At 41.9% G+C, this 56,721-nt stretch carries 63 protein-coding genes (2 of these 63 running past the window's edge); 35 read left to right on the top strand and 28 right to left on the bottom strand.

The annotated features are described in order from the left end of the window. The 3 genes in view from JU57_RS05520 to ruvX are tightly spaced (at most 41 nt apart) and all read right to left on the bottom strand, a layout consistent with a single transcriptional unit that may run on beyond the window. Positions 1-986: the 5' portion of an aspartate aminotransferase family protein gene (locus JU57_RS05520; RefSeq protein WP_294876106.1), read on the bottom strand. It extends 202 nt beyond the left edge of the window; 986 of the gene's 1,188 nt are visible here — the first part of the coding sequence; it begins with the start codon at positions 984-986; its stop codon lies off the left edge, out of view. A 41-nt stretch (positions 987-1,027) separates the two neighbouring features. Continuing rightward, complete coding sequence (locus tag JU57_RS05515; protein WP_037958005.1) at positions 1,028-1,636, bottom strand: trimeric intracellular cation channel family protein; 609 nt, start codon at positions 1,634-1,636, stop codon at positions 1,028-1,030. Further along, a complete protein-coding gene (ruvX, locus tag JU57_RS05510; RefSeq protein WP_037958122.1) occupies positions 1,629-2,027 on the bottom strand; it encodes a Holliday junction resolvase RuvX in 399 nt (132 codons plus the stop codon). The genes JU57_RS05515 and ruvX overlap by 8 nt, the downstream gene beginning before the upstream one ends. 136 nt (positions 2,028-2,163) lie before the next feature. On the opposite strand from ruvX, the gene JU57_RS05505 reads away from it, so the two are divergent. Next, positions 2,164-3,354, top strand: coding sequence for an L-serine ammonia-lyase (locus tag JU57_RS05505; RefSeq protein WP_037958002.1), 1,191 nt, complete (start codon positions 2,164-2,166; stop codon positions 3,352-3,354). A gap of 17 nt (positions 3,355-3,371) precedes the next feature. Here JU57_RS05505 and JU57_RS05500 read toward each other — a convergent pair whose 3' ends face one another. The 8 genes from JU57_RS05500 to ilvC are packed head-to-tail and all read right to left on the bottom strand — an operon-like array spanning position 3,372 to position 9,235. After that, positions 3,372-3,905, bottom strand: a complete 534-nt coding sequence (locus JU57_RS05500) for a hypothetical protein (protein ID WP_051906633.1) — start codon at positions 3,903-3,905, stop codon at positions 3,372-3,374. A gap of 29 nt (positions 3,906-3,934) precedes the next feature. After that, positions 3,935-4,408, bottom strand: coding sequence for a YbaK/EbsC family protein (locus tag JU57_RS05495; protein ID WP_037958000.1), 474 nt, complete (start codon positions 4,406-4,408; stop codon positions 3,935-3,937). 22 nt (positions 4,409-4,430) lie between these two features. Next, complete coding sequence (locus tag JU57_RS05490) at positions 4,431-5,234, bottom strand: sulfite exporter TauE/SafE family protein (RefSeq protein WP_037957997.1); 804 nt, start codon at positions 5,232-5,234, stop codon at positions 4,431-4,433. Between the two features lie 9 nt (positions 5,235-5,243). Further along, on the bottom strand, positions 5,244-6,014 hold the full coding sequence (locus tag JU57_RS05485) for a DNA-processing protein DprA (protein ID WP_037957994.1): 771 nt from the start codon (positions 6,012-6,014) through the stop codon (positions 5,244-5,246). Next, positions 6,014-7,159, bottom strand: coding sequence for a divergent polysaccharide deacetylase family protein (locus tag JU57_RS05480; RefSeq protein ID WP_037957991.1), 1,146 nt, complete (start codon positions 7,157-7,159; stop codon positions 6,014-6,016). The genes JU57_RS05485 and JU57_RS05480 overlap by 1 nt, the downstream gene beginning before the upstream one ends. A gap of 8 nt (positions 7,160-7,167) precedes the next feature. Beyond that, a complete protein-coding gene (minE, locus tag JU57_RS05475) occupies positions 7,168-7,407 on the bottom strand; it encodes a cell division topological specificity factor MinE (RefSeq protein WP_025344260.1) in 240 nt (79 codons plus the stop codon). Then, positions 7,404-8,213 (bottom strand): septum site-determining protein MinD, encoded by an 810-nt coding sequence (gene minD, locus JU57_RS05470; protein WP_037957987.1) that lies wholly within the window; start codon positions 8,211-8,213, stop codon positions 7,404-7,406. The genes minE and minD overlap by 4 nt, the downstream gene beginning before the upstream one ends. Next, positions 8,213-9,235, bottom strand: coding sequence for a ketol-acid reductoisomerase (gene ilvC / locus JU57_RS05465; protein WP_037957984.1), 1,023 nt, complete (start codon positions 9,233-9,235; stop codon positions 8,213-8,215). Before ilvC ends, minD begins: the two co-directional genes overlap by 1 nt. 147 nt (positions 9,236-9,382) lie before the next feature. Here ilvC and JU57_RS05460 point away from each other — a divergent pair, with 147 nt between their 5' ends. From JU57_RS05460 to rpsR, 6 genes are all read left to right on the top strand, one after another. Next, positions 9,383-10,195 carry an HDOD domain-containing protein gene (locus JU57_RS05460; protein ID WP_037957983.1) on the top strand — a complete coding sequence of 271 codons (813 nt, stop codon included), beginning with the start codon at positions 9,383-9,385 and terminating at the stop codon, positions 10,193-10,195. Further along, complete coding sequence (locus JU57_RS05455; protein WP_037957980.1) at positions 10,192-12,138, top strand: ribonuclease R family protein; 1,947 nt, start codon at positions 10,192-10,194, stop codon at positions 12,136-12,138. Before JU57_RS05460 ends, JU57_RS05455 begins: the two co-directional genes overlap by 4 nt. Next, positions 12,131-13,117, top strand: coding sequence for a DNA polymerase III subunit delta (gene holA / locus JU57_RS05450; RefSeq protein ID WP_037957977.1), 987 nt, complete (start codon positions 12,131-12,133; stop codon positions 13,115-13,117). The genes JU57_RS05455 and holA overlap by 8 nt, the downstream gene beginning before the upstream one ends. Before the next feature lie 72 nt (positions 13,118-13,189). Continuing rightward, entirely contained in the window at positions 13,190-13,597 is a 408-nt protein-coding gene (rpsF, locus tag JU57_RS05445; protein WP_037957974.1) for a 30S ribosomal protein S6, read from the top strand. A gap of 13 nt (positions 13,598-13,610) precedes the next feature. Next, positions 13,611-14,117 (top strand): single-stranded DNA-binding protein, encoded by a 507-nt coding sequence (locus JU57_RS05440; protein ID WP_037957971.1) that lies wholly within the window; start codon positions 13,611-13,613, stop codon positions 14,115-14,117. Between the two features lie 124 nt (positions 14,118-14,241). Beyond that, positions 14,242-14,508 carry a 30S ribosomal protein S18 gene (gene rpsR, locus JU57_RS05435; RefSeq protein WP_012856656.1) on the top strand — a complete coding sequence of 89 codons (267 nt, stop codon included), beginning with the start codon at positions 14,242-14,244 and terminating at the stop codon, positions 14,506-14,508. A gap of 43 nt (positions 14,509-14,551) precedes the next feature. Here the strand turns inward: rpsR and lon are convergent, their stop codons facing one another. Next, complete coding sequence (lon, locus tag JU57_RS05430) at positions 14,552-16,975, bottom strand: endopeptidase La (protein ID WP_037957967.1); 2,424 nt, start codon at positions 16,973-16,975, stop codon at positions 14,552-14,554. Positions 16,976-17,089: 114 nt separating this feature from the next. Then, entirely contained in the window at positions 17,090-17,737 is a 648-nt protein-coding gene (bamD, locus tag JU57_RS05425; protein WP_037957965.1) for an outer membrane protein assembly factor BamD, read from the bottom strand. A gap of 167 nt (positions 17,738-17,904) precedes the next feature. Between bamD and fliW the strand changes: the two genes are divergently transcribed. The 8 genes from fliW (at position 17,905) to raiA (ending at position 25,898) form a co-directional block, all read left to right on the top strand. After that, positions 17,905-18,300, top strand: a complete 396-nt coding sequence (gene fliW, locus JU57_RS05420) for a flagellar assembly protein FliW (RefSeq protein ID WP_037957962.1) — start codon at positions 17,905-17,907, stop codon at positions 18,298-18,300. Between the two features lie 31 nt (positions 18,301-18,331). After that, a complete protein-coding gene (locus JU57_RS05415; protein ID WP_037957960.1) occupies positions 18,332-18,646 on the top strand; it encodes a nucleotidyltransferase domain-containing protein in 315 nt (104 codons plus the stop codon). After that, positions 18,639-18,986 (top strand): HepT-like ribonuclease domain-containing protein, encoded by a 348-nt coding sequence (locus JU57_RS05410; RefSeq protein WP_037957956.1) that lies wholly within the window; start codon positions 18,639-18,641, stop codon positions 18,984-18,986. The genes JU57_RS05415 and JU57_RS05410 overlap by 8 nt, the downstream gene beginning before the upstream one ends. A gap of 126 nt (positions 18,987-19,112) precedes the next feature. After that, positions 19,113-23,252, top strand: coding sequence for a Calx-beta domain-containing protein (locus JU57_RS05405; RefSeq protein ID WP_294876078.1), 4,140 nt, complete (start codon positions 19,113-19,115; stop codon positions 23,250-23,252). Positions 23,253-23,254: 2 nt separating this feature from the next. Continuing rightward, positions 23,255-23,932 carry a type II secretion system protein gene (locus JU57_RS05400; protein WP_037957952.1) on the top strand — a complete coding sequence of 226 codons (678 nt, stop codon included), beginning with the start codon at positions 23,255-23,257 and terminating at the stop codon, positions 23,930-23,932. Further along, a complete protein-coding gene (locus tag JU57_RS05395; protein ID WP_037957950.1) occupies positions 23,929-24,843 on the top strand; it encodes a type II secretion system protein in 915 nt (304 codons plus the stop codon). Before JU57_RS05400 ends, JU57_RS05395 begins: the two co-directional genes overlap by 4 nt. After that, positions 24,843-25,295: a hypothetical protein gene (locus tag JU57_RS05390; protein WP_037957947.1), complete on the top strand. Its 453-nt coding sequence runs from the start codon at positions 24,843-24,845 to the stop codon at positions 25,293-25,295. Before JU57_RS05395 ends, JU57_RS05390 begins: the two co-directional genes overlap by 1 nt. A 90-nt stretch (positions 25,296-25,385) precedes the next feature. Beyond that, positions 25,386-25,898 (top strand): ribosome-associated translation inhibitor RaiA, encoded by a 513-nt coding sequence (raiA, locus tag JU57_RS05385; protein ID WP_037957944.1) that lies wholly within the window; start codon positions 25,386-25,388, stop codon positions 25,896-25,898. 3 nt (positions 25,899-25,901) lie between these two features. Here the strand turns inward: raiA and recG are convergent, their stop codons facing one another. From recG to JU57_RS05350, 7 genes are read right to left on the bottom strand one after another with little or no spacing between them, the layout of a single operon-like run. Next, complete coding sequence (gene recG / locus JU57_RS05380; protein WP_037957943.1) at positions 25,902-27,749, bottom strand: ATP-dependent DNA helicase RecG; 1,848 nt, start codon at positions 27,747-27,749, stop codon at positions 25,902-25,904. Then, positions 27,736-28,986: a pitrilysin family protein gene (locus JU57_RS05375; protein WP_037957940.1), complete on the bottom strand. Its 1,251-nt coding sequence runs from the start codon at positions 28,984-28,986 to the stop codon at positions 27,736-27,738. Before JU57_RS05375 ends, recG begins: the two co-directional genes overlap by 14 nt. Positions 28,987-29,033: 47 nt before the next feature. Continuing rightward, a complete protein-coding gene (locus tag JU57_RS05370) occupies positions 29,034-30,083 on the bottom strand; it encodes a dehypoxanthine futalosine cyclase (RefSeq protein WP_037957938.1) in 1,050 nt (349 codons plus the stop codon). Next, positions 30,080-30,571: a hypothetical protein gene (locus JU57_RS05365; protein ID WP_294876069.1), complete on the bottom strand. Its 492-nt coding sequence runs from the start codon at positions 30,569-30,571 to the stop codon at positions 30,080-30,082. The genes JU57_RS05370 and JU57_RS05365 overlap by 4 nt, the downstream gene beginning before the upstream one ends. Next, positions 30,555-30,851: an AtpZ/AtpI family protein gene (locus JU57_RS05360; protein ID WP_037957936.1), complete on the bottom strand. Its 297-nt coding sequence runs from the start codon at positions 30,849-30,851 to the stop codon at positions 30,555-30,557. The genes JU57_RS05365 and JU57_RS05360 overlap by 17 nt, the downstream gene beginning before the upstream one ends. Continuing rightward, positions 30,848-32,134 (bottom strand): glutamate-1-semialdehyde 2,1-aminomutase, encoded by a 1,287-nt coding sequence (gene hemL, locus JU57_RS05355; RefSeq protein ID WP_037957935.1) that lies wholly within the window; start codon positions 32,132-32,134, stop codon positions 30,848-30,850. The genes JU57_RS05360 and hemL overlap by 4 nt, the downstream gene beginning before the upstream one ends. A gap of 54 nt (positions 32,135-32,188) precedes the next feature. After that, on the bottom strand, positions 32,189-32,455 hold the full coding sequence (locus JU57_RS05350) for a cytochrome c (protein WP_294876144.1): 267 nt from the start codon (positions 32,453-32,455) through the stop codon (positions 32,189-32,191). Positions 32,456-32,603: 148 nt separating this feature from the next. Between JU57_RS05350 and folD the strand changes: the two genes are divergently transcribed. The 11 genes from folD to JU57_RS05295 all read left to right on the top strand — a co-directional run bounded on the left by folD (position 32,604) and on the right by JU57_RS05295 (position 41,223). Then, complete coding sequence (gene folD, locus JU57_RS05345; RefSeq protein ID WP_037957929.1) at positions 32,604-33,446, top strand: bifunctional methylenetetrahydrofolate dehydrogenase/methenyltetrahydrofolate cyclohydrolase FolD; 843 nt, start codon at positions 32,604-32,606, stop codon at positions 33,444-33,446. Positions 33,447-33,459: 13 nt separating this feature from the next. Beyond that, entirely contained in the window at positions 33,460-34,287 is an 828-nt protein-coding gene (gene lepB / locus JU57_RS05340) for a signal peptidase I (protein ID WP_037957925.1), read from the top strand. Then, entirely contained in the window at positions 34,287-34,940 is a 654-nt protein-coding gene (locus JU57_RS05335) for a site-2 protease family protein (RefSeq protein ID WP_037957924.1), read from the top strand. The genes lepB and JU57_RS05335 overlap by 1 nt, the downstream gene beginning before the upstream one ends. A gap of 87 nt (positions 34,941-35,027) precedes the next feature. Further along, positions 35,028-35,456, top strand: coding sequence for a ribose 5-phosphate isomerase B (rpiB, locus tag JU57_RS05330; protein WP_037957923.1), 429 nt, complete (start codon positions 35,028-35,030; stop codon positions 35,454-35,456). Between the two features lie 2 nt (positions 35,457-35,458). Next, positions 35,459-35,791: a membrane protein gene (locus tag JU57_RS05325; protein ID WP_037957922.1), complete on the top strand. Its 333-nt coding sequence runs from the start codon at positions 35,459-35,461 to the stop codon at positions 35,789-35,791. 120 nt (positions 35,792-35,911) lie between these two features. Further along, a complete protein-coding gene (locus JU57_RS05320) occupies positions 35,912-36,469 on the top strand; it encodes an adenine phosphoribosyltransferase (protein ID WP_037957919.1) in 558 nt (185 codons plus the stop codon). Continuing rightward, entirely contained in the window at positions 36,469-37,674 is a 1,206-nt protein-coding gene (gene trpB / locus JU57_RS05315) for a tryptophan synthase subunit beta (protein WP_037957915.1), read from the top strand. The genes JU57_RS05320 and trpB overlap by 1 nt, the downstream gene beginning before the upstream one ends. Before the next feature lie 4 nt (positions 37,675-37,678). Next, positions 37,679-38,377 carry a DedA family protein gene (locus JU57_RS05310; RefSeq protein ID WP_037957913.1) on the top strand — a complete coding sequence of 233 codons (699 nt, stop codon included), beginning with the start codon at positions 37,679-37,681 and terminating at the stop codon, positions 38,375-38,377. After that, on the top strand, positions 38,358-39,818 hold the full coding sequence (locus JU57_RS05305; protein WP_037957910.1) for a leucyl aminopeptidase: 1,461 nt from the start codon (positions 38,358-38,360) through the stop codon (positions 39,816-39,818). The genes JU57_RS05310 and JU57_RS05305 overlap by 20 nt, the downstream gene beginning before the upstream one ends. Beyond that, entirely contained in the window at positions 39,815-40,381 is a 567-nt protein-coding gene (locus JU57_RS05300) for a CheB methylesterase domain-containing protein (RefSeq protein ID WP_037957908.1), read from the top strand. Before JU57_RS05305 ends, JU57_RS05300 begins: the two co-directional genes overlap by 4 nt. Further along, positions 40,381-41,223 carry a protein-glutamate O-methyltransferase CheR gene (locus tag JU57_RS05295; protein WP_037957905.1) on the top strand — a complete coding sequence of 281 codons (843 nt, stop codon included), beginning with the start codon at positions 40,381-40,383 and terminating at the stop codon, positions 41,221-41,223. The genes JU57_RS05300 and JU57_RS05295 overlap by 1 nt, the downstream gene beginning before the upstream one ends. Positions 41,224-41,243: 20 nt before the next feature. On the opposite strand, the gene JU57_RS05290 is transcribed toward JU57_RS05295, so the two are convergent. After that, on the bottom strand, positions 41,244-41,792 hold the full coding sequence (locus tag JU57_RS05290; protein WP_037957902.1) for an isochorismatase family protein: 549 nt from the start codon (positions 41,790-41,792) through the stop codon (positions 41,244-41,246). A 98-nt stretch (positions 41,793-41,890) separates the two neighbouring features. Here JU57_RS05290 and JU57_RS05285 point away from each other — a divergent pair, with 98 nt between their 5' ends. After that, on the top strand, positions 41,891-42,427 hold the full coding sequence (locus JU57_RS05285) for an alpha/beta hydrolase (RefSeq protein ID WP_037957897.1): 537 nt from the start codon (positions 41,891-41,893) through the stop codon (positions 42,425-42,427). Positions 42,428-42,450: 23 nt separating this feature from the next. Here JU57_RS05285 and JU57_RS05280 read toward each other — a convergent pair whose 3' ends face one another. After that, positions 42,451-42,828, bottom strand: coding sequence for a cupin domain-containing protein (locus JU57_RS05280; protein WP_294876052.1), 378 nt, complete (start codon positions 42,826-42,828; stop codon positions 42,451-42,453). 30 nt (positions 42,829-42,858) lie between these two features. Then, on the bottom strand, positions 42,859-43,710 hold the full coding sequence (gene htpX, locus JU57_RS05275) for a zinc metalloprotease HtpX (RefSeq protein ID WP_037957892.1): 852 nt from the start codon (positions 43,708-43,710) through the stop codon (positions 42,859-42,861). A gap of 184 nt (positions 43,711-43,894) precedes the next feature. Here htpX and JU57_RS05270 point away from each other — a divergent pair, with 184 nt between their 5' ends. The 5 genes from JU57_RS05270 to JU57_RS05255 all read left to right on the top strand — a co-directional run bounded on the left by JU57_RS05270 (position 43,895) and on the right by JU57_RS05255 (position 49,910). Further along, complete coding sequence (locus JU57_RS05270) at positions 43,895-45,196, top strand: ATP-binding protein (protein ID WP_037957889.1); 1,302 nt, start codon at positions 43,895-43,897, stop codon at positions 45,194-45,196. Continuing rightward, the gene (locus JU57_RS05265) at positions 45,196-45,870 is read left to right on the top strand and encodes an RloB family protein (RefSeq protein WP_037957887.1); all 675 of its coding nucleotides are present in this window, start codon (positions 45,196-45,198) and stop codon (positions 45,868-45,870) included. Before JU57_RS05270 ends, JU57_RS05265 begins: the two co-directional genes overlap by 1 nt. A gap of 66 nt (positions 45,871-45,936) precedes the next feature. Continuing rightward, positions 45,937-46,293, top strand: coding sequence for a hypothetical protein (locus tag JU57_RS14045; protein WP_294876047.1), 357 nt, complete (start codon positions 45,937-45,939; stop codon positions 46,291-46,293). A 97-nt stretch (positions 46,294-46,390) separates the two neighbouring features. Beyond that, a complete protein-coding gene (gene metE, locus JU57_RS05260) occupies positions 46,391-48,586 on the top strand; it encodes a 5-methyltetrahydropteroyltriglutamate--homocysteine S-methyltransferase (protein WP_037957884.1) in 2,196 nt (731 codons plus the stop codon). 121 nt (positions 48,587-48,707) lie between these two features. Further along, positions 48,708-49,910, top strand: a complete 1,203-nt coding sequence (locus JU57_RS05255) for an ATP-binding protein (RefSeq protein WP_037957882.1) — start codon at positions 48,708-48,710, stop codon at positions 49,908-49,910. A gap of 41 nt (positions 49,911-49,951) precedes the next feature. Here JU57_RS05255 and JU57_RS05250 read toward each other — a convergent pair whose 3' ends face one another. From JU57_RS05250 to JU57_RS05235, 4 genes are all read right to left on the bottom strand, one after another. Continuing rightward, positions 49,952-50,293 carry a type II toxin-antitoxin system PemK/MazF family toxin gene (locus JU57_RS05250; protein ID WP_037957874.1) on the bottom strand — a complete coding sequence of 114 codons (342 nt, stop codon included), beginning with the start codon at positions 50,291-50,293 and terminating at the stop codon, positions 49,952-49,954. Further along, complete coding sequence (locus tag JU57_RS05245) at positions 50,280-50,507, bottom strand: ribbon-helix-helix protein, CopG family (RefSeq protein WP_037957872.1); 228 nt, start codon at positions 50,505-50,507, stop codon at positions 50,280-50,282. The genes JU57_RS05250 and JU57_RS05245 overlap by 14 nt, the downstream gene beginning before the upstream one ends. A gap of 508 nt (positions 50,508-51,015) precedes the next feature. Then, the gene (locus tag JU57_RS05240) at positions 51,016-51,627 is read right to left on the bottom strand and encodes a 3'-5' exonuclease (protein WP_037957870.1); all 612 of its coding nucleotides are present in this window, start codon (positions 51,625-51,627) and stop codon (positions 51,016-51,018) included. A gap of 1 nt (position 51,628) precedes the next feature. Next, entirely contained in the window at positions 51,629-53,446 is a 1,818-nt protein-coding gene (locus tag JU57_RS05235; RefSeq protein ID WP_037957868.1) for a DUF294 nucleotidyltransferase-like domain-containing protein, read from the bottom strand. Between the two features lie 298 nt (positions 53,447-53,744). On the opposite strand from JU57_RS05235, the gene JU57_RS05230 reads away from it, so the two are divergent. Then, entirely contained in the window at positions 53,745-53,996 is a 252-nt protein-coding gene (locus JU57_RS05230) for a hypothetical protein (protein ID WP_037957866.1), read from the top strand. Here JU57_RS05230 and JU57_RS05225 read toward each other — a convergent pair. Continuing rightward, the gene (locus JU57_RS05225; protein WP_051906629.1) at positions 53,979-54,641 is read right to left on the bottom strand and encodes an arylesterase; all 663 of its coding nucleotides are present in this window, start codon (positions 54,639-54,641) and stop codon (positions 53,979-53,981) included. The two genes, JU57_RS05230 and JU57_RS05225, sit on opposite strands and share 18 nt — an antisense overlap. A gap of 65 nt (positions 54,642-54,706) precedes the next feature. On the opposite strand from JU57_RS05225, the gene JU57_RS05220 reads away from it, so the two are divergent. Both JU57_RS05220 and JU57_RS13705 read left to right on the top strand, forming a co-directional pair. Then, the gene (locus tag JU57_RS05220; protein WP_037957864.1) at positions 54,707-55,612 is read left to right on the top strand and encodes a DMT family transporter; all 906 of its coding nucleotides are present in this window, start codon (positions 54,707-54,709) and stop codon (positions 55,610-55,612) included. A gap of 391 nt (positions 55,613-56,003) precedes the next feature. Continuing rightward, positions 56,004-56,721: the 5' portion of a nucleotide-binding protein gene (locus tag JU57_RS13705; protein ID WP_051906627.1), read on the top strand. It continues 113 nt past the right edge of the window; the window shows 718 of its 831 coding nt (coding positions 1-718); it begins with the start codon at positions 56,004-56,006; its stop codon lies off the right edge, out of view.

Here is a 56,721-nt window from a genome sequence, read left to right as displayed (position 1 = left end):
TCAACACTCTCAAAAAGTGTCGGAAAGGCTTTACATGTCACTTTGAGTTTAGCATCAAAATAGATCAACGCTTCATCCAGCATACCGCTTTGTTTGTACTCTTCTAAAATGGTAAGTGCTTCGAGTCCTGCGCGTGTGGAGAGAAAATTGCCGCCAAACGTACTGCCGTGATCGCCTGCTTCAAAAATATCTTTGTGCTTGCTAATCACCGCACCAATAGGCACGCCACCAGCCAACCCTTTGGCAAGCGTAATGATGTCTGGCTCGATCTCATACAAACTTGTCGCTAAAAATTCACCACTTCTAAACACACCGCTTTGGACTTCATCGATGATAAGCAAAATCTCTTTCTCTTTCAAAAATTTTGCCAAATCTTGAATCTCTTTTTTAGGAAACGCCTTAACGCCACCCTCACCTTGCACGAGTTCAATCATAACAGCAACCGTCTCATCATCAATCGCATTGTAAAGATCTGCGATCTCTTTGGTGTACGAAAATCCCTCAGGATACGGAGCAAAAGCGGTTTTATGAAAGCTCTCTTGACCTGTGGCTTTCACGGTTGTAATCGTACGTCCGTGGAACGAGTGCTCTAGGGTTAGGACTTTGTATTTTTTATTGGCAAATTTTTTCTCACCATACTTTCGTGCGAGTTTAATCGCACCCTCGTTCGCCTCAGCACCTGAGTTTCCAAAAAAGACTCCTACATCAAAACCAGTGAGTTCATTGATTTTTTTGGCTAATTTTGCTTGGGGCTCGATCATGTAAAGGTTTGATGTATGAATGATATGGCGTGCTTGATCAGCGACCGCATCGGCGAGTCTTTGGTTGCCATGCCCCACGCTTACCACACCTATACCGCTTGTAAAATCAATATAGTCTCTTCCTTTATCATCAAAAAGGGTTGCGTTGATGCCGTGTTTAAAATTGACATAGTTTCTTGCATACGTCTGCAACACATACTCTTTATCCATTGTTTCAAAATCCATGATTACTCCTCTAAAAAAACGCCATTATACCGAAAAAAACCTTACCCAATTTTTGGCAAATGCCACTGTTTGTAATACGCCAACAACCGTAACGCCACGCCAAAGGCAAAAACAGCCATCACAGGCAGATAGCCGCTGATGTCAAACTGCGCAAAACCAAACAAAATTGCCCCAACTAACAGCGAGACGGTACCGTAAAATTCACTGATCAAAAGCAGTGGTACACGGTTGAGCAAGATGTCTCTTACTACACCTCCCCCCACGGCCGTTACAAGCGCCATTAGCACAACTCCAAAAAAGTTAAACTCTACTTGCAGCGCAATGAGTGCTCCTGAAATCGAAAACGAAACCAGCCCCAATGTATCGCTGATAATAAAATAAAACGTTTTCTCTATCTCACCTTTTAGGTGAAGTTTGAAAAACGTGCTCAAAAGAATCACGGCAATCACCAAAATAGAAGGCATGAGATGCGTAAAGGTGTACGGAGCACGATCACACAGCATATCACGCACCAATCCACCGCCCAATGCCGTTAAAAATGAAGCGATAAAAATGCCCAAAAGATCAAGTTTTTCCTTGATAGCCACATAAAAACCACTCAGGGCAAACGCAATGGTACCGATAATTTCGGCGACTTCAAGCTCAACCATGACTCGCCTTTAACGTGTCCAAGTAGCGCTCCAAAATCACTTTAGCCGCCATGGAGTCGATACGTCCATCGCGCTTTTGACGAATAAGACCTTGCATCATCTCTTTGGCTTCATTGCTTGAGCCATACTCATCTTGGTACACCACTTCGCCACTAAAAGTGAGCAAACTCACAAAGTGTTTGATGCGTCGTTCCATCTCGTCACTGCTACTGCCGCCTTTGGGAAGCCCCACAACCAAAAGCTCTATGCTCCACTCCTTCAAAAAAGCATCCACATCGCGTGCCGCTTGGTCTCGATTTTTACGCAGTATCGCCTCTTGTGGAGATACGATGCCCATACTCAAACAGAGTGCTACACCAATACGCTTTAACCCAATATCAATACTTGCCATTTTTTTCACATAAAACTCATTTGTTGGAATTCATTTATTCTATCCAAGATTGATTTAAAGCGCTCTTTTTCGCTTTACATGTAAGCCCGATTCTGTGCTATAATCCACCACAATTTTTCGTGCCAAAAGGTATGTCATGCAATCACTTAGAACATTTTACTGTATTGGGCATGGACCCTCTTCAAGCCACACAATGGGACCTTTTAATGCGGGCACGATTTTTAAAAAACGCTTTCCAGATGCTTCGCTCTACCGTGTCACCCTTTTTGGCTCACTCGCTGCAACAGGCAAAGGTCACCTAACCGACGATGCCTTGCATCAAGCCTTAGCCTCAGCAGGCGTTGAGATACTCTTTCGTCCCGACATCACCAAACCCTTTCACTCCAATGGTATGGTGTTTGAAGCTTTTAATGAAACCAAAGAGCTGCTTGGCTCGTGGGAAGTCTACAGCGTTGGGGGTAGTGCGCTTAAAGAAGTAGGTGACAATCCCTTAACGGAGCCTTCGATCTATCCGCTGACAACGTTTAACGCCATTATGCAGTGGTGTGAAAAAGAGCACAAAGAGCTATGGCAATACGTCGAAACCTACGAAGGTGAAGCGATTTGGGAGTATCTTGCAGAAGTCTGGCAAAGCATGCAAACCACGATCGATCGAGGCTTGAAACAAACCGGCGTCCTGCCAGGCATCTTGCAATATCCCAGAAAAGCTCCCATGTTTTTTGCCAAAGCGCGCAAAGAAGAGAAACGCGCACACGGCATCATCTTCGCGTATGCTCTAGCAACCAGTGAAGAGAATGCTTCAGGCAATATCGTCGTGACCGCACCGACGTGTGGAGCCTGTGGCGTCGTACCTGCCGTACTTCGCTACCTCAAAGAGCTTTACAACTTAGATCAAATCGATTGCTTACGTGCCCTTGCCGTTGCAGGACTTTTGGGAAATATCGTGAAGTTCAATGGCTCCATTTCAGGCGCAGAAGTGGGCTGTCAGGGGGAAGTGGGTGTTGCCTGTTCGATGGCAGCTGGCATGGCATCGTACCTCTTTGGCGGCAATTTACAACAGATTGATTACGCCGCGGAGATGGGACTCGAGCACCACCTTGGCATGACGTGCGATCCTATTGCGGGCTACGTGCAAGTACCCTGCATCGAGCGCAACGCTGTGGCAGCGATCCGCGCCATTGACGCAGCAGAATACACTTCCTACACCGATGGAGCGCATAAAGTAAGCTTCGATGAGATCATCCAAACGATGGTCGAAACGGGCAAAGATATGAACACGAAGTACAAAGAGACCTCACTCGGAGGTCTAGCGAAACGTTATCTGTAGAGTTTTACATATAAAGCCTACGGACAGCGTAAATACTCGATCCGCGTCTCATCCCACAGTGCTTTGGCATCGTAATTTAAGATTAGTCCATCACCGCGTGTGACGCCGTTTTGAACCATATATTTTGGGTAATAAGAAGGGGCACCTAGCTTTTCTAAGAAGCGACAACTGGATTTCATATCGTCCAATCTTGCGCGCAAAGCTTCGGCAAATTGGTTGCGTTTCGTTGCGTCAAGAGGACTAAAGTTCTCTGTTTTAAGCGATTCCAATGTTTGCCTGGTACTTTTATCGATCACGCGAGCGCTGTCAAAATAGCCATATGCCGTGGCGACCAAATACAGATCGACCGCTTGGGCGTATTTTTTCTCTTCGACACAGAGTGCACTGGATTTAAACAGATCAACAGGCGTGTGAGCATTAGTGATCTCAGCACGTTCCATACAGGTACTCACCATGATAACGGGTGTTTGACTCTCTTCAAAAAGATCGCGTGTCGTAGCACATAAAAGCAATGATGGCACGATAAGAGCCCATAAACAACCTTTTTGCATTCTATTTCCTTTGTTACATGTAAGCAAGGCTAATTCTGCCAGTTTTTACAGACATCCACCCAACTCAAAGCTTTGGAATGTACTTCTAAAGCCTCTAAATCTAAAGCAATCGCACTGTTAGCGCTTCCTGCGGCGGGATAGACCACATCAAAGCGCTTGAGCGAAATATCAAGATAAACATGTACCTTTTCATTGACCCCAAAAGGACACACGCCTCCGATGCCATGCCCAATGAGGGATTCAACATCTTCTGCTTTAAGCATCTTGGCTTTGAGGTTAAACTGCTCTTTAAATTTTTGATTATCCACCTTAGCATCCCCTGCTACTACAATGAGGAGAACACCTTCATCCGCATAAAAGGAGAGACTTTTAGCAATACGCTCAGGCGCGCAACACAGTGCCATAGCGGCAAGCTCGACCGTTGCACTGGACTCTTGAAACTCCATGACGCGCTCTTCCATCCCCTGAGTTCTAAAATAAGCTTTGACTTTTTCCAATGCCATCTTAATCCTTTTACATGTAAAACTAGATAACCGATGTTAGCATCTTAATACTAAGGATCATCAAAAGCAGTGCAAAAATCTTTTTGAGTTTGCCAACAGGAAGCGTATGTGCCATCTTAGCACCCAAAGGAGCGGTAAAATAACTCACAACAGAGATCAGCACCACCGCAGGGAGATAGACAAAGCCTAGCATCATATCCGCACCTGCTTCCGCGTGCATCATGCCATTAACGATGTAACCCACTGTTCCTGCGATGGAGAGGGGAAATCCAATCGCCGCAGAAGTCGCAATCGCACGTTTGAGATCCACATTTTGCCAGACAAGATAGGGCACGGTCAACGAGCCTCCACCGATGGAGACCAGCGCAGAGACAATCCCGATCAACGAACCCACGCCAAAAAGCGATGGAGGGGTGGAGAGTTCGCGACTCGGTTTGGGTTTTTTATCGATTGCCATTTGGATGGAAACATACGCCATAAAAACGGCAAAGAAGATCGCCAATTGCACGGATTTCATGTAGGTCGCTAAGAACGTTGCGGCAAAGGTTCCGATGACAACACCTCCTGCCATGTATTTGACCACATTCCACATCACCGCACCTTTTTTGTGGTGGGCGCGCATGCTCGCAAAGGAGGTGAAGATGATGGAAGCCATCGAGGTTCCCAATGCCATATGCACGACTTGATCCACAGGAACGCCTTGTGCGAGGAAAATCGACGTCAGAACAGGCACCATAATGCCGCCTCCGCCAATGCCCAAAAGCCCTGCCATAAACCCAACCACTAAGCCCAACACCAAAAATGCGATAATCCATTCAAAACCCATTTTCTTCCTTTAGCTACGCTTGATGCGCCCATTTTCAACGCTTATTTTACCTAAACATTCGTATTCAAATACTTTTTCTGCAAACTTTGCCACCGCTTCATGATACAACGGGTGTGTGTCACAATACGTTAAAAAATCATCGTTACATGTAAGATCTATCTGCCCAAACTGTGCGACAAATGCGTCAATGTCTTGCAGTGGCGTCGCTAAGTTTTGCCTCAAAAGCCAGTTGGTTCCTTCGCTCTCACCCAAACGGTGCGGAAGGACATAAATAGGCTTTTGCATTTTCAGCGCAAATTCGATGCTGTGCATTGTACCACTTTTCAAATCGGCTTGGGTGACAATAAGAACATCACCAAGCGCCACAACCAGTTCGTTGCGCAGCGGAAAATTCCACTTCATCGAGGGTTGCCCTGCTTCAAATTGACTCAGCACCAACCCCTCTTTTTCAATGCCTTCAATCAGCTTTACATGTAAAGCAGGATAGCGTATATCCAGACCCGTTCCTGCGACCATAATCGTATTAGAAATGCCTGCTGCTTGGTGTGCGATGCCATCAACCCCTTGCGCACCTCCGCTTACGATGCAGACACCTACAGTGGAGAGTTTGTGAGCCAATTCTTGGGTGTACAGTTTTGTGTACGTAATGGGATGACGCGTGCCAACGATGGAGATTTTAGGGCGTTTAAGAAGTTCAAGATTGCCAAGAGCAAAAAGAGGAGTGGGATAGACTTTCATCATTTCCAATTCAGGGACGTGAAAGTCTATCGTTTGAATCATTATAAATCTTTCAAATAAACCATTTCCACACCGTTTAAAAGATCTTGGGAATCCCTAAGAACCTCTAAGGTATTTTTGTGTGGATGCCCGATAGCAATGGCATAACCCAGTTTTTTAGCCTTCGTCACAGCCTCTTTAAGCTGAATGCGAATCAAATTTTTATCGAGTGAATTGTCTAAAAAGACATCACGCGAGTAGAGAAACATCCCGTACTTTTTCGTAATTTCAGGCGCTTTTGAATTGCCAACAGTACGACTATCGACAAAAATGAGCCCATTTTCTTTAAGCACTTTGACCAACCGATCCATCGCATGATAATCCGCGGTGAACGATCCGCCCGTATGGTTGTTGTAATAGACGATGTGAGGAAACCACTCTTTGATGCGTTTAATGCGCTTTTCGATCACCTCGCTCGAATCGACAATATTGAGCGTTTCAGGTTCAGGGGATGAATAATTTTTAGACTCCATCGGAAGATGGATCATCGCAAATGGAAACTCTTGCGACATGCGTATCGTTTCAGGATGCCCTTTGGTGGGTGGAAAAAACGAAGGCGTCACTTTGTAAGGAATCTCTTTTATCGAACGTGTTTGCCAAGGAAACGAGACATCATCGATGATAATGGCAAGCCTAGGCGTTGTACCTTCGGGATATTTTTTACGCACAATGTCATGAGAACGAGCAGGTTTTCCACTCTCTTTGAGACTGCGCTCATAGTCATGGACTTCGGAGCGTTCCTGCGCTTTGCTCTCCTCTTCAGGGGTCTGTTGAACCACAGCAACAGCTTGCGTTTCATTGTTTTCAAGAGGTTTTTCACTGCTTTGATTGTTTTCAACAACGGTTGAGACATTGGTTTCAGCCACAGGAGAAGGGGGAAGTGGCAGTGTCGCTTGACGCGCTTTTTCCTCTTCAAGCATCTGCTTCATCTTTTGCATAAGTGCATCGCTAGACGCTTTTTGATCTTTTTGAACTATTTTGTAATGCTGATACGAGGTTGTCATATACAAATAGGTTCCAAAAGCAATCATGCTGAGGGTTAAAATGAGCATTAAGATCAGGCTGTACTTTTTAAGCTTAGCTGATTTGATCTCATTCAACGAAGGCGTCTCTTTTTTGGGGCGTTTTTCTTTAATCTTTTTTACCATCAATACACTTACTTTCCAAGAATGACTTCGACTTCTAATAACTCAATATTTTGATTCGTTTGAGAAGTGATTTTTACATCTTCAACTTTGGTATACTTGCGAATGACGGCAATAAGATCATTGCGCAAATCATCCATATAAGGCAATTTGCAACTGGCTCTCTCATGGGCAAGCATGATTTTCAGACGATTTTTTGCCACATCTGCGGTAGGTTTAGAACGACCAAAAAGAGTGTCAAAGAAACTCATTTGAACATTCCTTTCAAGGTTGCCATCAGTCCTTTCTTCGCACGAATATCTAAAAATTCGACCTCTTCGCCTAAAATACGACGCGCAATATTGCGGTATGCTTCGGCTGAAAGTGATTTGTCTTTGTTGACAATCGGTGAGCCTGTGTTAGTGGAAGTGATAATATCTTCATCATCAGGAACAATACCAATGAGTGGAAGGGCAAGAATGCTTAAAACATCATCGACACTGAGCATATTGCCAGCTTCGACCATCTCGGGTTTGATTCGGTTGATGATGATGTGTTTTTCGACTTCCAAACCATTTTTGGCACGTTCACTTTTAGCATCAATAATGCCAATAACACGATCTGCATCGCGAACAGAGCTCACATCGGGAGTCGAAACGATCAACGCACGATCGGCTAGGAAAATGGAGTGCTCAAACCCACTCTCAATACCCGCAGGAGAGTCGATCATCACGAAATCAAAACTCTCTTTGAGGTTTTCGATCAACGCTTTGACTTTATCTTTATTCAAAATATCTTTATCTTTGGTTTGACTCGCAGGTAAGAAGTAAAGTGATTTGGATTTTTTATCGTTGATCAGCGCTTGTGCAAGGTTACAACGACCTTCCATAACATCGACCACATCATACACGATGCGATTTTCAAGTCCCAAAATCATGTCGAGATTTCTAAGCCCTATGTCAAAGTCAATCGCAACCACTTTTTTGCCTAAATTTGCAAGTCCTACGGCGAGATTAGCAGTGGTGGTGGATTTACCCACCCCACCTTTACCGGACGTTACGGTAATAACTATACCCATTAGTTTTTGTCTTTATTGATGATTTTTTTAGAAGTGATCCAAGGCATCATTGAACGAAGTTTCTCACCAGTTTGATTCAAAAGGCTTCTCTCAGTTTTAGCACGTTCTGCGTTCATACGAGTGTAGCCTGCTTTGCGCTCTAAAATAAAATCTTTGGCAAAACGACCATCTTGGATTTCAGCCAAAATCTCTTTCATCGCCGCTTTTGACTCCGCATTGATGACACGTTTTCCGCTCACATAATCACCATACTCTGCAGTGTTAGAGATAGAGTAACGCATATCAGCAATACCACCTTGGTACATCAAATCAACGATAAGTTTAAGCTCATGCAAACACTCAAAGTATGCCATCTCAGGCTCATAACCCGCTTCGACCAATGTTTGAAAACCAGCTTCCACAAGTGCAGTAGCACCACCACAAAGAACCGCTTGCTCACCAAAAAGATCAGTCTCAGTCTCGTCTTTGAACGTTGTCTCAATAATACCTGTACGTCCACCACCAATAGCGGAAGCATAACTTAGCGCTAACGCTTTTGCGTTGCCTGTTGCATCTTGATCAACAGCGATAAGATCGGGAATTCCTCCACCGTTTACAAACTCGCTTCTTACGGTGTGACCGGGTGCTTTTGGAGCGATCATGATGCAGTCAATGCCTTTGGGCGTAACGATTTGACCGTAATGAATGTTGAAACCATGTCCAAATGCAATCGCTTTACCTGCACTTAGGTTTGGTTTAATTTCGGCAGCAAAGACATCGCCTTGCATCTCATCTGGCAATAAGATCATCACAACATCCGCATATTTGGTCGCTTCGCCAACGCTTAAAACTTTAAACCCTTTTGCTTCTGCTTTTGCCCATGAACTACCCTCTTTTCTAAGACCTACAACGACTTCCACACCGCTATCACGAAGGTTTTCTGCATGTGCGTGTCCTTGAGAACCAAAACCAATCATCGCTACCTTTTTTGAGCGAATAATGCTTAAATCACAATCTTTGTCGTAAAAGACGGTTATAGCCATTTGTCAATCCTTACATGTAAATATTAAATGTCGGTATTTTACAGCAACGTTACTTAAAAACGTTACATGTAAATGGGCAAAGGAAACTATAAACCAACAAGAGATAGAATTTGGCTATTAACAAATCACTCGGAATAGGAACCCTTTATGGACGAAAATATTTTAAAAAAAATCAAAGCACTTCCGCCTCTTGATGATACGGTTTTGAAGATTCAGCGTATTTGCGTCGATAAAAATAGCTCCCTAGCCGATCTTGTCAAAGTCGTTGAGAGCGATCCGATGCTCACAGCCAATATCTTAAAATCTTCCAATTCACCCCTGTACGGCTTTAGCAGAGAGATCAAAAATATCGCTCATGCGGTATCGCTTTTTGGCATGGCAACCGTGCGTGGTTTTGCGCTTTCAAGTGCTATTAAACAAAATATCAAAATCGATCTCTCCCCTTATCATCTCTCTAACACAACGTTTTTAGAGATCAGCACGCTTCAAAGCACCTTTATGTTCAAATGGTATTCCAAAGTCAACAAAGCAATGCTTGATGTGCTTCAACCTGCTGCTTTTATGATGGAAGTCGGCAAAATCATCATCGCGCACGAACTCCTTGAGCAACACAAAGAGAGTGCCTTTAAAACGGCGCTTAATTCGATGAAAACACCCCAAGAGCTCTCTCTTCTCGAAAAAGAGTACGTGGGTTTTTCCAACGAAGAGATCACTGCAAAGATTTTTGAGCAGTGGAATTTAGAGAGTGAACTGGTCGAATCAATCAAATTTTGCAATGACCCACTTGAGGCTCAAGAGCACATCCGCGCTTTTTCTGAAGCCCTCAATGTTGTTAGAAACAGCATCAATATCTTCGGACAACTCACGGAACCTTCCATCCAACACGCACTCACACTTGTAGAATCATACGGACTCGAAATGGAACCATTTTTACAAACCGTAGAGCATTTTAAACAGTGAAAAACTTTCTGCTTAGCCTTAAAGAAGGGGTAGCACAAGCTGATGTGCCAGCCCCTTTCCTCCCCCATTTTCAAACACTGATTCAACTTCGAGCCCTTACCTCTGAGGATGGTCTGTTTGTGCTTGAACCTTCGCATGTTGTGGGTAAAATGGATGTTTCGTTTAGCGGAACAGGCTACTTGAGCTCCTTGGAGCCATCACGCTCCAAAGACCTCATTGTCGAAGCTTCAGGATTACACGGCGCGATGCGAGGCGATTTGGTGGTTGCCAAACGTGTCACCAATAAACGAGGCGGACGCGCCAAGGCTGTCGTTGTCTACATCGCCCAGCGCGCTTTTGCCAAAAGCATCGTCTACACCAAAATGAGCAAAGGCAAAGTCGTTGGTGTAAATGTCAAAAATGAATCGATGTTTGAGATCACCGCGAGTCAAAAATCGCTCAAGCAACTTCCATTGGGAAGTGTTTTAAAGATCGATAATATCACCAATGCCATCGAAGAGGTTTTAGGAGTGCTGGATGATCCCTTGGTCGATGAGAAAATCTCTTTGGCGCTGTTTGATAAAAAAGAATTTTTCAGTAAAGAAGCCGAAACCGAGGCTAAAAGTCATGGCGATTTTGTGGACAAAGCGTACTATCCGCACCGTGTTGACCTTACCCATTTACCCTTTTGTACGATTGATCCTGTGGATGCAAAAGACTTTGATGATGCGATCTATTTTGATGTCAAAAACTACATTCTTTACGTCGCAATTGCCGATGTGAGTGAGTACGTTTACGCGATGGGTGCCATTGATAAAGAGGCGATTGAGCGCGGCTTTTCGATCTATTTTCCTCATAAGTCCATTCCGATGCTTCCACGCTCCTTAAGCGAAAATATCTGCTCCCTCAAACCCAATGTTGACCGCCTTGCCTACACCTTTAAAATCACCCTCGATCCGCTTACATGTAAACCAATCAAAGAGGAGCTTTTTGAAAGCATCATTCACTCCACAAAGCGCTACACGTACGAGCAAATTGATCTTTTTTTACAAGGTAAAACCGACGATGCGGACGCTGCCGATCAAACGATCTTAGCGTACCTCTTGAACTTGCACTCACTGACGCAAAAACTGCGTGACATCCGACTCGAAAATGCCTTTTCGTTTCACTCTTCTGAAGTAAGAATGCGACTTGATGCAGACCAAAACTTACTCTCTACGACCGTAGAAGAGGAGACGCCATCGCATGGTTTGATTGAAGATTGTATGTTACTTGCCAATAAAGCCGCAGCGAAAAAACTGGGTTTTGGCATCTTTCGAACCCATGAAAGTCCTTCGTATGAGCGCATGGAGATGCTTTTAAGCGATCTCGCACTCATTGGCATCAATGCTAAACTAAGCGCTGATATTCCCAAAATGATCCAAGGCATTCAAGCCAAAGCCGATGCGTTAGGACTGCGTGAAGAGGTCGATAAGCTCATCATCAAAAGCCAAAAAAAGGCAATTTATGAGCCTGAAAACAAAGGGCATTTTGGACTCGGTTTTGACATCTACACCCATTTTACCTCTCCCATTCGCCGTTACAGCGACCTTACACTACACCGTCTGTTAAAAGCGAAGATGGCAAAGGATGAGAAAAAACTGACGTTTTTACTCAAAGACATCGCGCCACTGTGTGAACAAATCAGTGCACTTGAGCGCGAAAGTGACAAAGTAGCGTGGGACTATATGGACCGTAAATTTGCGCGCTATATGGCGTTACATGTAGGCGATAATTTCAAAGCGATTGTCGTCGAAACCGAACAAAATCCCATTGCAAAACTGGATGATGAACTCAAAGGTGCGCGCATCTTTTTGCTTGACAACGATGTACATTTACTGCAACGTATTGAAGTTAAAATCGTCGAGAGCAATATCGCAACCGCTCGGATTTACGCCAGAGTGACCAGGAGTTTTGATGTATAAAAGAGAATTTGAAGGACTTTTAAAAGCCAATAAAGCCCCCAAATCAACGCTTTTATACGGTGCCTGCGCGTACCAAAACAACGCCCTTGCACACCAACTTTTAACATTATTACAAGCAAATAGTGAAGAAAAAGTGATGATGTATTTTGATGAGTACAACTTTACCTCTGCGAAGAATTTTCTCTCCCAATCTTCGCTCTTTGGTGATCGCAATATCTTGATCGTTAAAACCGATAAAACGATTCCCTCCAAAGAAGTTGAAACCCTTGTGGGACTTTGCGCCAAGAATGATTCAAGTTATTTTATCTACCAGTATTTTGGCGAAGATAAAAAAGCAACACCTCTGACAAAATTTTTTGAAAAGCAACATAGTGGTGCGTTCGTGCGCCTCTTTAAAGCTGATTTTAACGAAGCGATGCAGTTACTTCAAAACCATGCTAATGCCGTGGGGCTCTCCATTGATCGCTACGCGTTGCAACATCTCTACATGATCCACTCCGAAGATCTCTCCTTATGTGTCAATGAATGTGAAAAACTGTTGGTGCTCGGTCGTGAGATTGGAATGAACGATATTAATACCCTTGTGTATGGACTCGGTTCTGTTTCTATGGATCATTTCATCACAAAACTGTTGGAGAAAAAAGATATTAAAGAGGAGTTTGAACGGCTCGTTGAAGGCGATGGTGTTGAGGAGATTCGCATTATTAACGCCATACAAGCGCACGTTTCTCAGCTCTTTTTATTTCATGCCTACATTAAACTGCATGGTGCGTTCGATGCCAAGGCGATTTTGGGTTACTCTCTTCCTCCTCAACTTGCCGCTCAGCGTTCCCAGCACTCTATCAAAATTGATCTTCCTACCTATCAGAAGCTCTCATCTCAACTGATTGATGCAGAGTACCGCTTGAAAAGAGTGGGAAACATTGAAAAGAGCAGTTACCTGCTTTCAAGCTTAATAAAACTTCAAAGTTATTTGTAGTATAATCCACGCCTATTCTAAAAATCCTTACTCAAATAGAGACTATTTGGGTGAAATCCAGAAGGAGAAACGATGCGACATTATGAGTTGCTTGTTGTAGTAAAACCTACTTTAACCGTAGAAGAACTACAAGCAAAACTAAACTATCTAAAAGAAATTTTAGAGAAAAACGGTGCAGTGATCGCTGCAACACTTGAGATGGGTACACGCAAACTTGCGTATCAAATCGATAAATTTGAGCGTGGTTCTTACGTAGTATTCTACTTTACTGCCCCAACCCCTGCTATTGCTGAAGTTGAGAGACTTATCAGAATTACTGAAGAGTTTATCCGCTTTATGACGGTGAAATTTGAAAATCAAAAAGAACTTAGATTTTGGAACAAACAAGTGGAAAAAATCACTAAAAAAAGTGATGCACCAGCTCCTGCGGTTGTCGAATCTAAAGAGATCGTAGAAGAAACTGTTCCAACTGAAGCTTAATTAAGGAGCCATGATGTTCAATAGAGTCGTTATGCTTGGAAACCTCACACGTGATTGCGAACTTCGTTACCTCCCTAGTGGCGGTGCGGTTTGTACCACTGGACTTGCGACCAATCGTCGCTTCAAAAAGCAAGATGGGAGCCAAGGCGAAGAGGTTTGCTTTATCGACATCACTTTTTTTGGACGTACTGCAGAGATCGCGAACCAATACCTTAGCCGTGGCAAAAAAGTATTGGTAGAGGGTCGTTTAAAGCTCGATCAGTGGACCGATCAACAAGGGGTAAAGCGCTCAAAGCACTCTATTACCGTTGAAACACTTCAGATGATTGACTCACGCGGTGGACAAGAAAGTGGTGGCGTTGAAGGTGGAAGTTATGGTGAGCCAACTGGCATGCCTAATGTTGGTTATAACAATGCCAACGCACAAAAACCTGCAGCCTATCCACAACAGACGACTCCTGAATACAGTGGTCATGACATTCCGGACATCGATATTAACGATGACGAAATACCGTTTTAGCACTTTTTTTGCATCCATGCAAAAAAGATCTGCCTCAAAAGAGGCAAGCTTTAGCGCCTTAACGGCCAGCGTAGACTTCTAGGCTTTGCCTAAGAGTCGTTATAACATAAGTAAAGGATAAAAAATGGCAGAGAAAAGAAAATTTGCACGTAAATACTGCAAATACTGTGAAGCAAAAGTAGAATACATTGACTATAAAGACGCAAAAATTTTGAGACACTCTCTCTCCGAGAGATACAAAATTATGCCACGTCGTTTAACAGGTAACTGCAAAAGACATCAAGAGATGGTAGAACTAGCGATCAAACGCGCTCGTGCTACAGCAGTCATCCCTTACATCATCGACACTCAAAAAGTTGTTGCAGTTCCTTTCGAACAACTTCAACAATAAATCTTACATGTAAAGCTAGATGGTCTCCCATCTAGCTTCTTTTCTACTTCACTAACGCATACTCCAACACCTCTTCGACACGAGATACAGGGATGATTTTCATCTTTTCTTTGACTTCATCAGGAATCTCATCGAGATCTTTTTCATAGTTTTTCTTAGGAATCAACGCTGTTTTAATCTTCGCTTTATACGCTGCGATCAATTTTTCTTTGAGTCCACCAATTGGCAATACTTTACCCGTTAAGGTCAACTCGCCCGTCATCGCAATATCGCTTTTTACTTTTTTATCGCACAAAATCGAAGCAATCGCCGTTGCCATCGTGATACCAGCACTTGGACCATCTTTGGGTGTAGCCCCTTCTGGTACGTGAATGTGAAGATCATATCGTCTGTAAACATCGCTTGGCTCAACCTGTTTGGCATTTTCTTCTTTCTCCAACCCCGTGGTTGGAATGATAGAAAGAGGCACATCGATCTTGCCATTATCGATCAAGACTTTTACAACACTGAGCGCAATTTTGGCAGACTCTTTCATGACATCACCAAGGGAACCGGTGATCTGAATACCACCTTTGCCCTGAATACGAATCGCCTCAACTTTAAGCACATCACCACCCACACTGGTCCACGCCAGTCCATTAACGATGCCCACACTGTTCTCTTTGTCGACTTCATCGATTTCAAAAACAGTTTTTGGCAGGTAATCTTTTAAATTGCTGTTCGTAATGCTCACTTTATCAATCGCAGGATTTGTCAAAAGCTGTTTGGCTACTTTTCTCAAAATATCGGCAATCCTACGACGTAGATTTCTCACCCCTGATTCACGGGTATAATTCGCGATAATGAGCTGCAATGTTGGCTTAGAGATGTTGATCTCATTGTTTTTCAAACCATGTTTTTTAAGCTCTTGAGGAATGAGGTATTTTTTAGCGATCTCATACTTCTCTTGAGGCGTATACGAATTGACAAAAATAAACTCCATACGATCACGCAGTGGTGCTGGGATCGAGCCCACTTCATTCGCCGTTGCGATAAAAATTACTTTGCTAAGATCAATGTTAAAGTTTAGATAATAATCTCTAAACTTGTTATTTTGCTCAGGATCAAGCACTTCTAAAAGCACCGCTGTTGGGTCGCCTCTGAAGCTTCGTGCGACCTTGTCGATCTCGTCTAAAACTACCACAGGGTTCATCTCTTCGGCTTCGATGATACCTTGCACAATACGCCCAGGCATCGCACCGATGTAGGTTCGTCTGTGACCGCGAAGTTCGTTGACATCTTCAAGCCCACCCAAAGCGATTCGTACCAATTTGCGCTTCAAAGCCTTGGCTATCGAGTTTGCCAAAGATGTTTTACCCACACCTGGAGGGCCTGCAAAACAGAGTATCGCTCCATTGGCTGATTTCTCAGCAATGCCACGTTTGGCAAGGAGTTCACGCACCGCAAAAAACTCTTCGATGCGCTCTTTGGGTTTTTCAAGCGAATAATGATCTTTATCGAGCTGTGATTTGACCTCTAAGACATCAAGATTTTTCTTAGCCGCTTTACCAAATGGGATCTCAATGACCCAGTCCAGATAGCTTTGAATAAGGTTGGCATCCGCAGAATCAGGGTGCATGCGCGAAAGCTTATCGATCTGTTTTTTGATCTCTTTGTACACATCCTCTTCCATATACTCTTTTTTCGCTTCCAGCTTTTTGCGGTACTCTTCGATCTCTTCTTCGCGTTGGTTGTCCGTTCCTAGCTCTTTTTGAATCTGTTTAAGTTGCTCTTTTAAAAAATACTCTTTATTCACTTTCTCAATCTGCGAATGCACTTTGGTTTTGATCTCTTTTTTAAGACGACTCGACTCGATCTCTTCGATCACATAATCAATGAGTTGCAGAAGTCTTGTCTCATCATCGCTCTCAACAAACAGTTTATACGCTTGATCTTTTTTGAGTTTCATGCTGCTTGCAACAAGATCGGTGATGCGGTGAATGTCGCTGTTGTCTTCAATGGTTTTAATAAGATCAGGGGGGAATTGACCGCCGAGTGATCCAAGAAGCGCTACTTTTTCGCGCAAAACTGCCAAGGTTGCATCGACTTTCATCGCCTCTGAACGATGCGTTGGAATCAACTCTATCGTTGCACGAAGAGGTGTGCTCGTGAGCTCTTTTAAAATTCTTCCTTTTTGCATTCCTTGAAAAAGAATCTTAACGCGTCCATCAGGAAGATCCACTTTGCGCATGATAGAACCGATAACGCCTGCTGGGTAAATGGCATTAAAATCGCGTCCATACTCACTGCCTACTTTTGCCGTACACACCATGACTAAGGAGTTGTGATCTAGGGCATCGTTTGCCGCACGAATGTTCTCTTCATCCGTTAAAAAAAGAGGGGAAATCATAAAAGGGTATAAAAATAGATTGTCTTCTACGACAATGGGTATGTCCGCTGGAAATGCGGTGTAGTCGCTGAGTTTCATCGCTCAATCTCCGTTATATGTGTTTTATAATAGTTTACATGTAAGGGCATAAGAGCTAAGCCCTTATGCGATAATTAGATTGTATAGTAAAGAAGTAAATAAAAAGTTTAGTAACTACTGTTTTTCAAACCAAGAACGGTACCATGGTATCGCAGGTTCTATACTTTTTGCGCTACCTAGTGAAGATTTGTTCAGTTTTTCTTCATACGCTTTGGCAGCTTCTGGCTTGTCCACTCTCTCGTAAAGATCTTTGATGTTCGTATCTAAAAGATACTCACCCAGCTCCAAACGCACTAAAACCGTCTCCGCTAGAGGGCGAAATTTTGAATTGGGGTAACGTGCAAGAAAATCTTTGGTTTGCGTAATGGTGTCCATAAGCAACTGTTGATTACGATTTGGATTGGGGAACGCTTCGTAATTTGCTTTGATTTTCATGTAACGTACATGGTCTGCATTGGCTTTGCTACCATAACGTTTGAGGTACTCATCCAGGTAAAAGTTTGCCAAAACATACTCTTCATCTTGGATGTGTGCGTTGGCTAGCATCGTCATCGCTTCAGGTAAAAGTGGGGATTCGATATGCTCACTGGCTAATGAGGTGTAAAGCGAGTCTGCTTTTTCCAAATCTTGGTTCTTGATCTCTTTGGCGATCTCTTCATACCAATAGGTTGCTGGCATATTGAAAACCTCTTTATCTTTAGAGGCACAACCGCTTATAAAAGCCACCAATGACGCCACAATAAGAACATTTGCTATCTTCATTCACGCTATCCTTTGTGTTAAAAAAACCTATTGTATCTTCTTTTTTGTTATCTTAAAATAAAACGCGTTTTTTTCGCTTTGAAGTCGATTTCTTTTGCGTCGCTTGCCTTATTTAACATACAAAATGATACAATAGATAAAATATTTGTTTTTTAAAAAGGAATAGTATGATCTTCTCTGTGAAAGCGCCGATCCCTGGATTTGAAACCATCAAAGAGGTAGAACTGGAAAAAATTGATGAGTTTTTCGTCAAATTTATCTCGAAATCCGATCCGACTACCTTTACACTTATTAACCCTTTTATGCTCCGCCCTTACGCATTTGAAATCCCCGAATACTTTAGAACCCTGCTCGACATCAACGAAAAATCGAACATTCTTATTTTAAACATTATGATTATCGCCACACCGATTGAAACCTCAACCATTAATTTTATCGCCCCACTCGTCTTCAATGTCGACAACCAAAGCCTCGCCCAAGTCGTACTAGACGCCAATCAACATCCTGATTTTGGTTTGATGGAAAGTATTTCGGGGTTTTTGAATAAAACAAGTCAAGAGTAACCCAAAGTGCCTCTTTTGCAAGGATTTTACAATGCTGAACAAAAATGAGATTTTAGATTACCTCAAAACATTAAAGCCAAGTTTAGAAATAAACGGTATCTCAAAGCTTGGTATTTTTGGAAGTTACGCAAAAGACAGTGCCGATGAACAGAGCGACATTGATGTTTGCTATGAAACTTCAGAACGCTTCATTCAAAGCTATAAAGGGTGGAATGCTTTTGTCTACCTTGATGAAAATCTCAGAAACAAATTGTCCCAAAAGTTTGATAAAAAAGTTGACCTTTTCGACCTAAACAGTGATGCACCCCTCAAACCATTGATTCAAAGAGAAGCACTTTATGTTTAAAACCAGAGACAAACAAAGACTAGAAACCATCCATGAAAAAATAATTTTTATTGAAAATATTGTTCAAAAAAACAGAGGCATAATGCCTGCTTTAGAAGATAAAGAAATTGCAAAACCTGCTATTTTGATGCACTTAACAGCGATTGCTGAACAATTTTCAAAACTAAAACACGAAGAATTTACACAACACTTTTGCGATGCTATAAAAGGGTCTATGAGTATTCGAAATTTTATTGCACATGACTATGATGGTGTAAATCTTACGATTATTGAAATAACAATTAGAGATGTTTTACCTGCACTCAAATTTGAAATTGAACAAATTTTACGCAAAGATTAAAACGGGTAGAATAACTAAAGTCAAGAAGTATTTCGAAGTTTTTGAATAAAGAAAAAGCTGAGTAAAATTGTGAAACGTTTTATACGTTTTTGGCTTTTACATGTAAAGATATTTCTGAGGTGATATATGAAAAAAAATAGTCTTATTTTCAATGTAATGAAAGCTATTTTATTTTTTATTTGTACACATTCTTTATTATTGGCAGAATCACCTGATTATCCAGGGAGTTGTAATAATCCAACAACTGCAAGTACTTTTAATTTTACAACAGCTACCTCAACTCTTTCAAAACAAGGGAATGTTACTTATTCAGGGTCTTGGTGGTGGGGATATACTGAAGATAATGATTACTTTTTAGTTACTACTCAACAAGCAGGAACATTAACTATTACTATTAATGGTTCTAATACTTTTTTTACCGTAGCAAACAATGCGTGCCCAACGAGAAATAGTACATCACAAACAACCTATACAATTCACTTAGACAGTGCAACTACTAATTTTAATATAGGAGTATTTTCAAATTTAGGTTCTTCTCCTGGTTACACCCTTTCTGTTACATTTACCCCTGACATTATTACACCTTCGTTTTCTATTGCAGACGTTACAATGAATGAAGGTAGTTCGGGTGTTTACACAAAAAATATACCTGTTACTCTTGCTGCTGCGAACGGTAGTCCCTTTACAGTTAAGTATGCCACCACATCTAATGGAACAGCAACAGATGGAAGTGATTACAATGCAACTTCAGGAACACTAACGTTTTCAGGAAGTACAACCACGCAAAATATTCCTGTAAAAATCAATGGTGATACAACAAATGAAAGTGATGAATATTTTTATATCACACTATCGAATGCTACAGGGGGAGCAACGATTAAAGACAGCAGTGCCACAATTACTCTCCTCAATGATGATGGAGGTGCTATTCATTCAGGTGGTCGTGATTTTTTGATTCGAAATCCAATCAGTACGCAAAATATAAAAGGAAACATCAAAGTTATAGGAAATACTGTTTTATGTTATAAAAACAAAAATGGGCAATGCATAGATACAGATTTAGCAAATAATCAAGTTTCTCTTAACTTTATTAATACAAACAACGTCACATACCCTTATAAAAACTCTTCGCAAGCACAAATAGCAGGAGTTCCAGCAACAGCTAAAGTTGTTTGGGCAGGGTTTTATACACAAGGGTATTTAGCAAAGAATTATAGTGATACTACTTCCGCACTAACAAGTACCCCTGCGTATCTTATTACACCACAAGGTACTACTATTGCGGTTAGCCCTGATGTCATTGATGTATATCCATATACTTCATCGCAATACACATATTCCACTTTTAGTGCAGTCCCATCACTTGTTGGATTAACAGGTAGTCAAGTTAATGGTTATTTTACTGGAGCAAACATCAAAGCAAGAGAAGGTGATGATTCTAGCGCTTTGGGTTATTTTGGCGCATGGTCATTAGTCATCATCTATGAAGATTCCACAGAATCACTTAAAAATATTTCCGTTTTTGATGGTTACAAACAAGTAGGAGATTCAACAGAAACAATTTCTGTAAGTGGTTTTTTAACCCCTACAAGCGGTGATGTTAAATCTACAGTTTCTGTATTTGTTGGGGAAGGCGATAAGAATATTGATGGCGACACAATATCTTTAAATAATATTCAGATTCCAGATACAATAAATAATAACGCTTTTAATTCTACGATTAATGGTTTTTTAACAAATCCAAATCCTATAAATTATCAAGGCATTGATATTCATAACTATGATGTAGGGGTGGATGGAAGCACATCGCATTTACAAATCATTGGTAATTCTGAGCAAAGTGCTACTATAAAACTTGTTTCAACAGGAGATTATTATTACCCAAGTATGGTTGCTTTTACAACAGAACTCTATGAACCACGTGTTTGCTATGTTGAAGCCTACTATAATGCAGATGGAAATACAACACTTACAAGTGCAAACGTCGGTGATATTATTACCATTAAAACATGGATCGCCAATATGAAAAAAGATGCCAGTGATGGCAACTTAGAAACAGCAGAAAAAGTTGAAATCACGATGGAACATGATGATACAAACCTTGCATACCAAAATGAAAGCACAAAAATACAAAATGTTGGGGAAAGTGCCTATAGCAGTAAAACAGATGCAAGCGATAGTGATATAGCGACATTCACCTCTGATACAAACACATCCGTATGGCACATTGGTACAGGTGCAAATGCTACAAATGGTGGTGATCTAACACCCAATGTTACCAATGATGCTGCAAATAAAGCCTATATTTCCTTTAAAGAAAAGCTACAAACATCCGGCGATATTACTATTGCAAATATTTACAAAGTCTCTTATGAAAACTCTAGCATGGGACTTCGTATAGGAGATGAATCTCCTGTAAATATTGGAGTATGTAAAGATTTCAACAGTTCTATTGCTGTAAGTGCCCCATTAGGTGTTTTTAATGTTGTTAATCAAAATTTCACAGGCACAACTGACCCAAAAGATACTACTAATAGCCTAAATGCTTTGTATACACAAATTGCAGGCAAAGCTTTTAATGTCAAAGTTTTAGCGCTCGACTCAGATTATATTACACTTAAAAGCTATACTGGAGATGTTAATCTTAGTTTAATTACGACACCAAATTATTTAGCATCTGAGACAGATGATCAAAAACAAGCTAAGTGTAATGCGGCAACATCCTTGAACACCGCTCAAAATATAATTTTTAATAACGAAAGCTCGAAAACTCTAACGCTTAATAATTACACAATTGCCTATCAAGATGTTGCTTTCAAAATAGCGTATAGTGATAATGGTACACGTAAGTATGTCTGTTCACGAGATAGCTTTGCTATTCGTCCAGCAACCTATTCATTGGTGGCAAGCTCCACAAACCTTATTGGGGGGGAAACTTATACCCTAACCGCGAATGCATTGACCAATACTTCTGCTGTTGCAACAGGATATAATCAAAGCATTACAACCTCATCAACAGATAAAAATGCAACAATTGATCTTATTATTCCAACAGGATGTACTCTTGATAAGAATAGTACCAATATGGCACTTTCTTTTTCCAGTGGTGTAGCAACAAATACCAGCTTTACTTATAATGAAATAGGAGATGTGAATGTTACCGTTGCTGATAATAATTGGACAGCAATAGATCAAAATTCAAATAGTGATTGTTTAGCGGGAAGTACCACATCAACTCCTGATGCGAATGGTAAAGTCGGTTGCCTCATACAAAAAACAAAACAATTTACTTTTAGTCCAAAACAATTCAATAATGAATTGACACTTCAAAACTTTAACGATGGCAATTTTACCTATATATCAAATGACAATACAATGAGTGCTGAAGCGCTTTTAACAACAACGGCTGTTTTAAACGATGCGACAACAACAGCAAAAAACTATACGGCAAAGTGCTATGCACGAGATATTGATTATACAATCAAACTTATCAATAATAAAAACTTATCAAATTCGACTACCCAAAATCGTATTCGCTATTTTGAAGATGGGACAACATCCAATTTGGAGAATAATACAACATTAAGTCAAGCAACTTTTAGCTCATCTGAAGGCAATTTTACCAATGGTTTATCTAATTTAAAAATGCTATTTAACTTCACGCGCGATAGCACAAAAGCTGACGAACCATTTAAAATTGCAAGAAACGATTTTAATATTACCAATGTTGTTGATAGTAATGGAACAACAGGAACTGACTTTAATCGTACAAATGACCACAATACAACATTTTATTATGGTCGCGTTTATTCAACGGATTACCGAGGAATAAGTCCAATCGATACAACGATTCGCTATGAAGTTTATTGTAAAGACTGCAATACTTCAATGTTTAATGCAATTGGAACACAAAGTCCATTATCGCTCAATTGGTATCAAAATCCTTTACATGTAATATCAGATGGCAATGTTACCACATACACACCACAAGGGACAACAACTGTCAATCCAAGTGCAACCGATACTATTACAAATGGTTTTGAAACACATGCCCATCAACTTACTAATAACAACGCTCCTTATATTGACCGTATAAAAATGACGCCTTCGTCATGGCTTCTTTATAATCTGTACAATGCCACAGCTACTACTAATGATTTTACTGCAGAGTTTATTCGCTCAGGGAAATGGGCAGGAGATGGGAAACTTGGTAAAATCGTCGACATCAACACTTCATCTCATGGCATCAGAAGTATTGAGTGGTGAACATGAGAGTAGCAATGTCATTAATTGAACTTGTTTTCGCTATAGTCATTATGGGAATTGCTGTGATGAGTTTGCCACTTATCTTAACACAAGTACAAAACAACAATGCTTTCGCAATGCAACAAGAAGCTATTCTTGCAGGTAAAAAGACGATAAGTGCTATTTTAACATCAGCATGGGATATTAAAAGTTATCCTAATTCAGATACTAATGTAAGTAGCCCTTATGTTCTTGATGTTAGTAATGGCGATCCAGCACTTGACCGATTTCCAAATACTAATATGCGCATAGGTCACGTTAAGACTAATAATAGACGTAAATTTTATGATAGCAATACCTCTGCTTCTAATATTACAGAAAATGGATTTAACGATATTAATAGTTTTGATGGGGATATTACTAAAATAATTCTTGAAGAAAATGCAAAAACGCTTGACTATGTTTTAGATTTTGATGTTAAATCAAACATATCATATGCAAATGATCAAGCTGACTATTCACAAAAAATATTGAATAATTTCACGTTTAATCCTCAAGTGCATGGGGCAACCACTAATATTAAAACCATTACAGTAACGGTTAGAGATAAAAGTGATAATAATAAAACAATGATTACTTTTCATGCTTTTAGATCTCAAACTGGAGATAACATACTGCTTACAACTAGGCCATATCAATGAAAAAACACGCTGCTTTTACAATGATAGAATTGGTGATGGTCATTGTGGTATTGGGCATTATTGCAAGCATTGGCGCTGAGATTGTTACGAAACTTTATGAAAATTATTTACGAACACGCGCTATCAATCAACTCCAAAGTCAAACAGAAATTACATTAGAGCAGATTGCAATGCGATTACAATATCGCATCAAAGATAGTGTTAGAACTCGTCAAAATGCTGCTGGTGCGTGGGTATCGTTAGCAAGTCAAAATGCTGATAAAGGTTACCGCACGAATGAATGGATTGGTATTAGTAATGAAAGCTTTTTAGGTGAATATAACGGCACAACTGTTGTTCCTGGGTGGAGTGGGTTGATTGATATGGACGACACAGCCAAAACTAATAAAAACGCACGTACACTTTCAACACCAGGAAGTAGTCTTAATTATGCCAATAACATTATCAAAGCACTTACTAATGATACGACTTCATTAGATGGAACAACAGCAAAACGACCTGCATTAATTTTTAAAAATCCAAAATATTTATACGATGTTAATGGGTATTATAACCAAGACACCTCCTATACAACCCCTGTTAGCCAAAATAACAATACAACATTTATAATTCCTGCAGGAAAGGAGCCTGCAAATATTTCTGAACAATACTACCTTTCTCATACTGCTTATACTTTAGAGTTAAGTGGTCCTAACGATGATTATAATCTAACACTTTACTACAATTACCAACCTTGGGAAGTAGAAACATATTCAAATGATGGAACACCTGCTATTCTTGCAGAACATGTAAGCACCTTTCGTATTATTCAAGAGGAAAGTGGGGCAATTAAAATCAAGCTTTGCATCCATGACAATAATCAAAGTGGCAACTTCGACTTTAGTGCTTGCAAAGAGAAGGTGATATACTAATGCGTAAAGGATTTTCACTGATTACGGCGATTGTGTTTATGGTGCTCATTGCTTCTATTGCGGCACTTTCACTCTCATTTTCAACATTTTCAACCAAACAAACTACCGATCTCTTTTTAAGAGAACAAGCAGAGCTTTTGCTTCTAAGCGGTACGGAGTTTGCCCTTCTTGCTATTAGTGGGCATGATATTGCCGCTACCAATAACTGCATCAATACAATTAATGCGCAGTACCCACAAACAAATGCCAATGCAATCTTTGATATTAATATCACCATTAATTATATGGGGAGTGGTCTTCCTGCAGCAGGGTGCAATATACTCAGCAATACAGTAGATACCAATGACTCTAATGTCACCGTCATCATCGATACAGTTGTTTCAACCAACACCGATCACAACATCTCCACAGAGCCTATTCGCTTGCATCGTCGTACCATCCAAAAGCCGTAAAACAAGCCTCAAATTCTCCTTTTCATTTAAGGTTTTATTTGTTATACTGACTCTACAAACCCTTGAAAAAGGGAAGGAAAAGGAGACAAGATGAACACCAGTATCGTAGGTAAACAATTTGATTTGACGGAGCCGATCAAGGCTTATGTTGATGGAGCGGTTGATGCTCTTGGCAAATACAATTTGGACATTATCTCTGTGCGTACTGTGATTGCTGCCGATGAAAAAAATGGCAAAAAAGGCTTCAATGTTGAGTTTGCGATTAACATGGCACATAAAAACACGGTTGTCATTCAACAAAAAGACAAAGATGTCTATGCCGCGGTTGATCTCGCCATCGAAAGAGCTAAAAAAGTCTTACGTCGCCACCATGATAAAATTACCAATTATAAAGCAGAAGAGCCCGTCGTTGTCGAAGAAAATAGTGAAGGAAGCGACGATGAGATCGTGCCAATTCGCCTTGACAGCTACAAACCTGTCGAAGTCGAAGATGCGATGAATGAGCTTAAAGCAAGTGACAAACAGTTTATCGTTTTCCACGACATGGAAGATAAATTCCGCGTGATGTATAAAAAAACCGATGGAAGATTCGGATTGTATTAAGGGTTACACACCAAGAGAGCGTTGCTCTCTTGGCGACGCTTCCAGTCTACTTTTCGCCTCTTTTAAAATCTCTTCATCTCCAACCATATCAAACCAAACCAATTTCTTCCCACTTTGAATGCTTCCCTCCACGACATCACCCCCTTGACGATACGCCAAGTCCAGTTCTGCGATCTCAAAGCCATCGAGTGTTTGAGAAAACTTCTCCAGTCTTTCACTTTTGGCAAGATTCGTATAGAGAAAACAGTAGCCTTTGAGACCATTACGACTCACGCGCCCGCGAAGCTGATGCAAGCTCGCAAGTCCGAGGCGCTCTGCGCCTACGATGACGATGATCGAGAGATTGGGAAGGGAGATGCCCACTTCGACAACCGTAGTTGAGATAAGCAGATTGCCCTCTTCTTTGAAGGTTTTTAATATCTCTTCTTTGTTTTTATCTTTGCCATACGTGACAAAAACGCCCTCAAAATTTTTCTCCCAAAAGCCACGTCCTTCATCGATGGATTGGTAATTGACCATCTCACTCTCTTCAACCAATGGATAAACGATGATGCACTGATGCTTTTGGGCAATTTCAGAACGCAGATGCTCAAGCAGCGCTTTAAAATCTTTTTTGGCGATCACTTTCGTCGTGATGTCTTTAGGAAAAGGAAGCATCTTGATGAACGAAAAATCAACCAACGAAGACTGAATCATGCTCAAAGTTCTGGGAATCGGTGTGGCGGAAAACTGCAAATAGTGCGGATGCCACGCCTGTTTTGAAACGAGTGCGGAGAGCAGTGCGCGCTGTTTGGTACCAAAGCGGTGCTGTTCGTCAACCATCACAAGCGCACACGTTGGAAGGTCACGGTACAGCAGAGCATGCGTTCCGATGATGAAGTCAAAATCAGCCAAATTTTCCTTACTGTCCGCCTCTTGCGTGACCAAAAGTGTCTTTACATGTAACGGTAAAAACTTCACCGCCTCTTCAAACAGTTGGTTGGCAAGGACGGTTGTAGGCGCCATCAAAATGGCTTTTTGGGGGTAACTCATCATCACCGAAGCTAAGATGACCATCGTTTTACCACACCCAACATCGCCCATGATGACGCGCTTTGCCGCATTGTCACTTAAAAAATCGCGCTTGATTTCAGCGATGACTTTTTGCTGATCGGTGGTCAACGTAAACGGAAGTGAAGCGATAAAAGGCGTTTCATCGCCGTCCAGTTTGGCACACGAGGGAAACGTCACTTTTTTGCCCGAGAGTTTTTTCAGATAGTTATGAATCTCGACATATTTAAGCACATTCAAGATGGATTCCGAGTAGCCAAAACTGCTAAATGCACTTGCCTCTTTAGCACTGGGTCGATGCAAGCTTAAAAGAATCTCAGCTTCGTTTACATGTAAACCTTCGTTTAAGAGTGATTCAAGGTTCAAAAAGCGTGTCATCAACTCTATGACGGTTTTGTTTTGAAGCGGTGTTTTGTATTTGGGAATGAGCGTGTTGATCGCTGTGACGATTTTGGGTTGCACCATCTGCAAGCGCCCGTTGTTGTAACTCACTTTTCCGTGAATATACAACTCATTTCCCACTTTAAACAGTGCTTTATGGTACGGTTTTGCGGCAAAAATGACGCCATCAAGATGCGCATTCCATGCTTCCACATCAAAGACGATCTGAAAGACTTTGGGGCTTTGCTTAAGCGAAATGACCTTTACATGTAAAGTATTGATCTGCTCCAAAAGAGGCGCAGGCGTGAGAGTGGTGTTTTCATACGAATGCGGCAGAAGGAGCGCTAAGTCTAAAAGCGTTCCTACCCCTATTTTTTTAAAGCGTTCTTTGTCTATCGGGTCAAGATCAAGGTTTTTCACGTTTCGTGACTACCGAAAAGCTAAGGGCTGTGATCTCATCGTGTTTTTTAATGAAGCTATTCAAATCTTCAAGGCTCAATGCCTCAATCTTCTCTAACTGTTTTTTAGAGTGTCCCAACTCAAATCCACTGTAGTACTCAAAAAAAGCACGAGAAAGACGTTGCGAAAGGGTCTCATTGCGAAGCGGTTCAGAGCCTAGTAAAAAGCGTTTGGCTTGCGCGAGTTCATCTTCCGTGACACCTTCGTCCACAAAGCGTTTGATCTCAGCAGCAACGACTTTTTTAGCCTCTTCCAAGTTCTCATTTTTCGTTTGAAGATGCCCTGTAAAGCTACTGCTGGATTTGCCGATGCTGCTTCTACTGTAACTCGAATACGCCAAACCTCGCTTCACACGTACCTCTTCCATCAAGCGGCTTCCAAAACCACTCTCACCCAAAATGAAGCTCGCTACTTTGGCTTTGTATGCTTCCGGATCGTCACTTTTCATGTAAAAAGGTGCACCAAAATAGATGTACGCCTGCTCACTCTCTTTGTGAACGACGAACTCTTTCGCGTTTTTATTGGCATCAAAATACGCCATATCACGGCGTTTTCCATGTTTGATCTCTGCAAGGACAGGTAAGAGCAGTTTTTTAAGTTCGTCTAGTTCGATGTCACCACCTGCGACGATAATGAGACTCTCTAAATTAATACGCTCTTTGTAAAAATTCTCAACCTCTTTGAGTTTCAGCGCTTTGATGCTTTTTACATCGCCACTGTAGGCATGCGCAAACGGTGTGTTTTCAAAAATGAGTTTTTGAAGATTAAGGTTGGCGATGTAGTCAAAATCGCTCTCTTTGTTGGAGAGCATTCCAAGCGTTAAAAGCTTGATTTTATCGAAGCTCTCTTTGCTGAAATTGGGACTTTGAAGGAGTTTTTGGAGCATCCCAAGCGCGTAGGGAAACTGCTCTTTCAGCGCTGAGAGTTCAAACACAAGGGTTTCAATGCCTGTGTGAGCCCCTAAAGAGATCGCTCGAAATTCAAGCTCTTCTGCAAATGCGGTTGCTCCCATCTCTTTGGTTCCCTCGCCTAACATCGCTGCTAAAAACTTCGCGATGCCTTCATGCGCACCATCTTCCATACTGCCAGCATTTTTAACCACAAGCTGTACCGAAGCGATAGGCAGTGAGGTATCTTTTTCAAAGACCACTGGGATTTCTACACCATTTACATTGATTTGACTCACTTCTTGCGCCACTAATACTCCTTGTAACAAAATCATTATCGTAACTAAAAACATTTTTTTCATGCAAACTGCTCCAAAATCGTATACGATGTATCGCGTTTGGCAGGAATAGAGCCGATGTCTTTGATGAGTTTGATCATCTCCGTTTGATTCATGCGGTTCGCAGCTCCTGCGGCTTTAACCACATTTTCTTCCATCATCGTACTGCCTAGATCGTTGGCTCCAAACATCAGGGCGAGTTGACCGATGTAACTGCCTTGCGTCACCCACGAACTTTGGATATTTTTAAAATTATCAAGATACAAACGACTCACCGCTAAAAGCCTGAGATACCGGTTTGAGGACTGTTTTTTAATCTCAGGATGTTCTTCTTTAAGCTTCGTATGATCGCTTTGAAAACTCCACATAATAAACGCTCTAAAGCCTCCCGTTTCATCCTGAAGCGCTCTGATCTTTTCCCAATGCTCTATGATCTCTTCGTCTGTTTCTAAAGTTCCAAACATCATAGTCGCAGTGGAGCGCATACCGATTTGATGCGCCGCTCTGTGCACATTTAGCCACTCCTCAGTGCCTAGTTTTTTAGGAGCAATGATGTCACGAACGCGGTCGCTTAAAATCTCAGCGCCAGCACCGGGGATGCTGTAAAGTCCTTTTTTCTGAAGACGTAACAACACCTCTTGGTAACTAATCTTTGAGATTTTAGCAATATAATCAATTTCAATCGCCGAAAATCCATGAATCGTAATGCTTGGATAATTGGTACTGATCCACTCAACCAACTCTTCGTACCATTCGATTTGAAGCTTCGGATGCACACCGCCTTGGAAAAGGATCTGCGTTCCACCGATCTCGATCAACTCTTCGATCTTTTGCCCAATCTCTTCGTAGGAGAGCACATACGCCTCATCTTCTTTATGATGGCGGTAAAAGGCACAAAATTTACAATCCACCCAGCAAACATTCGTGTAGTTGATGTTGCGATCCACCACAAAGGTGGTGAGATTTTCAGGGTGAAGCTCCATCTTGCGCTTCAACGCCATCTCTCCTAATGTATTAAGATCAACCTCACGGATCAGGCGTAACGCCTCTTCATTACTCATTCGTTTCATTCAAAACCCTTTTTGACAAACAAAACCGATAAAAAACTTGAGAGTGGAACCACACTTAAGCCCACAAAAAACGCAATCGCATCCAACGTATCGTGGCGAATTAAAAACAGTACTGCTACAAACAGTACGCCATACGAGAGGATACGGTACAGTGAAAGTGCACTTTTATAGCTTAAAGCAAGATTTTGAAAACTCTGTTTAAAGCCTACTTTAGCGATGCTTGGAAGAGCGCTCTTTGTCTCATCATCATCGTTTTCTTGATCGTCTTCATAATATTGATCGAATTTATCATCTGGAATCAACCCTGCATCAACACGACGCTCTACAAACGTACGGTACGAGCGAAACGATGCCAACGTGATCAGCAAAGAGCAAGCAAACGCCATTTGCGTGTTCAAAAGCCAATCGCCTCCTTGAAATAAGGAGAGAAGAATAACCACAACATCGCCTAAAAGGTAAAAGCGCAAAAGCCTACTTGTCGTCTTCATCATCATCTTTAGGTTGTTGGTATTTTTTGTATCTTACATCGTCTTTGAGTTCATCCAGTGACGCCACATTTTTTTTATACGCTTTGTAAACATTGAGGATCGCTCCACCAATACCCCACGAAACGCCGACCCACAAAAGCCACGGCGTATTGAACCAATTGCTCATGAGCATGCCCACACCAATACCGATGAGCACGGCTACAACAATGGAAATGCCCAAAGAGAGCTGCTCTGCTCCTTCGATCAGTTTGCCGTATTTTGGTTTTGGCGCTTCGCTCATGCAATCTCTTCAAAAACTTTAATCGCTGCTTCAATAGTCTCTTCGATCATCGCATCGCTTATCGCATCGGAAATAAAGCCTGTTTCAAACTGCGAGCAGGCAAAGTAAAAGCCTTCACGAAGCATGCCTTGATGAAAGGCGGCATAACACTGCGTATTACTTTTCAGCGCATCGTCAAAATTTTTCACAGGTTTATCGTTAAAAAAGAAGCCAAACATCGAACCAATGGCATTCACTTGAAGTGCAATCCCCGATGCCTCTGCCGCATCTTTGAGCCCTTCAATGAGTCTTTTTGCTCTCTTTTCCAATTTTACATGTAAGGTTTCATCTTTGAATATTTGCTCCAAAGAAGCCAGACCTGCGGCCATTGCGACAGGATTGCCACTGAGCGTACCTGCTTGGTAGACAGGACCATCGGGAGAGAGTTTATCCATGATTTCAGCACGCCCACCAAAGGCACCTACAGGCATACCGCCACCAATAACTTTTCCAAACGTGACCAAATCTGGCACGGTTTCATAAATGCCTTGCGCCCCTTTGAGGTTTGCACGAAAACCGCTCATCACCTCATCGAAAATAAGCAAGGTTCCGTGTTTGTCGCACAGTGTTCTGAGTTCTTGCAAAAATTTTGGATCGGCAGGGACAAAACCCATATTGCCCGCAATCGGCTCGATGATGATACACGCGATATTTTTAGAGTTTTTGAAACACTCTTTGACACTTTTGATGTCGTTGTATTTGGCTAAAAGCGTGTGTTTGGTAAGCTCACTTGGCACACCTGGAGAACTCGGCGTTCCAAAGGTTACGGCACCGCTTCCTGCTTGAACTAAAAGTGAGTCGCTGTGTCCGTGGTAACAGCCTTCAAACTTGATGATGTCATCTTTACATGTAAAGCCACGTGCTAAACGAATCGCACTCATGACCGCTTCGGTTCCGCTGCTCACAAAACGCACTTTGTCTATCGCAGGAAAGAGCGAACAGATCAGGCTTGCTAGCTTGGTTTCAGCCTTCGTGGGAGCACCAAAACTGAGCCCTTTTTTCACCGCTTTAATAACCGCTTTTTCAATCGTTTTATTGGCATGCCCAAAAATAAGCGGTCCCCAACTTTGAACGTAATCGACATAGCGATTATTGTCCACATCGATCAGGTACGCACCCTCGCCTTTTTTGATAAACAACGGTGTTCCACCCACACTTTTAAACGCACGCACAGGCGAATCAACACCACCAGGAATCACATTTTGAGCTTTTTCATACGCTTTAATGCTTTTATCATAGTGCATCGTCACACATCCTTTATTCATTTTTGATTATTTTACTCAAAGTTTCTAAACAAACTACTTTTTCACTTCGCTTGAGACGTAGTAGTACAAACTGTCGATCTCTTGCCATGTTAAAAAGTAGGTTGGCATCACTTTATGCTGACTGGTGAGCGCTTGGAAAAAACGCTCTTTGGAAATGCTCATAAGATTGGGAGCTTCGAGGACAACGGTTTTGCCTTTGTTTTGGTATTGCGCGATCACAGAACCCTCACCTTTTTCGCCATGGCACTTGTTACAGCCAATGCCTCTTGGGTTGGAATAAAGCATCTTCGCATACTCCATTTTGGTGATAAAATCTTCGCTAAACAGTGGTGTGATTGCAAGGAGTAGTACCACGTTACATGTAAGCCAAAATCGCGTCAAAACTGCTTTATCCTCTCTTTATTCGTAATTGGGTATAGTACCAAAAATGAACTAAAAGGATGTTTTGATGCAAATCCTCGATGGAAAAGCACTGTCAGATCAAATCAAAATTGAACTCAAAACAAAGAGCGATAAACTAAATCTCAAAGGCATTACGCCCGGACTTGCCGTTATTTTAGTCGGCGATGATGCGGCGAGCCAAACCTATGTTAAGATGAAAGAAAAAGCGTGTGATAGTGCAGGCATTTACTCCATCATTCACAAAATGCCAACCACCATTTCGCAAGAGAAGATTTTAGAGACGATTACAATGATTAACAACAATCCGAACATCGATGGCGTTTTGGTGCAACTTCCGCTTCCAAAACATGTGGATACAACCAAAATCATCGAGGCGATTGACCCTCAAAAAGATGTTGATGGCTTTCACCCTTTCAATGTCGGTCGTTTGGTTGCAGGACTGGATAGTTTTGTGCCTTGCACGCCACTGGGTGTTATGCGTCTTTTGGCACACTACAACATCGATCCCAAAGGGTTAGATGCCTGTGTCGTTGGTGCTAGTAACATCGTCGGAAAACCGATGATGAACCTTTTGTTAAACGCAGGCGCTACCGTTGACATCTGCCATATTTTCACTAAAGATCTCAAAGCACACACCCAAAAAGCAGACCTTGTGATCGTGGGTGTGGGCAAGCAAAATCTCATTACCGCAGATATGGTCAAAGAGGGTGCGATTGTCATTGACATCGGGATCAATAAAACTGCAGAAGGGCGCCTTGTTGGCGATGTGGATTATAAAAATGTCGCACCAAAATGCTCTTACATTACGCCCGTTCCAGGCGGTGTTGGACCTATGACCATTGCGATGCTACTCGAAAATACCATTAAAGCTGCTACTCAGCGTTTATAATTTTAGGAAACTCATGAAAAAATTTCTCAACCGTTTTTACACCTTCTCCAACAGCTGGACGGGTACGATTGTTATTGTCCTTTTTGTCATCTTTTTTGTTGCACAAGCCTTTGTGATTCCCAGTGGTTCGATGATCAAAACATTGCTCATAGGCGATCATCTTTTTGTCAAAAAATTCTCCTATGGCGTCGCAACCCCACATCTTCCGTGGCTTGAAATCCCTGTTTTCCCTGATCTCAAAGGCAATGGACACATCATCGAAGGTGATCGACCACAGCGTGGTGACATCGTTGTGTTTCGCTACCCCAAAGATGAAAAAGTGCATTATGTCAAGCGATGTGTTGCCACAGAAGGCGATGAAATTCTTTTCCAAGAAAAAAATCTCTACATCCATTTTAGTGAAGGCGATGCGTACATCAAAGCCAACTATCCTGTTGAAAAGATCAAAACGATTGCAGGCAAATTGTGGGTCAACAATCCTTACAGTGAAAAATTTCATGGCATTCACTATGATGATGCCATCAATCTTTTTCAACAGATGACCTTGCATTTAAGCGCCAATCAGTTGGCGATGAAACCTGCCCAAGTTCAAGAACTTCCAAGCATCTCAGGGTATGGCTTTAACGCTTTTTACACCAAAGTGGAAAAAGACAACTACTTTATGATGGGCGACAATCGCGACCACTCCAATGACAGTCGTTTTTGGGGCAGTGTGCCGTACAAACTCATCGTTGGGAAGCCTTGGTTTATCTATTTTTCATGGGATGATGAGTATAAAATAAGATGGAACCGCATCGGTCGTTTTATTGAGACGATGCAATACGATGAGAGCTTTTTCTAATGGATGAACTTAAACTGATTGAGATTACAGCAACGATTCTCGCCCTGATGATCGCGATCATTGGGCATGAAATTATGCACGGGTATGTGGCGTATCGGTATGGTGATACGACCGCTAAATACCAAGGACGTTTGAGTATTAATCCCATCGTCCACGTCGATCTTGTGGGAACCATCATCGTGCCTGCGGTACTTTTTTTCAGTGGCGCTCCGTTTATGTTTGGCTGGGCTAAGCCGGTGCCGATTTTTATTCCTACGGTTGTTCGCAATGGTGGGTACAAAGCGGCGATTTATGTCTCACTCGCAGGCATTGCCTACAACTTCACCCTTGCCCTTGTGTGCGCAGCCATTTTAAGCTTTTTACCGGATCTTAGAGAAGCCAATAGTTTCATCGAAGTCTTTCTCATCTTTTTTCTGATTCAATCGCTTGTGTACAATGTCGTTTTGGGTATTTTCAACCTCTACCCGATTCCACCTCTCGATGGTTCTCATGCCCTTACCTATTTGGGTCTGATTATGGGATGGAGCGCATTGGTTCGCTTGTATGAATCCATGGAGCGCTATGGTATGGTGATCTTGATCCTCTTCATTGCCACACCGCTTTCTCACTACTTTTTTCTGCCTATTCGCTACGTTATTGGATGGTTGTATTAACAGGTCTTTTCTAAGAGACCTGTTTTTGGAATTTATAATAATGCTTGTGCTATAATCGTCCTTATTCCCTTACAGAAGGACACTTTCTTGAAGTTTTTTATTGCAACCGATCATGCAGGCATTGCCATCAAACCCGATGTCATTGAGATGCTCCAACGCATGGGGCACGAAGTCATTGATCTTGGACCTTTTAACACAGAACGTGTCGATTACCCTGATTTCGCGCATGCCCTTAGCCTTGAAGTGCTCAAAAATAGTGGAACACAGGGTATTTTGATCTGTGGTTCAGGCATTGGCATGAGTTTAGCGGCTAACAAACATGTGGGTATTCGAGCCGCCTTGTGTCATGATGCGTACACGGCGGAGATGGCACGCGCGCACAACGATGCCAACGTGCTCTGTTTTGGACAGCGTGTTGTGGGGCTCGGTGTGATTGAGTCGATGCTCAATACATGGTGTGCTACCTCATTTGAGGGCGGAAGACATGCGATGCGTGTTGAAAAAATAGAGCTGTAGCCATGGCACTCGATTGGGTTATCGCAACGGTACTGTTTTCCGCGTGTGTCTATTTGTTGATTATGGTGTTTTACTTCAAAACGCTGCTTCGCAAAGAGAAGCGCAGTAATGTTGTCGTCAAACAAACCCTCAACGATGCCGAAGTGGTCATCCGCAAATATCAAGTCCAGCTGCAACGCTCTTTGGGCAATATTGATATTTTAAGCGATGAGCTCAAAAAGGTCAAAAACGACCTCAAATCCCTTCGTACCCGTAACAGCCAATACCGAATGGAAGGCGATAAACTCCGTCAACACATTAAAGAGCTCGAAGGAAAGATCGAGGCACTTTTATAATGAATGTAGGATTGAGTTGCTTTTTCCGTTTACATGTAAACATTATTTCTGCCTCAATAAGGCAAGTTTTTTAGGCTTTGCCTACAAAGCGTATATAATCAAAATGAAAAAAGGGTTTCTATGAGTCAATTAAGTGAAGCGGATAAAACGTATCTTTTAAACTCCATTCGTGAGATCGAAGATTTTCCAAAACCTGGCATTAAGTTTAAAGACATTACCACACTTTTAGGCGATGCAAAAGCATTTCATCTTTTGATGGATCATTTGGTTGAGCGTTATGAAAACAGAGAAATTGACTACATTGCAGGTATCGAAAGCCGTGGATTTATCTTTGGCTCTGCGCTTGCCGCGCGTCTTAGAACCCGTTTTGTGCCGATTCGAAAACCTGGTAAACTTCCCTACACCACTATCAGCGAAAAATACTCACTCGAATACGGCGTCGATGCGGTTTCCATCCACATTGATGCGTTTACGGGAGCGGGAAAACCAAAACCCAAAGTGCTTTTGATCGATGATCTCATCGCCACGGGTGGCACAGCTACGGCTGCGGTCAACCTGATCAACAAAGCAGGAGCTGAGTGCATTGAAGCCTGCTTTGTGATCAATCTTACGTTTTTACAAGGCGATCTTGACATCAAAAAAACAACCTCTGTTTACTCTGTTTTAGAGGTGTTCTAATGTACATTCCAAGAGCCTCTAAATTTGACCCTGACCACAACGGACACTTTGGTATTTTTGGAGGACGCTTTGTTCCTGAAACCTTGATGCCCATTCTGATAGAGCTTGAAAAAGAGTACCAAACCCTTCGTTTCAATGAAAATTTCTGGAGCGAAGTCGAACACTACCTCAAAGATTATGTTGGACGTCCTTCAGCACTTTACTATGCTAAAAACATCTCTCAAGAGTTGGGTGCCAAAGTCTACCTCAAGCGTGAAGACCTGAACCACACGGGCGCACACAAGATCAACAACACGATTGTGCAAGGCTTAATCGCTAAAAAAATGGGTAAAAAACGCGTCATCGCCGAAACAGGAGCAGGACAGCACGGTGTTGCTACGGCAACCGTGGCGGCACTTTTAGGTCTTGAATGCGAAGTCTTTATGGGTGAAAAAGATGTGGAGAGACAAGAGTTGAACGTCTTTCGTATGAAGCTTTTGGGGGCTAAAGTGCACGCCGTTAAAAGCGGTAGTAAAACCCTCAAAGACGCGATGAATGAAGCGATTCGCTACTGGGTAACGCATGCACGCGATACCTTTTACATCATCGGAACCGTTGCAGGACCACATCCCTATCCTATGATGGTGCGTGATTTTCAAGCGATCATCGGCTACGAAGCCAAAGCGCAAATTCTCGTTAAAGAGAAACGCCTTCCCGATATGGTCGTGGCGTGTATCGGTGGCGGTAGCAATGCGATGGGAATTTTTAGCCATTTCCTAGGCGATGAAGGTGTTCAGTGCGTGGGCATCGAAGCAGGAGGTCATGGTATCGATACCGACAAACACGGCTGTTCGCTTGCTAAAGGAAGTCCGGGTGTGCTTCACGGTCAGATGAGTTACCTGCTTCAAGATGACGATGGGCAAATCCTCGAAGCGCACTCCATCTCCGCAGGTCTGGATTACCCTGGCATTGGACCCGAACACGCGTATCTTAAAGAGCAAGGTGTTGTACACTACGATAACATCACCGATCAAGAAGCCTTGGATGCGTTTGTGTGGTTGAGTCGCAAAGAAGGCATTATCCCTGCATTTGAGAGTGCGCATGCGATTGCGTATCTGAAAAAAATCCCTAAAGATGAGATTAAAAACAAGGTGATTATCGTGAATCTCTCTGGTCGTGGGGATAAAGATATGGTGCAAGCAAAATCTATTTTGAACATAGGATAAGGTCATGAGCGACTTTATGAACAAACACTCAGGTAAACTTTTCGCTCTTGTTATGATCGTTATTCTCTCTGTTCTTGGCTACGTTTTGTACATGGCACCCGTGGAAGGGTTGGAGAATAAATTTCTCTATTTGATGAAAGAGTACGGCTATATCATTCTCTTCTTTTGGGGGATGCTAGAAGGCGAAATGGGTCTGGTGATGGCAGGGCTTCTCACCCACACAGGCGATATGAATCTTTTTCTTGCGATTTTCGTCGCAGGACTGGGTGGTTTTGCAGGCGATCAAGTCTATTTTTACATCGGTCGTTTCAATAAAAAATTTGTCTATAAAAAGCTTCGAGGACAACGCCGTAAACTCGCACTTGCGCATCTTTTGCTCAAACGATACGGCTGGCCGATTATCTTCATCCAACGCTATCTTTACGGTCTTCGCACCGTTATTCCTATCTCCATAGGGCTTACACGCTACAGCGGAAAGATGTTCGCCTGTATCAATCTCATCTCAGCGTGGTTTTGGGCAGCCCTCACCATTGTTCCGACATGGTATTTTGGTCAGGAAATTCTCATCGTCATTCACTGGGCGAAACAACATTGGTATTTTGCTCTTCCGCTAGCAGCTATTATTGGTGGAGGAATCTCGTACTATTTTCACAAAGTTACCGACAAGACATTTAAGGAAAAACATGCAAATACACCTCAATAACCAAAAAATCAATGAAACACAAGCCGACGCCAAAATCGTCCTTGTTATCGATAAAAATTTAGACCACGCGTCGATCAGCGATAAAGAGACTTTAACGCTTTTAGGATTTAAAGGGGAGAGTGAAGAGAGCCTTTTTGTGGCAGAGAGTAAAACACTCTACGTCGGATGCGACTCACTCGATGCCGATGAAATTCGTCTCGCCGCGGCGAAAGCGTTGGACGCGCTCAAAAAAACGAAACTGAAAAGCCTCTGCATTGGAACCTATTCAAACGATTGCCCAGGCTTAAATATCAAAGCGTTGGTGGAAGGGTTTATCCTTGGTAGCTACACCTTTGATACCTACAAAAGCAAAAAAGAGCCCTCTTCAATCGAGAAAATTACGATCTGCTTGGACGATTACAGTCGTGTGGATGTTTCCATGCAAACGGCAACCGAGGCGCTTCGTGTCGGCACAGCGATTGCAGAAGCGACCAACTTTGCCAAAGCCATCGTCAACGCAACGCCTGAAGACATGACACCCATCGCTCTTGCCGATGTGGCCCAGACATTAACCTCGATTCCTAACGTTACATGTAACGTGATGGATGAGACCTTTTTAAAAGAGCAAGGCATGAATGCTTTCCTTGCCGTTAACCGTGCAAGCGTACATCCACCTCGCTTAATTCATCTGACCTACAAACCTGAAAATGCAAAAAAACGTCTGGTCTATGTTGGCAAAGGATTAACATACGATAGCGGTGGACTGAGCCTAAAGCCGAGTGAGCATATGGTCACGATGAAAGCCGATAAAAGCGGTGCGGCTGCGGTTATGGCGATCTTAAAAGGTGCTGCAACCTTAGCGCTTCCGTATGAAATTCATGCGATCATTGGTGCAACGGAAAATATGATCGGAGGTGATGCGTATAAGCCCGATGATGTTTTGGTTGCAAAAAACGGTAAAACCATCGAAGTGCGCAACACCGATGCTGAGGGACGTTTGGTACTCGCGGATTGTTTATGTTATGCCCAAGAGCTGGGCCCCGATCTTTTGGTCGATATGGCAACGCTCACAGGTGCGTGCGTGGTAGCATTGGGTGAGTTTACCACAGGCATTATGGGACACAGCAGTGAGCTCAAACACTCGATGCTTAAAGCATCCACAGCCAGTGGTGAACTCAGTGGTTCCCTTCCGTTTAACAAATACCTTAAAAAGCTTCTCAAAAGCTCGGTTGCTGATATGTCCAATATCAGCACCAGTCGTTACGGTGGCGCTATTACCGCGGGTCTGTTTTTAGATAATTTCATCGAAGAAGCACATAAAGACAAATGGCTTCATCTTGACATCGCAGGGCCTGCTTACATCGAGAAAGCGTGGGGATACAACCAGTTTGGTGCCAGTGGCGCAGGGGTTCGTATGAACCTTTACTGGATGATTGACGACACCAAACGTGGAGATCAATGAAACCTAAAATTGTGTTGATCGGAGCCTCCACTGGAGGCCCTGGTCATTTAAAAAAGATTTTATCGGTGATTCCTGCAACGTACAATGGATCCATTATTATTGCGCAACACATGAATGCGACGTTTATTCCTAGTTTCATCAGTCAATTTCAAAATGAGTTACACCTGCCAGTCCACGCTGTGGATGCGCGAATGAACTTGCACGCGTCGCATGTCTATATCTGTCCTCAAAATTGCCGTCTAAAGCAAGCCGATTGCACGCGTATTGAGCCCATGGATGAGGGTGAGACCCCGTACAATCCAAGCATTGATTCGCTCTTCTCTTCGGCAGTTGAGTGTATTGGGCACGCTGAGATTTTAGCGGTGCTGCTCACAGGAATTGGGCACGATGGTGCCAATGGGCTTAGCGAATTGCAAAAACATGGCGCACAATGTATCGCAGAGAGTGAAAAAAGTGCTATAGTTTATGGCATGCCAAAGCGCGCGGTGGAGATCAATCCCAATATCACTTCGTTTGCCTTGGATGAAATCGTACACATTATTAAAACCTTTGGAGCGTCTTGATGTGGTTTTTTAACAAGAAAAAAGAGCCTGAAATTGCACTGCAACACGAAGTTTCAGCCCCAAAAGAGTTCAATACCTTTGGACTTCACGATCTACTGCATTACATCAAACGTGAGATTGGTGTGGATCTGTTTGCAAAAAACAGCGTCATCGAAACGAAACTGCGCCTCTTTTGCGAACGTAAAGAGATTTACAGTTTTCGTAAACTCTTTGAAGCGTTGCAAAGCGATAAAGGCCTTAGGCAAGATCTGATTGATCTTGTGACGGTCAATGAAACCTACTTCTACCGTGAAGAGGCACAACTCGACATGGCAGTTAATTTTGCCCTTGCCATTCCCAATGTCAAGATTCTCTGTGCTCCTTGCGCTTCGGGAGAAGAGGTTTACTCACTCTCGATGATGCTGCAAGAACGAAAGAGAGAACCTAGGGAATTTAGCATCACGGGCATTGACATCAACTCTGAAGCAATTGATAAAGCGCAAAAAGGGCTCTTCTCCGAGCGCTCTTTGCATAAATTAGAAGCGCGATTAAAAGAGAAATTTTTCACACACGAAGAGCGCTATTTTCGTGTTAAAAAAGAGTATTTCAGCTCTGTTTCATTCACCAAAGTCAATATTTTTGAGCATGAATTTCTCTCTTTAGGCAAATTTGACATCATCTTCTCGCGCAATATGCTGATCTATTTTGATGACGATTTTCGCCTGAAAACCATCGAGCGTTTTGCCACGCTTCTCAAACCTGAGGGAAAACTCTTTTTAGGGCATGCGGACATCATTCCTGAGAATAACCATTTTACCAAACACACTGACCATCGCCTCTCATACTATGTAAAGAAATCCTAAACTTCTTTACATGTAAACGGCTAAAGCGCTTTAACTAAGTTACTGATCGTCTTAAACTGCGCATGATCGGCACTGCGCAAAAGCTCAAACAACAAGGATTCCACCGAACCCATACGCGCTCCTTCTTGGCTCATACGCAAGAGCGCAAGGTCATGGTCTTTGGCTTTGCGAGAACCCATCGCATCGGCGCAGACAATCACTTCAAATCCTGCGTCTACAAGATCAAGCACGCTTTGTAAGACACACACATGACTCTCCACACCAGCGACGATGACACGCTTTACATGTAAAGCTTTGAGCGCTTCCATCACATCTGGATTTTGGCAACAGCTGAAGGTGCGTTTTTCATAAATCTCAACTTCGCCCAAAAGGGTGCGAATACTCTCTATCGTCTCACCCAATCCTTTGGTGTATTGCTGATTGCAGACAATGGGAATGTCTAAGCTTTGAAGCCCTTGAAGCAGTACCAAAAGATGCTTTTCAATGGAAGCGTGTCCTTCAATATGCCCAAAAAGACGCTCTTGAACATCCACGAGTAGCATCGCCGTTTGTTGCTGAAAAAGGCGCATGAAAACTCCTTATTTTTTGCCATTATCATAGCCTACTCGCTCTTAATTAAGTGAGGCTAGACTACAATAGTTCTTTAATTTGATTAAATGAGGGATTTATGGCAACATCTGTGCTTATATTACCAGGGTATCAAGGCTCAGGAGACGAGCATTGGCAAACGTTTTGGGAGAGAGAAAATCCTGATTTTAAACGTGTGATTCAAAGGGATTGGGATCATCCCATTTGCAAGGAGTGGATCGAAAAACTTGAAGAAGAGGTCGCCCAAGCAGGTGAAGAGGTTGTCCTTGTTGCGCACAGCCTTGCATGTTTAGTGATCGCCCATTGGGACGCGCAAAAAATGCACTCGTCCATCAAAGGAGCGCTTCTTGTCGCCCCACCCGATCCAAACTCAGACGTTTTTCCAAGCAATGTCGAAGGGTTTGAAACCACACCGATGGGCTTGTTTGATTTTCCAAGCATCATCATTGCCAGCACCAACGATCCTTACGCGAGTCTTAGTTACGCGCAAGGCTTAGCCAAAGCGTGGGGAAGCGCATTGGTCAATGTCGGCGATAAAGGGCATATCAACAGCTTTAGTGACATTGGGTCATGGGAAGAAGGGTATGCGTATTTAGGGCAACTGCGTCGCGCTTAAGAAGCCTTGAAAAGGCTTCTTCATTAACAACCACACTCTAAACGTGGTGTGGCTTTCACCATCTCAATTGTGTCAGTGCTGTTGGGAACCAAACATAAAAATTCATAATCTTCATCACCGATCACATGGTACGAGTGTGGCACGCCTGCCGGCACAAAGATGATGTCATCTTTCACCGCGATAAAACTCTCTTCACCCAATTGAACGCGTGCTTTACCTTTTAAAATATACTGCTCATGCTCGACCGTATTGGTGTGAAAAGGCATAAAACCCTCTTTTTTAATGACAAATTTGCGCATCGCAAAATGAGGGGCAACCTCAGAAGAGATAAGCATCTGCATACTCGCACCTTCGCCTGCTTGAAGCGGTGTACTTGGAATTTCACTCAGTGATTTTTTCATTTTCAACCTTTACATGTAAAATAATAAACGTTATTTTAGCTCAAATTTGAGCTCTTCTAACCTTGCAATGCGATCTTCCGTAGAAGGATGTGTCGAAAAAAGGGAGGCAAACGAAATATCTTTGCCTGAAAATGGGTTAATAATAAACATATGCGCACTCTCAGGAGTCGCCGCGTGTACCATACCTTGCGCGTTGTAGCTTGAAAGCTTTGCCAATGCGCTTTGTAACCACTCAGGATGACGCGTTAAACGAGCCGCTCCTTCGTCTGCCATGTATTCGCGGTTACGGCTAATCGCCATCTGAATGACCGCCGCGGCAAGCGGTAAGATGATAGCAAGGGCAATCATCACGATGGGATTGGGTCTGTTTTCCCTGCTTCCTCCAAACATCGCACCAAATTGCATCATATTGGCAATCACGCCAATCGCTCCTGCAATGGTTGCCGCAATCGTTCCCACCAAAATGTCGTAATGTCTCACGTGACTTAACTCATGCGCCAAAACGGCTTCCACCTCTTCATCGTCCAAAAGCTGTAAAAGCCCCTCTGTTACGGCGACTGCGGCATGAGAAGGATTGCGTCCTGTTGCAAAGGCGTTGGGAACCGATTCGGGAATGATGTAAACTTTTGGCATCGCAAGTTCGGCTTTTGAACATAAACGCTCCACAATAGCATAGAGTCCGCTCGCCTGCGCACGCGAAACCTCAACGGCATTGTAATGACGAAGTACCAAGGTATCGGAGTAAAAATAGCTCACAAAGTTCATCACACCTGCTAAGACAAGTGCCATCATCATCCCCTGCGTTCCTCCCATCATGCCACCAACCCAGACAAACAAAAGTGTCATCAAGGTCAATAATACAACGGTTTTTACCACTTCCATGGATCTTCTCCTTCAAAAATTGTTAGCTCTATTTTATCACACTTTGGTAAATAGTTTTTACATGTAAACCTAAAAATATTTTATACTAAAATTAACATATAAATGTGCTATACTTCATAATCAAAATGATTTTTTTGACAAAATATTGCAAAATTTGCAATCTAAATATACTTTGGAGCATATTATGCTAGTAGAATTTACTGTAAAAAACTTTCGATCATTTCGAGATGAAACACAACTCAGTATGGTAGTGTCAGATAAAAAAAACCTTGACAATAGTATTATTTTAGAGCAAAGTCAGCTCATGCTTTTACAAAGTGCTGCTATTTATGGTGCCAATGGCGCTGGAAAATCCAATCTAATTAAAGCTTTTCAAGCAATGAAAGAAATTGTTTTATCTTCTGCAAAAGAACAAAGAGGTGATCAAATTAAATTCATTGAGCCATTTCTTTTTGATGAAGAGAGTCGAAATAATCCTACACTTTTTGAAGTTATTTTTATTGTCGATAACATTCGCTACCAATATGGTTTTAGTGCAACAAAAACTAAAATTACAGAAGAATGGCTTTATTCATTTCCAAAAGCCCCTAAGCGTACATGGTTTGTTCGCTCATGGGATGAAAAATCACAACAATATATTTGGGTTGATAATGAAGGGAAATACTTAAACGCCAACAAAGATAAAATGACACTATATAAAGAAACTACGCGTGATAATGAACTATTTTTATCTAAAATTGTTCAACTTAATAATAAAGAAGTAGCTCCAATTTTCGATTGGTTTGATAAAACACTACGATGTGCAGGAATTGAGGGATGGAGCAATGGTGAAAAAGTCACATTAAAGCTTATTTCAGACCACAATAAAAAGGATTTAATTATTCGCTTATTTCATAATATGGATATTGGAATTGATGATATTAATGTTGGCGAAAAAGATATTGACCTTTCAATGTTAAAATTACCAGAAGAAATGCCTAATGAGCTCAAACAAAAAATCATTAGTGATTTAAAAACAAAAACACAACTTGTTAGAAAAGTAGATCAAGATAAAACTATCTCATTAGATTTAGACGAAGAATCTGATGGAACGCAAAAGCTTTTTTCTCTCTTAGGTCCATTTTTAGTGGCACTTGAAAAAGGTTATATTATTGTCATTGATGAATTACACAATAGCTTGCACCCTTTACTATTACGCTACTTAGTCTCCTTATTTCATAATAATGCAATTAATAAAAGCAACGCTCAGTTGGTTTTTACGACGCATGAAACAGAAATTCTTAATCAAGAAATTTTCAGAAGAGATCAAATTTGGTTTTGCGAAAAAGATCGAAGATTTGGTTCAGCACTCGTACCACTGACGGATTACCAACCAAGGAAAAATGTTGAAAATTTATCTAAAGGCTATTTGAGTGGGCGTTATGGTGGTATTCCCGCCATCGAATTAGTGACAAAAGAAAAAATTCAAAATCTTATGAGTCTGTAATGGGAACAGATAATTTACACCAAAGAGCAAAATCAACCAAAGAGTTGGGTCGTAAAAAAGCACAGCGAAGTGGCGACTTGATTTTAATTGTTTGCGAAGGTGAAAAAACTGAACCCCATTACATTGAAGAGCTTTTAAAAGATTTAAACATTAGTAATACCCGAGCTATTATAGAAATGACTGGAGACTGTGGAAGTGCTCCACAATCCGTTGTTGAAAAAGCAATCGAACGCTTTGAAGCAAAGAATTATGACCATATTTTTTGTATCATTGATAGAGACAAGCACCCAACGTTTGGCATTGCACTAGAGAAAATACAAGCATACAAATGGAAAAACACAAACGGTAAATCAACATTTAAAGCAAAAACGAAAAAAGCCATTATTAGCATCCCATGCTTTGAGTATTGGCTTTTGCTACACTTAAAAAAAACAACCAAAGTATTTGCTGGCAATGGGCAAAAAATATCACCATGCAAAGAATGCTTATGTGAGCTTAAAAAGGAACTGACTCATTATGAGAAAGGGAGTAAAAGTATTTATGCACTCACTAAAGATAAAATAGATACGGCTATTAAACATGCAAAAGAAGTTGTAGCTAACAAATCTGATGAACATCAAAACCCCATTACTTATTTTCACGAATTAATAGAATTTTTGAGAGCATACAAATAATCAAAAATTCTTACATGTAAACCATTGTGCTATAATGCCGTCATCAAAATTAAGGACGTGCTCCCGGTGAGACTGCCTCTGGGCTTTGGCAAAAAGGGCTACTTTAAGCTCGCTTCGATTCAAGCTTCGACCATCGAATACAAAACTAAACGCCAACATGCACGCCTACAGCACACCGCCCGACTTTTTGCCTATACCTGTGAACCCCAAGAGGTGGAAGATGACCCACCACCTGCTCTTTCAACCCTTTTCGCCTCCCTTTTCCATTATCGCTCCAGACTGTGTAAATGCAGCAGGCTCTTCGCAAAGCGCGCCCATTCCGCCATCAAACGTGCCAAAATAAGACGTAAAAACAACTGTAACTGCCGCTATTTTAGCTTCCGCCGATCAGGCATCCACCCTCCATTTTTTCCTTTATCATGACCACCATTCACCAACGCGCTTTGCCACGCATTGAAGCTGGCTTAATTTTCTCAAAAAAGCAATGCTTTTTTGATGTGTAAACCTATAAGGGAAAAGTATGTCAAAAACCTACGTTACAGGGTTTCCTCGCATTGGGGAAAAACGTGAACTCAAATTTGCATTAGAGGCTTATTGGGTGGGAAACTCCTCGTTTGAAGAGGTCAAAACCGTTGCCAAAACCTTACGTGAGCGCCATTGGAACTACCAAAAAGAGCGTCATATTGATTTTATTTCGTGCAATGACTTTAGTCTGTACGACATTATGCTTGACACCACCGTTATGCTAGGAGCCATTCCACCACGTTTCCAAGGCATCGAAGATAAAACGGCGCGCTATTTTGCGATGGCACGAGGGGACGAGCATCGCGCTGCGATGGAGATGACCAAGTGGTTTAACACCAATTACCACTACATCGTTCCTGAGATTCACGCGCATATGGCGTTTAACGTTGATATTTCCAAAATTGCCGATGAGTACATCGAAGCCAAAGCGCTAGGCTTGAATCCAAAGATAAATCTAATTGGACCTTTAACCTTTCTAGCACTTTGCAATATGATAGATGGAAGCGATGTTTTCTCACTTTTCGATGATCTTCTTGAAGCGTATGTCAAAGTCCTTCAAGCCATTGAGAGTCTAGGCGAAAACATCGTCGTGCAGTTTGATGAGCCACTCTTTGCCAAAACCTTAGAGCCAAAATTTTCAAGCCTACTCAAAATCGCGTATGAGCGTTTAGGCACGGTAAGCACTACACTTAAAATCGCCGTTGTCACCTATTTTGATCGTGCCAATGAAGCGGTGGAAATCTTAGGAAATTGCCCTATTTGGGCGATAGGACTTGATTTTGTGTATGGGGAAGAAAACCTAGATGCCCTTTTACATGTAAACAATAAAGTGCTGATTGCTGGCGTGATTGATGGGCGCAATGTTTGGAAAAACGATATTTCAAAAACGTATGAATTGTTAGAAAAAATCAGCGAAAAAATCGATGACAACCATATCATCCTTTCCACCTCATGCTCGCTTTTACATGTACCTTTTTCAACGCAGTTTGAAGAAAAATTAGCTCCTGAAGTCAAAAGTCGTCTCAGCTTTGCCCTTGAAAAACTAGTAGAATTGGAGCAGATCAATACACTTTGGAAGAAGAAAGAAAAACCAACAATAAGTGCATGCACCCAAAAAGTACCACCACTTCAAACTAGTGGCATTGCCTACACCAGATCACCTTACGCTACCCGTTTTGCCTTACAACAAAAAGCGCTGAACTTGCCGCTTTTTCCTACCACCACCATCGGCTCATTCCCTCAAACTAAAGAGACCCGAGCGGTGCGCAATGCCTATAAAAAAGGGGAAATTTCACGCGAGCAGTACGAAAGCTCCTTAAAAGAGTCCATCAAAGCATGCGTGGCGTTTCAAGAAGAACTTGGACTGGATGTTTTAGTACATGGTGAGTTTGAGCGCAACGACATGGTCGAGTACTTTGGCGAACTCTTAGAAGGCTTTGCCTTTAGTCAAAACGGTTGGGTGCAAAGCTACGGAAGCCGATGTGTTAAGCCACCGCTTTTATACGGCAAAGTGAGTCGCAAACAGCCGCTCAGCGTTGACTGGACGGTTTACGCACAAAGCTTAACCGACAAGCCGATGAAAGGCATGCTCACAGGACCCGTGACGATTCTAAACTGGTCGTTTGTGCGCGATGACATCCCTAAAAGTGAGGTCACCTACGAAGTTGCCACCGCTATCGCCGAAGAAGTCGATGAGCTTCAACGTCACGATATCAAGATCATTCAAGTCGATGAAGCGGCGTTCAAAGAGGGGTATCCTTTACGCGATGAAAAGATCAAAGCCTATGAAAAATGGGCCGTCGAGAGCTTTAAAGCCTCCGTGGGAACCGCATGGGATCAAACCCAAATTCACACCCATATGTGTTACAGTAACTTCAACGACATCATCGACACGATAGAGCGCATGGACGCCGATGTCATCACCATCGAGACTTCACGCAGTGGCAATAAACTGCTCAAAGTCTTCCAAAAAGTGGGTTACAAAGCGCAAATTGGACCCGGTGTCTACGACATCCATTCGCCTCGAGTACCCAGTGTGGAGGAGATGAGCGAGCAGATCAAAGCCTTCTTGCACGTGCTCCCCAAAGAACAACTCTGGATCAACCCCGATTGCGGGCTTAAAACCAGAGGATGGAGTGAAACCAAAGCGGCACTTGCCAATATGATTAAAGCGGTGCATTTAGCGCGCTAAAAATAACTACGAGGGGAATTTTCCTCTCGTGGCATATCAAACAGACTCTTTTTTATAATTTATCCTATTATAATAGTGTTATTTATGCTATTATATACGAAATTATTTTAAAGAGTTTGCCATGTTAAAACGAAGTTTAGAGCCCATTTTGAAAACAGCCCTTAAAATCTCACCTATTGTTTTACTCAAAGGTGCAAGGCAAGTAGGCAAATCCACACTCGCTTTAAATCTATGTGAAAACTATACCGTTTTGGATGATGTTTCCACGAGAGTGAGTGCCAAAGCTGACCCCAATCTTTTTATTCAAAATCTTAAAAAGCCCGTCTGCATCGATGAGATTCAAAAAGCACCCGAACTTTTAGAATCGCTGAAACTCTACATCGACACATCACGTCATAATGGAGATTTTCTCATTACTGGCAGTGCCAACATCTTAGATATGAAGCAAACCAAAGACACGTTGGCTGGTCGTATTATCGAAGTCGATCTGTTTCCCTTGAGTGCTAAAGAGCGTGAAGGTAAGCCAGAAGAAAATATCATCGATAAACTCTTTGCACAAGCGTTTGATGTGACACCTAAACCCCATAAAGAGATAATGGATGATGTGATCACAGGAGGTTACCCTGAGAGCTTAAAACTGGAAACGCCTTTGGAGAAAAAACTTTGGTTTGCTTCGTATGTGAGTACGTATATTGAAAGAGATGCGAGGGATTTAGCAGAACTTCGTGACATCGATAGCTTTTTTAGATTTTTACATGTCCTAGCACCTCGAAGTACCACTATGCTTAACAAATCAGACCTTGCAAAAGAGGTCGGCGTGAGAGTTGAAACCATTGAAAATTACCTCTCTATCTTAGAGCAAACCTTTCAAATCAAACTGGTTCGCCCCTATTTTGAAAACATTGGAAAACAATTTGTCAAAAGCCCCAAACTTTATCTCAATGATACGGGCATTGCTTCGTATTTTTTAGGCATTAACTCACAAGAGAGCTTAGAAGCTTCCCATTACAAGGGTGCATTGATTGAAACCTTTGTGTGCAATGAACTTTTAAAACATATCTCTTTCGCCTCTCAACCGACCAATTTATTTCATTATCGAACCAATGATAAAAGGGAGATTGATTTTATCATCAAACAAAATAGTCGCATCATTGCCATCGAAGTCAAATCCTCTTCCAAGGTCGATACCAGTGATTTTAAACACATCATCGATTTTCAAAAAAGCGGTTCACTCGATGTTTTTGGGGTCGTTTTTTATATGGGAGAAAATGTATTGTGGATGAATGAGCGATGCGTGGCACTGCCGTTTAGCTTTTTTTATTAAGGCGTGTTTTTGCTCCATCTTCGTTTTACATGTAACGCTATTTAGAGTGTGACTTCCTCAAAGAGTTCTCTTAGTTTTTGAAGCTCTTGGGGTGTTAAGACAGCCAGTTTTTGGATGAAACGCTCATTGTCAATGGCACGTATTTGCGTTACAACAATGTCGGAGTCTTGCTCTAACTGGTCTCTTTTTGAAACACGCATACGAATCGGCTCTGCATCATCAATCAGTGACGTACTCAGCGGAAAAATGATGGTGGTAGGATACTCGCTTTGATTGAGCTCATCGTTTTGAAACACAACCGCAGGTCTTGTTTTGCCCATTTCATTATTTTTCTTGCTAGGATTGAGGTTCAAAAGCCAAATCTCGCCCTTACAGACCGTCATTCAACGTTCCTTCAACACTCGTATAAAGAGCTTTGTCTGCCTCTTTTGTTTTTTCTACGGCTAAAAGTATACGTGATTTTTTTTCCGATTCAACACTACTGGCATAAAAATCTATCGCATCACGAATGACATCGCTTTTTTTCTTGTGCAACGTCTTTGCCATGCGCTCAAGCTTTAGTTCTAGTGCTTCATCAAGCCGTACGGTTGCTGTCATATTGTCTCCTTGTAGTTTGTAATACAGTAGTATAGCATACTGTTTTGAAAAAAGAGATAGCATATTAGGCGTTCATCACGAGAGAAAAAGTTTGCCTCTCGTGGTCTATCATCTTTTAAGTCTTGACTAACTACAATTCAAATATACATGTAAAGCCAAATAAAAGCCTTAAAATGGAGGATTTAAATGTGGTCATTTTTAAAATGTGAATTACGATTCGTATGTTTGCTACTCATTGGTTTAATAATCCTTAATAGCTTTGTTTATGGTTTAGCAAAATTACTGACTTTTCCATCATATTTTATTTGGGTCTCAGAAGGAAGTCTTTTAGCGCTTGCTCTTTATATTTGTTATTTCATCTATCAGTTTTTGAAAACACTGATCTTTGGATACGCTGGTGAATGTAAGAATTTAATGCAAAGAACAGCTAGTTGGCTTTCAAATTTAACATAATAGAAAATTAGCGGTAGAATCGTAAATAACCTTTACATGTAAAGCAAAAAACTCCCTACACCTTCCCAATATTCTGCAATTTAATATACATCATCGCCGTCATCACGGCATCATTAAGTGCGTCATGCTTTCCAAAGATGGGCAATCCAAGATCGTTCATCATCACATCAAAGCGCAGGTCGATGACGCCATCGGGGATGAATTTGATCTTTTTATCGTGGTAGAGTCCTGAGACTTCAATTTGGGGGTTGGGTAGGTTGATGCCAAGCCATGGTTTGACGTAGGTGTTCATCATCTTGATGTCAAATTCAAGGTAGTAGCCGACCAGTGGGCGTGAACCGATGAAGTGCAAAAACTGGACAATCGCTTCGTGTGGGGCGATGCCGTGTTCTAAATCGACATTGCGGATTTGATGAATCTTAATGCTTTTTTCGTTGATCTCGCGGCTGGGTTTGATGAAGAGCTCAAATTTTTCGGACATCAGGATTTTATTGCCTTTGATTTTCACGGCGCCGATGGAGAGAATCTCATCTTTTTTGGGGTTCAGCCCTGTGGTTTCGGTGTCGAACACCACGACTTCACCAACGGGGGCTTCCTCAAATAAAAAACGGTACTGCTCATCTTTGAGTTTTTTAGCATTGCGTTTGGCAAAAAAAGAGGCGAACATGCTAGCTGACCATGGAAAGTTTAAAATGGTGCATCAAAAACTTCTTAAATTTATTGACGATTTTGAAGCTGTCTTTGAGCAGTTCTAGCTCCAACTGGTTCAGGTTTTCGATGCTAACAAAGTTATCGAGTCCTTTTTCTTCGCCACGTGCCAAGCGCTCTTTGAGGCGTAAATTAAGAAGTGTGTCGAGTGCTTCGATGAGAGCACCTGCAAAATCTGCGTCGATGATGTCGAATTTGGCAAGCTTTTTGATGCGCGTTACTGTGTCGGTTGGCTCAATTTTATGCTCCAAGGCAAGGGCTCGAATGCCTTGAACGATGGGAAAAATTCCCCCTTTTTTGACATCGATTTTATTGTTTTGCGCAATGAGATTGGTAAACATACCGATGGGCGTTTCAAACGCTATTGCAGCTTTGGCAAAGTTTGATAAAAAAGGACTCTGTTCTTCCACATGCTCAAAGACCTCTGCTTTGAGACTGCGCAACATCGACGCATCTCCCGCTACAGGGATCGCATCAAAAAAGATCGCGAGGTTCATCACATCTTCCATACTAGGAGCATCAAACCATCGTACGATCTCTTTATGATAAGCGCTTTTATGCTTGCACCAATAGGGATTTGAAACCATGATGTTGCCCTCACAGCGCGGAAACCCAAAGTCGATGAGCGCTTGCGTGAAGCGTTGCATGTACGGCGTATAAAGGCTTGCATCCATGGCATCATCGATGATGAGCGCATTGTCTTGGTCGGTTTTGAGCAACTGTTCTTTGCGCCCTTCACTGCCCATGACGATCAAACACGCTTTTTTAGCAAGTGCTTCTGGGAGTATCATCGCATAGAGTTTTTCATAAATTTTTTCGTTAATCTCAGAGATCAATTTAGCAATATAATCAACCTTCGTGCCTTTTACATGTAACTTTTTCACGATGCTCATAAGATCGCTGCTGGCTTGTTTGAGCTCGTCAATCGTGGTCGCTTTGCGGATCTGAACGGCGACGAGATAGGTGTGATTGGCAAAGTAGCTGAGAAGATCGAGTTGCTCTAAAATACCGATGATCTCGCCATCGCGCGTCACGACGATACGTTTGATGGAGTGCTTGGTAAAGGAGAGGAGCGCGTTAAACAAATAATCGTCCGCCTCGATGGTGATGATGGGATGAAGCGCTATGGGGCCGATGGCGGCGTGTTTGTCGTATTCGTTAAAGAGCACGTGGCGGCGCACGACACTGTCGGTGACGATGCCATACTCGTACCCTTCGCCACTTCGCACGATGATGCAACTGCTCTTTTTTGCCTCCATTTGGCGCAGTGCTTCCATGATGGAACACTCTTTTTCCACGATGGTCGGCTCATGCAAATAGCTGTCCTGCACGCGCGCCATCATAAATCCTGAAAGTTCGGTGGTGTATTCTTTGGCTTTGGCGGATTGGATTTTATTGGCAAGGTCTTGGATGAAATAGGCTTTAAACGTTGTATTGGAGTCCAAAAGTGAGAGAAAATCCTCTTTTTTAAGCTCATAACAGATGAGCTCTTCAAGCACTTTAAAACTGTTTTCGCTTTTGGCATAGATGAGCGCGTCTGCATCAAATGAGTTGGATTTGCTGTAGACTTTAAGGAGCTCTTCCTCATGAAACTCTCCGACTTCACCTTTGATGATGATGTACAAAAACTCCGCAGGTTTTGAAGGAGAGAGCAACAGCGTCTCTTTTTTGTAGTAAGCAATGTTCATCGCGCCAATGGCTTTCGCCATCTCTGTTTTTGAAAGCAGTTGAAACGGATGAATGGAGCGCAAAAACGCCTCTAAATCGTGCATGCTCATGCAAAGCCCCTTAAAGTGAGTAGCTTTGATTGTAACGCTAAGCGAGCCAAAAAATGCTTACATGTAAAGAATAAGTGGAAAGATCAACGAAGAATGTGGCATAATTGCACACAAAAAATAGACTTCTTTCATAACCCTTGAAAAGATAAAGAGTTTGTTCAGAGTGCGTTAATTTTTAAAACTCAAAATTGAGTCATAGCCGAAGCTATGGCGATGTTTTTAGTTTCAAAAAGTGATGTGCTATGAGCGATACTCTTTTTTCAATGGGTTATGAAAGAAGTCTAATAAGGAAAAACGTTTGCATCCTACCATTGAAACTTTTTTAGCCAAGCTTACCGCCCTGCATCAATTAGAACCCAAAAATCTCCCCAACGATGTTTTACATGTAATGGTTTCGATGAGCCCTGAGGAGCTGTTTAAAACCTGCACACAACTCTCTGTCCTTCTCACTAACATTCCCTCTCAAACCGAGCCGATCACCCTTACAGACGAGGAGATCGCAACATTGGCAGAGGAGTATTTAAAGGGGATTTTAAAACGATTTCGCTGAGGGGTGGTACTCTTCGCTGAGTATTTTAGCGATGTTTTTCGCCATCAACTCGTAGCCTTCAGCATTGGGATGGACTTGGTCGGATTTAAGATTTTCGCCATCCATCACTTTTTTAAGACTGCTATCTTCTATCTCGATGCCATTTTCTTTCGCGACCTCATAGTAAAACGAAGGCACGTTAAACGTCAAGATGTCAAAGGTCGGAACGCCGACTAAAAGGACATAAACGCCCTTCTCTTTTGCCATTTTTATCATTTCAGCGAGATTACTTTTCGTTTGCGTCAAATCTTTTTTGCGTAAAATATCGTTCCCTCCGTGACACAGCACCAAGATATCGGGCTTATGACGCGCTAAAACAGAGGCGAGCCTGGCGAGACCTTGCTCACTTAGTTCTCCATTCACCCCTTCGTTGATGACGTTTACATGTAAAAGATCGCCCAAAACCGTTGGGTAATTTTTGTCGCGTGTGACGCCATAACCGTAGGTAAGGCTATCGCCAAAGGCAAGGATTTTGGTATCAAGCGGCAACGAGAGACTTTGAGGATTGACCTCTTGCGTGCTCTTATAGTAGTTGATGCCAACGATCAGCAGAATGATAAGAATGAGATTGCGTACGTTAAAGAGTTCCATGGCTTCATTGTACACTATACTACTCGTTTTAGCAAACAAAAGATATAATGGCACACACTTTTTCAAAAAGAGATTACGGAATGAAGCAAGAACGTATTGATTTGATCGGCATTGTATTTTTACTCATCGCTATGCTCACATGGGCAAGCTCTTTTATCGCCCTTAAAGCCGTCCTTGGTGTGTTAGGACCCATGAGCGCGATGTTCGGTCGTATGGCAATTGCGAGCCTCTGCTTTGTCTATTTTATTAAGCAATTTTCCAAGCTTGAATTTACCAAAAAAGATGTGAAGTACATCTTACTGTTGACGTTTTTTGAACCGTGTCTCTACTTCATTTTTGAAGCCAAAGCCTTGCAACTCACCACCGCGTCCCAAGCAGGCATGATCACCTCGATGATGCCACTCATGACCGCCATCGCGGCAAGTTTTGTGCTCAAAGAGTACCTGAGCAAACGCATCGTCGTAGGCTCCATTTTAGCCGTAGCAGGAGCTGTTTGGCTCAGTCTTGGCGCACAAAGCAGTGAACACGCGAGCAATCCCCTTTTGGGCAATTTCTTAGAATTTTGTGCGATGGTCTGTGGAACATGGTACGCCATCTCAGTACGTTACCTCAGCCAACGCTTTTCCGCCCTCTTCCTCACCGCCGTTCAAACCTTTGTGGGAATGCTCTTCTTCTTTCCATTAGCCGTTTGGGAATCATGGGGCGTGCCACTCACGCTTTCATGGGAGGCGCTCGGCTGGTTGTGTTACCTCGGCATCGTCGTGACGCTCGGAGGGTATGGCATGTTCAACCTAGCCTTAAGCCGCATCGAAGCCTCACGTGCCTCCGTCTTTGTCAACCTCATTCCCGTTTTCACGGTTCTTCTCGCGTATATTTTCTTAGGCGAAGTACTCAGCCAAACAGAGATGATGGCAAGCTTTGTCATTTTCGGAGGGATTATCGTCTCGCAACTGCCACGCTTTCGTGCAAAAGAGAGATTCATCTAGCATATAAATCTTTTTTTCATAATAAAAGTTGTGCTTAAATCTAAATAAAGCATAATGCCCCATATATCTCATCGCAGAATAAAACACTTTACACGATATCAAGCTACCTTTTGCAATCTTCTTACACAACCTAATACAAAAAAAGGAGAAAAGTTAATACCAGAAGCTTTATATTTTTCTGGCTTCTTCTTTTATAGCTAATTTCATTTTATATAATATTTCCAATTTTCAACTATGTTTTTTGTGAGTCTACTAAGTGATCGCTTATGCAAATTATCAATTTCTAAATAATTTGAAAAAATAAATCTATAAATCTATTCTTCTTAAAATCGTATATAATTTTCATAGTTATTGAAGTAGAATATTAGATTTTATTTTAGGAAATATAAATATGACAAAAATTGAGTTATTAGAAAAATTAAATAATTTACTACAAAAAGCAGATACATTACCAGCTTATCAACCAAATAGTAATCAAGAATATGACAAATGGTATAGAAAAATTGAATACACCTTAGAATCTATTCCTCATATGACTAAATATTTCAATGAACATAAAGATTTAAAATTTATCGACAATCCACAACAACAAGGTTTAGATAAAGTTTGGGGAGGCACTACAGAATTAAATAAATATCATAAAGCTATAAATGATTCAAAAGCATTAATTGAATCAGTAATGGATAGGGTAAACGAATGGGATAAGAATATTTCATTCGATTTAGTAACTACAAAATTCGAAAATATAACAGTAAATGTCATTAATGTATCAGATAATACCCCTAAAACTAAAGTATTCATAGTACATGGGCACGATGAATTAGCAATAGTCCAAGTTTCGGAGATATTAAGAAAATTAGGATTAGAACCAATTGTATTACGAGATGAACCAAGCAAAGGGAATACTATAATTGAAAAAATAGAAAGATTGTCAAATGAAGTGGGCTTTGGAGTTGTATTATATACAGCTTGCGATGTGGGTGGGAAAACACCTAATCAACTTAAATCGCGGGCTAGACAAAATGTAGTTTTAGAACATGGTTATTTGATGGCAAGACTTGGAAGAGAAAATACTATGGCATTAGTAAAAGATAAAGTCGAAACACCTA

This window comes from Sulfurospirillum sp. SCADC (assembly GCF_000743525.1).
GTDB lineage: Bacteria > Campylobacterota > Campylobacteria > Campylobacterales > Sulfurospirillaceae > Sulfurospirillum.
The sequence above is the reverse complement of the archived record's forward strand: the minus strand, read 5'-3'. Positions and strand labels throughout refer to the sequence as shown.

What these genes read in the sequence shown, in the direction of transcription:
- JU57_RS05515 (WP_037958005.1), bottom strand. Translation starts at nt 1,636, where the DNA reads ATGGTTGAGCTTGAAGTCGCCGAAATTATCGGTACCATTGCGTTTGCC.
- ruvX (WP_037958122.1), bottom strand. Translation starts at nt 2,027, where the DNA reads ATGGCAAGTATTGATATTGGGTTAAAGCGTATTGGTGTAGCACTCTGT.
- JU57_RS05505 (WP_037958002.1), top strand. Translation starts at nt 2,164, where the DNA reads ATGCAATCACTTAGAACATTTTACTGTATTGGGCATGGACCCTCTTCA.
- JU57_RS05500 (WP_051906633.1), bottom strand. Translation starts at nt 3,905, where the DNA reads ATGCAAAAAGGTTGTTTATGGGCTCTTATCGTGCCATCATTGCTTTTA.
- JU57_RS05495 (WP_037958000.1), bottom strand. Translation starts at nt 4,408, where the DNA reads ATGGCATTGGAAAAAGTCAAAGCTTATTTTAGAACTCAGGGGATGGAA.
- JU57_RS05490 (WP_037957997.1), bottom strand. Translation starts at nt 5,234, where the DNA reads ATGGGTTTTGAATGGATTATCGCATTTTTGGTGTTGGGCTTAGTGGTT.
- JU57_RS05485 (WP_037957994.1), bottom strand. Translation starts at nt 6,014, where the DNA reads ATGATTCAAACGATAGACTTTCACGTCCCTGAATTGGAAATGATGAAA.
- JU57_RS05480 (WP_037957991.1), bottom strand. Translation starts at nt 7,159, where the DNA reads ATGGTAAAAAAGATTAAAGAAAAACGCCCCAAAAAAGAGACGCCTTCG.
- minE (WP_025344260.1), bottom strand. Translation starts at nt 7,407, where the DNA reads ATGAGTTTCTTTGACACTCTTTTTGGTCGTTCTAAACCTACCGCAGAT.
- minD (WP_037957987.1), bottom strand. Translation starts at nt 8,213, where the DNA reads ATGGGTATAGTTATTACCGTAACGTCCGGTAAAGGTGGGGTGGGTAAA.
- ilvC (WP_037957984.1), bottom strand. Translation starts at nt 9,235, where the DNA reads ATGGCTATAACCGTCTTTTACGACAAAGATTGTGATTTAAGCATTATT.
- JU57_RS05460 (WP_037957983.1), top strand. Translation starts at nt 9,383, where the DNA reads ATGGACGAAAATATTTTAAAAAAAATCAAAGCACTTCCGCCTCTTGAT.
- holA (WP_037957977.1), top strand. Translation starts at nt 12,131, where the DNA reads ATGTATAAAAGAGAATTTGAAGGACTTTTAAAAGCCAATAAAGCCCCC.
- rpsF (WP_037957974.1), top strand. Translation starts at nt 13,190, where the DNA reads ATGCGACATTATGAGTTGCTTGTTGTAGTAAAACCTACTTTAACCGTA.
- JU57_RS05440 (WP_037957971.1), top strand. Translation starts at nt 13,611, where the DNA reads ATGTTCAATAGAGTCGTTATGCTTGGAAACCTCACACGTGATTGCGAA.
- rpsR (WP_012856656.1), top strand. Translation starts at nt 14,242, where the DNA reads ATGGCAGAGAAAAGAAAATTTGCACGTAAATACTGCAAATACTGTGAA.
- lon (WP_037957967.1), bottom strand. Translation starts at nt 16,975, where the DNA reads ATGAAACTCAGCGACTACACCGCATTTCCAGCGGACATACCCATTGTC.
- bamD (WP_037957965.1), bottom strand. Translation starts at nt 17,737, where the DNA reads ATGAAGATAGCAAATGTTCTTATTGTGGCGTCATTGGTGGCTTTTATA.
- fliW (WP_037957962.1), top strand. Translation starts at nt 17,905, where the DNA reads ATGATCTTCTCTGTGAAAGCGCCGATCCCTGGATTTGAAACCATCAAA.
- JU57_RS05415 (WP_037957960.1), top strand. Translation starts at nt 18,332, where the DNA reads ATGCTGAACAAAAATGAGATTTTAGATTACCTCAAAACATTAAAGCCA.
- JU57_RS05410 (WP_037957956.1), top strand. Translation starts at nt 18,639, where the DNA reads ATGTTTAAAACCAGAGACAAACAAAGACTAGAAACCATCCATGAAAAA.
- JU57_RS05405 (WP_294876078.1), top strand. Translation starts at nt 19,113, where the DNA reads ATGAAAAAAAATAGTCTTATTTTCAATGTAATGAAAGCTATTTTATTT.
- JU57_RS05400 (WP_037957952.1), top strand. Translation starts at nt 23,255, where the DNA reads ATGAGAGTAGCAATGTCATTAATTGAACTTGTTTTCGCTATAGTCATT.
- JU57_RS05395 (WP_037957950.1), top strand. Translation starts at nt 23,929, where the DNA reads ATGAAAAAACACGCTGCTTTTACAATGATAGAATTGGTGATGGTCATT.
- JU57_RS05390 (WP_037957947.1), top strand. Translation starts at nt 24,843, where the DNA reads ATGCGTAAAGGATTTTCACTGATTACGGCGATTGTGTTTATGGTGCTC.
- raiA (WP_037957944.1), top strand. Translation starts at nt 25,386, where the DNA reads ATGAACACCAGTATCGTAGGTAAACAATTTGATTTGACGGAGCCGATC.
- JU57_RS05370 (WP_037957938.1), bottom strand. Translation starts at nt 30,083, where the DNA reads ATGAAACGAATGAGTAATGAAGAGGCGTTACGCCTGATCCGTGAGGTT.
- JU57_RS05365 (WP_294876069.1), bottom strand. Translation starts at nt 30,571, where the DNA reads ATGAAGACGACAAGTAGGCTTTTGCGCTTTTACCTTTTAGGCGATGTT.
- JU57_RS05360 (WP_037957936.1), bottom strand. Translation starts at nt 30,851, where the DNA reads ATGAGCGAAGCGCCAAAACCAAAATACGGCAAACTGATCGAAGGAGCA.
- hemL (WP_037957935.1), bottom strand. Translation starts at nt 32,134, where the DNA reads ATGCACTATGATAAAAGCATTAAAGCGTATGAAAAAGCTCAAAATGTG.
- JU57_RS05350 (WP_294876144.1), bottom strand. Translation starts at nt 32,455, where the DNA reads ATGGAGTATGCGAAGATGCTTTATTCCAACCCAAGAGGCATTGGCTGT.
- folD (WP_037957929.1), top strand. Translation starts at nt 32,604, where the DNA reads ATGCAAATCCTCGATGGAAAAGCACTGTCAGATCAAATCAAAATTGAA.
- lepB (WP_037957925.1), top strand. Translation starts at nt 33,460, where the DNA reads ATGAAAAAATTTCTCAACCGTTTTTACACCTTCTCCAACAGCTGGACG.
- JU57_RS05335 (WP_037957924.1), top strand. Translation starts at nt 34,287, where the DNA reads ATGGATGAACTTAAACTGATTGAGATTACAGCAACGATTCTCGCCCTG.
- JU57_RS05325 (WP_037957922.1), top strand. Translation starts at nt 35,459, where the DNA reads ATGGCACTCGATTGGGTTATCGCAACGGTACTGTTTTCCGCGTGTGTC.
- JU57_RS05320 (WP_037957919.1), top strand. Translation starts at nt 35,912, where the DNA reads ATGAGTCAATTAAGTGAAGCGGATAAAACGTATCTTTTAAACTCCATT.
- trpB (WP_037957915.1), top strand. Translation starts at nt 36,469, where the DNA reads ATGTACATTCCAAGAGCCTCTAAATTTGACCCTGACCACAACGGACAC.
- JU57_RS05310 (WP_037957913.1), top strand. Translation starts at nt 37,679, where the DNA reads ATGAGCGACTTTATGAACAAACACTCAGGTAAACTTTTCGCTCTTGTT.
- JU57_RS05305 (WP_037957910.1), top strand. Translation starts at nt 38,358, where the DNA reads ATGCAAATACACCTCAATAACCAAAAAATCAATGAAACACAAGCCGAC.
- JU57_RS05300 (WP_037957908.1), top strand. Translation starts at nt 39,815, where the DNA reads ATGAAACCTAAAATTGTGTTGATCGGAGCCTCCACTGGAGGCCCTGGT.
- JU57_RS05295 (WP_037957905.1), top strand. Translation starts at nt 40,381, where the DNA reads ATGTGGTTTTTTAACAAGAAAAAAGAGCCTGAAATTGCACTGCAACAC.
- JU57_RS05290 (WP_037957902.1), bottom strand. Translation starts at nt 41,792, where the DNA reads ATGCGCCTTTTTCAGCAACAAACGGCGATGCTACTCGTGGATGTTCAA.
- JU57_RS05285 (WP_037957897.1), top strand. Translation starts at nt 41,891, where the DNA reads ATGGCAACATCTGTGCTTATATTACCAGGGTATCAAGGCTCAGGAGAC.
- JU57_RS05280 (WP_294876052.1), bottom strand. Translation starts at nt 42,828, where the DNA reads ATGAAAAAATCACTGAGTGAAATTCCAAGTACACCGCTTCAAGCAGGC.
- htpX (WP_037957892.1), bottom strand. Translation starts at nt 43,710, where the DNA reads ATGGAAGTGGTAAAAACCGTTGTATTATTGACCTTGATGACACTTTTG.
- JU57_RS05270 (WP_037957889.1), top strand. Translation starts at nt 43,895, where the DNA reads ATGCTAGTAGAATTTACTGTAAAAAACTTTCGATCATTTCGAGATGAA.
- JU57_RS05265 (WP_037957887.1), top strand. Translation starts at nt 45,196, where the DNA reads ATGGGAACAGATAATTTACACCAAAGAGCAAAATCAACCAAAGAGTTG.
- metE (WP_037957884.1), top strand. Translation starts at nt 46,391, where the DNA reads ATGTCAAAAACCTACGTTACAGGGTTTCCTCGCATTGGGGAAAAACGT.
- JU57_RS05255 (WP_037957882.1), top strand. Translation starts at nt 48,708, where the DNA reads ATGTTAAAACGAAGTTTAGAGCCCATTTTGAAAACAGCCCTTAAAATC.
- JU57_RS05250 (WP_037957874.1), bottom strand. Translation starts at nt 50,293, where the DNA reads ATGACGGTCTGTAAGGGCGAGATTTGGCTTTTGAACCTCAATCCTAGC.
- JU57_RS05245 (WP_037957872.1), bottom strand. Translation starts at nt 50,507, where the DNA reads ATGACAGCAACCGTACGGCTTGATGAAGCACTAGAACTAAAGCTTGAG.
- JU57_RS05240 (WP_037957870.1), bottom strand. Translation starts at nt 51,627, where the DNA reads ATGTTCGCCTCTTTTTTTGCCAAACGCAATGCTAAAAAACTCAAAGAT.
- JU57_RS05235 (WP_037957868.1), bottom strand. Translation starts at nt 53,446, where the DNA reads ATGAGCATGCACGATTTAGAGGCGTTTTTGCGCTCCATTCATCCGTTT.
- JU57_RS05220 (WP_037957864.1), top strand. Translation starts at nt 54,707, where the DNA reads ATGAAGCAAGAACGTATTGATTTGATCGGCATTGTATTTTTACTCATC.